This is a genomic window from Neobacillus novalis NBRC 102450 (genome assembly GCF_001591805.1).
Classification (GTDB): domain Bacteria; phylum Bacillota; class Bacilli; order Bacillales; family Cytobacillaceae; genus Neobacillus; species Neobacillus novalis.
In genome coordinates, this window is the sequence record NZ_BCVP01000012.1 from 171,155 (window position 1) to 228,253 (window position 57,099).

Sequence of the window (57,099 nt, forward strand, 5' to 3'; positions counted from 1 at the left end):
TATTCATTCTGCCTTTACCGGATCTTTGCTCTTCCGCAATAATTACTGTTCCTTCCGGTACATCCTCGGATGCGAACTTATGGGCAATTTTTTGTGTCGATTCCACACTTTCTTGATAGTGGATGTTCCTGCCGATGAATTCAGTTGTCAAGCCAAGTCTTATTTCATCGGCGGTTATCTTTTCCGGTGTTTTTAGAATCCGATAGCCTCTATTTCGAACAGCTTCTAATTCAAAGCCTTCTTTCCTTAATTCCTCAATGTGCTTCCACACAGCTGTCCTTGAGCAGCCAATTACCTCAGCAAGATGCTGCCCGGATAAATAGACGTCGCCGGCTTTAGTAAAGGCATCGAGTAACTCTTTTCTTAATTCGGACTGCACGTCAATAGCCACTCCTTAATCTTTTGTTTATTATTTTCCAATTCCCCTGCCACGATTGCCGCTTCTATCCTCAATAGCGTCACTTTCAGCCAGGGGCCGCCGCTTTTATCGAGCCATTTCATCACATCGTTTCCTGTGACATTTATGTCAGCGACATGCTTGATTGGCAGATTCTCGTACAGGTCTAACCAATGATCCATTGAATCCGTTTCACGTATCCCGTTAATAACCACGTATAGCTTTTCAACGGATAGGATGTTGTCATGGCCCGCCCTATACAAATCATAAACGGACCATTCATGCTGTAGTCTTTTTTCTAGGAAGAGCAGCATTTTCTGTATCTCTCTTATGTCTTTAATTGGCATGCGCCACTCTCTTAAAAATGTCCCCGCCGACTTTTCCTTTATTTCTAAACAAAAAAGCAATATTGACCACATTTCATTTTTATTTAGACTTTCACATTGAAAGTTTAACAATTGTTTTAATTGCCGTTTCTTAGTCGCCAAACCCGGCAAATAAAGAAATAGATTCGTATCAAGCAAAACCTTGATGGCTTCCTTCTGATTCTTGCCATTTAAAAGTTTTTCAAACTCTGCTTTTTTTCTTTCCACAGCAATATTCTTAAGTAAATCAATCTGTTTGATTAATGCCTTTATCGTATCCTTTTCAATAGTAAAAGCGAGCTGGCTTAAAAAACGAACCGCACGCAACATTCTTAACGCATCTTCACCGAACCGTTCTTCTGCCTTACCAACTGTTTGAATTATTTTATCTCTGATCGCAGTCTGTCCATCAAAGGGGTCAATTAGTTTTCCATTTCGGTCCATCGCAATCGCATTCATTGTAAAATCCCTGCGCTTTAAGTCCTCTTGAAGATTACGGATAAACGCTACCTCTTTTGGGCGGCGATAGTCCTGATATTCCGCTTCCGTTCTAAAGGTGGTAACTTCATACGAGCCGCCGTTAAATAACACAAGCACCGTTCCATGCTCAATTCCAATATCGACCGTTTTCGGAAAGATTGCTTTCACTTCATCAGGTGTTGCTGATGCAGCAATATCTACATCGCTAATCCTTCTCTTTAAAAGGTAATCCCTAACGGAACCGCCAACGAAATAGGCTTCATAGCCGGCATCCTCTAATTTCCTTAACACAGGATTGGCTGATAAAAAAGGTTCTATCATCATACGTCACCTTAATTCATTAATTTAAAATATAATTGTTCATATTGTTCTACAATTTTAGCGGCATTGAAGGTTGTTTTAACCGTTTCCACTGATAGTTTGGAAAACTGCCGATGAAGATGTTGATCATTTAACAGCGTAATTGCTTTATTTGAAATCTCTTCTATGTCTCCTACTTCACAAATAAATCCTGTTTCTCCGTGCAAAATGACTTCTGGGATTCCACCAACATTTGTCCCAATACACGGCACGCCACAGGCCATTGCCTCTAAAGCCACCAGCCCAAAGCTTTCCTTTTCAGAAAGTAACAGCATCAAATCACTGATGGAATATAATTCCTCAAGATTCTCTTGTTTTCCAAGGAAAAGGACCTGGTCCTCTAACCCAAGCTGCCTTACCAGTTTACAAACTAAAGTCATTTCAGGTCCGTCGCCAACTAACAACAATTTTGCCGGCATTGTGGCGGAAATCTTCGCGAAGGTTTTCACTACATCCTGTACACGTTTGACAGCCCGAAAATTTGAGACATGGATGATCACTTTCTCTTCTTCTTTAATCGCGTATTCTCCCTTTAGTGTACTAGCATCCCTTTTATGGTAGATTCGCTCATCAATAAAATTATAGACAGTTTCAATTTGCTGATCCGGATTAATCAGCTCATAGGTTTGCTCAACCAATGCCTTGGAAACAGCGGTCACAACATCGGATTTTTCGATACCGAATTTAATCGCATCTGTTAATGATGGATCATACCCTAATACTGTTATGTCTGTACCATGTAGTGTCGTGACAATTTTTATATCTCTGTGACTCATTTGCTTCGCTAATATCGCACATACTGCGTGGGGAATGGCGTAATGAACATGGAGCAAATCTAATTTCTCCCGATTTGCTACCTCAGCCATTTTACTCGCTAGGGCAATATCATAGGGTGCATATTGAAAAACAGAATATTGATTGACTTCGACCTGATGATAATAAATGTTATGGTACATTTTATTAAGCCTGAAAGGAATACTTGAAGAGATAAAGTGAATCTCATGGCCCTTTTCTGCCAGCATTTTCCCAAGCTCAGCGGCTACTACCCCTGATCCACCCACGGTTGGATAGCAAGTAATTCCAATTTTTAGTTTCCTCATATTTCAATCTCCCATCAAATCTCGGTTTACAAGGATTGGCACCTTTGTTTTAAAGCCTTCTGCATAGGTAACGCCAACCAATTTACCAAACATTCTTTCCCTTGCTTCAACTGTTTCAATATAGCCATTAACGAGCGGCGTATTGAAGCTTTGGTCTGTTTGTTCAAATTGGCTTTTATATGCCCTTAATGCTTCCAGCTTTTTGTCGATAAACATTGTGACATCCGTGGTAAAATCCGGTTTATGGAAACCATTTATCATATAAAAATACAGTTTTTCTACACGGTGGGGTTCGGTTCCTTCTTCTGTGTGATAGTTCTTAATCCCAGCTGAAAAAACCGCCTCCTCAACAAGACGGGCACAATTCCCATGGTCAGGGTGGCGGTCCTCAAAATAGGGAGCAAAGACAACTTGTGGTTTGTATGTTCGAATGATACCGGCAATCTTCTTTATGTATTCATCATTTAAGAATAAACCCCTATCTGGAAATGCCAGCGAAGTCCGTAAGCAAACACCTAAAATTTCAGCTGCAAGGCTCGCTTCCACTTTTCTTAACGTGACATTCCCATTGGAGGAAAGCTCAGCATCTGTTAAATCACAAATACCGATACGTTTCCCTTCAGAAGCCAGTTTTGCTATCGTACCTGCCATGCCAATTTCCACATCATCAGCATGGGCACCGAAAGCAAGAATATGTAACGATTTATCTTCCATTTTCCTCACCATTTTCTTTAACGATATTTCTCCAATCGATTAAGCCCAGCTCTAAACCTCTAATTAATAATTCAGCCGTACCCATATTGGTCGCAAGTGGAATAGAATATACATCACAAAGTCTGACTAGTGCGGTCACATCCGGTTCATGAGGCTGAGCTGTCAATGGATCGCGGAAGAAGAAAATCGCATCCATTTGATTTTGGGCAATCCTTGCACCAATCTGCTGATCACCGCCAAGCGGTCCGGATTGATAGCGGGTTATCGACAGCCCCGTCGCTTCATTAATTCTTAAGCCGGTTGTGCCCGTTGCAAACAAGGTATGTTTCTTAAATATTTCCTGATAGGCTGTTACAAATTGGACGAGGTCATTTTTCTTTTCATCATGGGCGATTAAGGCTATATTCATTATTTTGACTCCTAGTCTAAAATATTTTCAAGTCCATAAACAAAATTATTTTGCTTCATTACTGTTTCGACAGCTACTTTCACGCCCGACATGAAGGAGGCACGATTGTAGGAATCATGACGAATGGTTAATGTCTGACCATCAGAGCCAAATAAAACCTGCTGATGGGCGATGAGACCCGGCAAGCGGACTGAATGAATATGCATCCCATCATAATCCGCCCCTCTTGCGCCTGTTAACGTTTCTTTTTCATTGGGGTGACCTTGTTTTTTGGTTTCTCTGACGGCTGAAATCATCTCTGCTGTTTTTACTGCGGTCCCGGATGGGGCATCTAGTTTTTGGTCATGGTGCATTTCGATAATTTCAACATCATGAAAATATTTTGCAGCCAGCTGCGAAAATTTCATCATCAGCACGGCCCCGATTGCAAAGTTTGGCGCAATGATACAGCCTAATTCTTTTTCGCGGCAGATAGCTTCCAATTCCGCTAAATTCTCTTTTGTAAAGCCAGTTGTGCCAACAACTGGACGAACATTATGTTCCAGTGCTGTTTTGGCATGGTACATGCCTACTTCGGGTGTGGTTAAATCTATTAATACGTCTGCTTCTACCTCTTGCACGCATTTTTCAATATCAGTATAGATTGGGACATTTGAAATAGATTGAAACCCTGCTACATCACTTAACATCATGCCATCATACTTGTGATCAAGGACAGCCGCCAGTTCAAAATGATTTGTAGTAGTCACCAGCTTTACAGCTTCAGTCCCCATCCGGCCACGCGGACCGGCAATGATAATCTTTATTTTATTCATTGTCTTCACTCCTGCTTTCCTGCTCAATTCTTGTCCAACGGTCTGAATCTCTTGTTTTAAATTTATCCATGACATAATTATGGGCATCTTCCAAGTCAATCTTTAAGGCATTAGCCATGCAAATGAGAACAAACAGAAGGTCGCCAACTTCTTCTTCAATGGCTTTTTCGGTTTCACTGGTTTTCTTCGGTTTTTCACCGTAATAATGGTTTACTTCTCTCGCTAACTCTCCTAATTCTTCGGTTAATCTTGCGAGCATTGCTAGCGGACTAAAATAGCCTTCTTTAAATTGGCCTATGTAGGTATCGACTTCTGCCTGAAGATCATTCATCGTCTTATGTACTGCCATTTTCAAAAACACCTCATTTCTTCTATTAGCAACTATCACATTCATTATGTTATTTATTCATGTTTATGTTAGCTAAAATGGGGTTGATTTACAAATGTTTTTGTTTTTATCGGCTCTTTTTCTCTTCTCATTGCTCTAACGCTATTAATTCGCTATAATAAAAACCGCCACAAAAGAGAAATATATGGTAGAGGAGGACTGTTTATGGTATTTGGCCTTAAAATTAAGAATATTCTATTTATCCTGCTTGGTGCGGCCATCATGTCGTTCGGTCTAGTCAATTTTAATATGCAGAATAAGCTGGCTGAAGGCGGGTTCACAGGAATTACCTTGATTTTTTATTTCAAGCTCCATTGGGATCCTTCTTATACAAACTTGCTTCTTAATATTCCTTTATTTTTTATCGGCTGGAAGTTATTAGGACGGAACTCCTTCTTATATACCATATTAGGAACAGTTGGGGTTTCTATTTTTTTATGGATATTTCAGCGCTATTCAATCGATATGCCGCTGCAAAGCGATTTAACCTTAGCTGCTTTATTTGCTGGTGTCTTCACGGGGATTGGCTTAGGGATCATCTTTCGTTTCGGTGGGACAACAGGCGGGGTAGATATTATTGCAAGGCTCGTCCAAAAGTATGCAGGTTGGAATATGGGCAAAACGATGTTCATCTTTGATGCCTGTGTTATTGCCCTTTCGCTGCTTACATACTTGAATTATAAACAAGCTATGTATACACTTGTCGCTGTTTTCGTCGGTGCAAGGGTGATTGATTTCATGCAGGAAGGTGCATACTCTGCCCGGGGCGCGATGATTATTTCTGAGAAAAATGAACAAATTGCCGCAAAAATTATGGATGAAATGGAACGCGGGGTTACCGCATTAAGAGGATATGGGTCCTATACAAAAAGTGACCGTGAAGTTTTGTATTGCGTTGTCGCTAAAAACGAAATTATGCGTTTGAAAAATTTAATTACCTCCGTAGATCCGCATGCATTTATATCGATTTCTGTTGTCCATGATGTCCACGGAGAAGGCTTTACACTTGACGAAAACAAAATGCCAATTGGAAATTAAAAAAGCGCAAGCGTCCTGGTCAGCGGCGCTTGCGCTTTTCATATCAATCCTTGTGATCTCTTGAGCGGTCTTTTTTCCATCCTTTGTCTCCTTGGTACTTGCGCCAGCCGACATAGGATAATGTCATGATAATAATGCTTCCTGTTGAGATAATAACCCACCACAGTGAAGGATCTGCATCATCTTCTGCCATATTGGCAAAAAGATTTTTTAAGTCGGTATCGAGGGCTTCCAGCTGCTGCTGGCTTTTTGCATTATTGACAACCTGCGAACGATATTCGTTAACAAAATCAATCCGTGCATCGAGCCTTTGAATCGTTTCTGCAGGTACATCTATTTTCATACTCGGATAAATGACATTGTATAAGGATAAAAAGCTATTGAAATTTGAATGAAATTGGGCGGTATCACCATTAATCGCTGCTTCCTTCGCCTGATGAAAGGTGGTCATCACTTGCTCTTCCATTTCTGTCCATAAGGGTTGATGACTTGTCGCGATAGCATCGATTACAAGCCGGAATTTAGTTAATTTATTTATTCTTTCCTCGTATTTCATGTTGGGACTAACCGCTGCTTCCATCGCTTCATCATGCGAGGTGTGAACAATTCTTACTTCATCAACAGATAAGGGCTTTGCAATACCAGAAAAACTCGTGAACTGGTCAGAAAAATAATCAAGCATTTTTTTAGCATCTTCATATCTATGAAACTTCACCATTTGGAGAGCTTCATCAGAAATATCATCGAGCCGCTCCATCGGCGATTGCTGTTCGGCTGATGCAGTTATGGGAGTGACCATAATAATAATTGCAAATAAAATTAACCAATTGATTTTCAACAATCCTTGTCCCCCCTTTCATTACTAATAAAATGTATGTAGGGGTGGACAAGGTTAGACCACTAATTAGAGAAACAGACTTATTTTATTTCAAGTTTAAATCGATTGGGACGGATCGAGAAATAGTAAGCAAGTCCAATTGAAAGAATAGACAGCCAAAACGTGAAATAGCCTATTTGTGGTATATAATCATCAAGCATATGGTAACTTGGCAGCATGAAAAAGACGTAATCAATCACATCATTATGCAGCGTCCAGATTGCCGTTACGATTAAATGCCACCATTTAAATCGGTAAAACGGTGCATACAATAACCCTTGGACAGCCATTGCAAAATGGGAGAAAATCAACATACAGCCAATCCAGTCAAGCTCCCCATTAACAAAATAAACAAGGATATTCATGACAACTGCCCATATTCCATATTTAAAAAGTGTTACTATCGCAAGTGCTTCGATTAAGGGCCAGTTTTTCCCCAGTAGAAAGGCAATCAGGACGAAAACGAAAAATAAACTTGCTGTCGGACTGTCGGGAACAAATGGGAGAAAAATGGCTGGTGTTTCTTTAAGCTGCCACCCATACCAATAATATCCGTAGGCAGTACCGGCAATATTGACAATGAGTAAAAGGCCGAGAATAGACCTATTTGCCAAGAGAGGATAAATAAAGCGCACAAATACTCCCCATTTCAATAAAAAAGCTGACGATTCCCGTCAGCTTTTTATCATTTAATTATTTTTTACCTATTTCTGCGATAAATTCAGATAGCTTTTTAAGCTGTTCGTCATTACCTTTAAAAATCCCTGCAGGCATTGTACCACCTGGGCCTTTTTTACCTTCTACAGCAATTTTTGCTACTTCTTCAGCTGATAAGCCAGTACCAATTAATGTTGGTGCTCCGGCGCCGCCTTGAAAATTATCACCGTGACAGGTAATACAAGCATTTTCATTTGCGATTTTGTAGCCATCACTGGTTTTATCAAAATCAACCTTTGCAACAATTTTACCTTGACGCTCAGCCTGTGCCCAATCATGTGTTGAAACAGATTGCCATGTTAGAAAAACAATGGAAGCTATTGCCAGTAACATAAATCCGGTTGCAAACGGACGCTTCATTGGACGGCGTTCCGGTCCACGATCAAGGAATGGAGCTAATAATAAGCCCCCAAATGCAAGACCAGGCATAACCATTGCACCGATTACAGTATATGGACCAGATGCAAATGAATATTTCAGTAATTGATACAAGAACAAGAAATACCAGTCTGGTAATGGAATATAACCTGTATCAGTAGGATCCGCTATCCTTTCAAGCGGGGCCGGGTGAGCAATTGTTAAACATAAATAGCCAACCAGAAATACTGCTCCTATCATCCATTCTTTCAAAAGGAAATTAGGCCAGAAAGCTTCTGTTTTGCCAGGGTATTCTGAATAATCTTTAGGAAGCATCGTCTTCCGTGATTCAGGTGCTACCACACGTGAGTCACCTACGAACTTCATACCTTTACCGCGATGCATCGAGCAATCCCCTCCTTTTTCCGTCGAGATTTGAAACTTTCATTGAAAACCGATTTTAAAGCGGTCCGGAAATGCCCTGTTTTCGAATCATAATGAAGTGAGCTCCCATAAGTCCGAGCAATGCTCCAGGCAGGAAGAACACATGGATTGCAAAGAAACGGGTTAATGTTTGGGCACCAACAATATGTTCATGACCTGCTAATAATACTTTAACATAGGAACCAATGAACGGTGTGGCCTCAGCAATTTGCAGACCAACTTTTGTAGCGAACAACGCTTTCATATCCCAAGGTAATAAGTAACCTGTAAAACCTAAACCAAGCATGACGAAGAAAATAAGTACTCCGACAACCCAGTTCAACTCACGAGGCTTTTTATAAGCACCCTGGAAGAAGACGCGTAATGTATGTAAAAACATCATAACAAGCACTAAACTTGCACCCCAGTGATGCATACCACGTACAATTTGTCCAAAAGCAACTTCATTTTGCAGATAATATACAGATTCCCATGCGTTTTTAATATCCGGCACATAGTACATCGTTAAAAACATACCGGAAAGAATTTGAATGACCGTTACGAAGAATGTCAGACCGCCAAAGCAGTATACAAACGCCGAAAAGTGATGCGCTGGATTAACATGCTCAGGTACTTCATGGTCTGCGATATCGCGCCACAAAGGCGTAATATCTAAACGTTCATCGACCCAATCGTAAATTTTGTTTAACAATGATTACGCCTCCTTCCGTGGTTTAGCTTTTCCTAAGTAAAGGTAACCATCTTTTTCTTTGTATGGATATACATCTAGCGGTGCTAACGGTGGTGTATTTGGAACATTTGTACCGTCTTTTGTATAGCGGCCATAGTGACATGGACAAAAGAATTGATCTGGATGTTCTTTATCCGTATTCCAGTTAACCGTACAGCCTAAGTGTTTACATACAGGTGATAGTGCAATAATTTTTCCATTATCATCCTTATAGACCCAAGCAGTTTCCGTAACTTCAGACTCATACCAGGCATCCTTTTGCTTAAATTTAAAGTCTACACGAACAGGCTCTTTAGTTATTTCCGACACCTTTTTCGGAGTAGGAATAAAATCTCCACCGGCTTCCGCCTTTAAAACAGGATCCACTGCAAATCGGACCATAGGCATTAACATCCCCGCAGCCATAAAGCCGCCCACACCTGTTAAAGTATAACTTAAAAATTGTCTTCTTGAAACGCGTTCTTTACTCATGCTTATCCCCCCCTCTATTCACGAAGTTAAGTCCAGCGGACAATTATTAAACACATATAAAACTAGGACATAACAATGATATATCAATCTACAGGCAAGGTCAATATCATACTATTTTAAAAACATATAATCTGAATAGTTTTACCCTTTTTCCTGCCATTTTTGCGTAAAGAGAATTAAAAGCTGTTTTACTTGGCTATTAATTATTTCCACCTTTTGGGATTCAGTCATCTGCTCCAGCAGAAGCGATGGAAGCCAAATTAATGCCCCGCCTAATTTCTCCTCATGTGCTTTCCATTCTATATCGGATGTTAGGTAAAATATGTGTTTAAAATCACCTTTTACGATATTTTTCTCCCAGTTCTGTAAATCATTCAAGACTTTTTCGCTATTTTCATTTTTTAAATATGTAAATGGAGGAAATAATAATAATCTCCCGGTAAACTGCCTTTCTAACTGGCTTGTTAACAGCGTAATAAATTCCGCAGCCGCGGCTGACTGCTTCATTTCACCCCCAAACGAAATTGAATAGATGGGAATAACAGCCGTATCTACATACTCCTTGGCATTTAAATAAGTGTCAATATCTTGTGGTATCCATTTCATTTTTCGCACCTGCCTTTTTGCTTCACTATTCCTATAATACCATTATCTCCTATAACTTTAAAAAGAAAATGTAAAGTTTTAAAAAAACAAAAGGAAGGATGCTTATCGCAAACTTCCTTTTTGTTCTGCCATTGCTAGTTTATTTAATTTTTCAGTCAGCATTCGAAATGCCTTACGATCTTGGTTATCAAGTGCTTCATCAATTAATTGCAGCAGCTGTTCACGTTGAAAGCGTTCAATACTATGCTGTAACAATTGTTCTGCAATGATTCCATCCTTTTCATTCACTTGCAGATGTTTTGGGACAAAGGGGTTTTCCTCAAGCACCGCTGCATATTGATGTGCCTGATTTGAAGCATGGAAGTTTAATTGAATAAAAATATCCTCGTCGCGGTTAAGCCGAATATCATGGAAAGATTTTTCAGCATCCGTTGTCATCACATTTTCTTTATAAAAACGGAATGGCACTTTATCCACACAATGTGTCGACATAATCAAACCACGCGGACAGTACTGTGCTTGCTCAACAAAATGAACCTTTTCCATTAGGAGATCGTGACTCATTAAATAGTTGAGAATCCAAACACATTCTCTTCTTTTTAATTGATAATGATTTAAAAACCAGCGAATAAAGTCCTTCTTCTCGTTGACAGAAACAGGGGTTGCCATGAAAGTTTCCCTCCTCTGCATAATCAGCTTTTTTAGTCCTTTACATCGATAAGACGTTCAAGCATTTCCATATACTCAGCATTTGTTGGATCCTCAATTAGCAGCTGTTTAAAAATTTCGGCGGCTCGGTCAGTTTTTCCTTCCTCAATTAGAAAATATCCGTAATCAAGCAAGAATGCTTCATTATTCTTAAAAAAAGTATATGCACTTTCATATTTGTCTAATGCGTATGAGTATTCCTCTAATTTTTGAAAGCTAAGCGCAGAATCCCATAAAAGCTGGGGCTCCTCATCTTCAATAATGTCAAGCTGAGAAATTAACTCGAGGACATCCTCATATCTTTCCTTTTGAAAAAAGAGTTTATTTAACATAAGCGCTGCTTCAGTGAATCCCGGATCTAAGGCCAGTGACTCCCGGAAGTATTGCTCGGCATCCGCCTCTTTTCCGAGTTTTAGCGCTGTTTTCCCACCATAGAAAAATAATTCTTTATTAAATTCATCCTGTTTTAAACCTTCTTGAATCGCGTTTAAACTATTTTCCAGCTCTTCTTCTCGTTCGTATCCGATAGCAAGATGTAAATAGAGGGAATGATATTCTGGATCAAGTGCTTTTAATTCATTGAATTTTTCAATGGCAGTTCGATTATAGCCTGCCTGCAGCGCTGTAAATGCGTAGCCGAATAATGTGTTAATCTCTAATTTTCCATCCAGCGCCTTATCATAATAAGCCAGCGCTTCCTCAAAAGCCCCAGATCCGCTTAAAAGGTCTGCCATCCGCCCATGTATATTAATGCCGGCCATTTCGTTTTCTTCTGTTAAAACCGTTTCATAGGCGTTCCTCGCCTTGGCAATTTCACCAAGTTCTCCGTAAAGCTCCCCTAAAGCAAAATCTATTATGATTTCATTTGGCAGTATTTTTTTTGCCTTCAGTAATTTTCTTTCACACACTTCATAAAGTCCTTGGAGTTGATAAAGGTCTGCTAACAGTAATAATGACTGTGCAAAATTAGCATCTTGTTCTGAAATTCTTTCCAGGACAAGAATCGCCTCTTCCTCTTCTCCGGCTTCCACTAATATTTCACCCAGCAGGACCAGAAGTTCGCCTTCTTCAGGGTAAATTTCCAGGAGGCTTTCAATTAGTATCTTTGCTTCATCTAAAAATCCATACTGGTACAATTCTTCTCCCAGGAGAAATTTTTCCTCGGGCAGACCGCTTTTTAATATAAGATTATATTCATCTAAGGCTTCTTTATGTTGGCCCTGCTCTAACATATTAATAATTTTATTTACTCTCTCCATTGGCTTTAACCTCTTTTCCCCCTTTATTTACAAAGAAAAATAAGATGGGGTTCGCACCTTTAGATGTTCTCCATATCCTGGTTTAAATAAAACCTTTGCCCCTGTCCGGACAATTTTTCCTTTGTGAACTGTAACTACAAGTCTATCACCATGATAATGAAATAATTTGACTTCATCAACATTATTGATTTCTCTTCCTTTTAAATATAAGTTATAGCTCAATTCAGTTCCGTGCATCAGGCTCGCTCGTTGCGGAAATAAACCTACTTTATTTAATACAGTGGCAGGCAATGGCTGGTTTTCTTCTATTTCCTCATAAATTGCCGGAATTTTTTCTTTTACCATTATACCTTTCCATTTCGACAAAACGGCCCTCGCTTCCTTCTTCTGCGAAGAAGAAATTTTTGGAATCAAGGGGCTGTTGAACGGGAATATCGCTTCCCTTATCCATCCCCATGGCACATTTTCCAATTGACCTGGATCTTCTAGTTCGATAAAAATGGCTGGGATTTTTTCTTTCTTACAAATTCTCATTAGACTAGGCGTAATTAGGCGTACTGGGATTCTTATCCCGATGATAAAGTCAACAGGACATCCCACCAGCGCTGTTTTCATTTCCTTGAATTTTTCTGTTAATTCATTTTCGTAGGAAACATCAACATATGTAAACAAGGTTGTACATCCTTTCAGCAAAAATTGGTCAATTAAATAATTTTTCAATTCCGGAAAGGATTCTTTATACGGAATTTTGGAATTAAAAAGGACAAAAGACGGGGTCATAATATAGGGTTCAACATTCATTTTCATCACTCGATAATGATTAAAAGAAGTTTGAATCTTGATTATTCGATTTTCTGAAATTAACAGTGAAGAAGTCGTTAATTGCTTGTCCTTAAGAATGTTGGCATTTTCAATGATATACATCGTCTTACCCCCCTATACTTCTTAAAGACAAGCTATGCACTAATTTCATAAACTATGACTTTGTGGTGTAGTAAAAAAGTAAAAGCTGCACATATAGCAGCTTTTACTTAGCAAGGTAATTAATGTGTTTAAAAAAATTCGGGTAGGAAACGGAGATGGCTTCAGGATTCTCCAGGATAACCTCTTCATCACATAGAAGGGCAGCGATGGCAAGCATCATCCCTATCCGATGATCACCATGACTTGAAACAGTTCCGCCTTTGAGTTGCGATTGTCCCTGGATAATCATCCCGTCATCCGTTGCCTCAATCGAAGCCCCTAATTTACTCAATTCTTTGACAACGGTATCGATTCGATTGGTTTCCTTTACCTTTAATTCTTCCGCATTTTTAATGATTGTCTTTCCTTCAGCTTGCGTTGCCAGTAAGGCAATGATCGGGATCTCATCTATGAGTTTTGGAATTAAATCTCCTTCAACAACAGTTCCCTTTAGTGCGGAGGTTTTAATAATGAGGTCTCCAAATGGTTCAAATGAGCTGTCATCCTTTTGAACTATTTGTAAATCAGCACCCATTTTCTTCATGACCTCAATAATTCCTGTTCGGGTAGGATTTAAGCCCACATTTTTCAAAACAATTTCACTGTTAGGAACAATGGCTCCGGCGACAAGAAAAAAGGCAGCTGATGAAATATCACCAGGTACATGGATCGTGGCAGCATTTAACTTTTGTCCGCCTTTAACAGTAATCAATTGGTTATCCCTAGTGATTTCACCGCCGAATTTACGAATCATTCTTTCGGTATGATCCCGGGTTTCTGCTGGCTCGTGGATGGTACTTACCCCATCAGCTTGCAGTCCCGCTAGGAGTATCGCTGACTTCACCTGGGCACTAGCTACAGGCAGTTGATAGTTAATCGGTGTTAATCGCTTGCCACGGAGAGAGATGGGCGTATAGGCACCATTTTTTCTTCCATCCATTTTAGCACCCATATTGGTTAAAGGGACCGTGACCCTGGTCATTGGCCTTTTTCCGATTGAGTCATCGCCAACTACTGTGGAAAAAAATGGTCTTCCCGCAAGTATCCCCATTAATAAACGAATGGTTGTTCCGGAATTGCCAACGTCCAAAACTTCATCAGGTTCTATTAATCCCTCAAATCCATTACCATATATGCGAAGCTCATTATCGTCTTCCTCGATGGTAACCCCAAGCTTACGAAAACATGATATCGTACTATAACAATCATCACCGGGAAGGAAATTAGTTACCCTCGTTTCACCATAGGCAATCGAACCAAACATGACGGATCTGTGCGAGATCGATTTATCTCCCGGAATGGTTAGCTCACCAAATAACCGATTTATGTTTGTCTTAAGTTTTAATGACGTCATAAAAAATCACCTTTTTTAAAATCATTTTATGAACCAATAGATGTGGCATAGCTGGAATAAGTATCAATACAGCGTTCTGCCCGCTGCCGATCCTCTTCCGTTTGAAAACTAATAACCAAAACTCCATTTATATCTTCTCTAGTTTCTAAGATGCGAATATTGGTGATGCTGATTTTTTCTTTTGCTAAATATCCTGTTATTTCAGAAATCACGCCCGGATAATCGGGAATATCAACAAACAAATCATAAAAGGCAGGGATAGCTCCCTTTTCTTTCATGGGCAGACCGTCACGAAAATGTTTTGCCTGGTTAAAATAATCAAAGATTGCCGCACTATTTTCATTTTCCAGCAGGATTTTAACACCCTTCATTTCTTCCTGCCATTGATTTAGCAGCTCGATTAATATCTCACGGTTGTGCAGCAAAATATCCTTCCACATTTCCGGACTACTTGAGGCAATTCGAGTAATATCCCTAAATCCCCCGGCAGCCAGGCGTGGGATGAGACTTTCCGCTTCGGAAAGTTTTTCTGTCTGCCGAACGATGGAGGCAGCAATGATATGCGGGAAATGACTGACAATCCCAGTAAGATAATCATGATTTTCAGGCGTAATCGTCAAAAACTTTGCATTTGTCCCCAGTAACCAGCCTCTTAATCTCTCTACTTTCGTTGTTTCAATATGTTCTTCTGGAGTTAATAAATAAAAGGCATTTTCAAATAATATTTCTTTTGCAGCTGAAACCCCACTTTTATGTGAACCAGCCATTGGGTGACCGCCGATAAAAGTGATTCCCCGTTCCTTCAAGCTGGAGGTACTTTCGACTATTTTCCGTTTAGTACTGCCTGTATCGGTAATAATTACGTCTGGATGTAGGGGCATTTTAGCCAGCATCTGAAGAATTTCTTTCGTTTCGTTTACAGGTGCGGCAATAATGATTAAATTGGCATCGATTGCACCATCCTCAATGGTTTCCGCTATCTCATCGATGACACCAAGCATTTTTGCCAGTCTAGACTGTTCTTTATTAATATCAAATCCAACAATCGTAGCTTCGTTATGTTCCTTCTTGATACATAATGCTAAGGAACCGCCGATTAATCCTAAGCCAATTACAATAACACGGCCTTTCAAGTTATTTCCCCCTAAGTAACAATAATCTGATGCTCTTGTTAGTTTTCTTTTAGAAACTCGCTTAATGCTTTAAGCACACCTTCATTTTGTTCATAGGATCCCACGGTAATTCTCACAGCGGTTGGGAAACCAAGCGCTTTACCGGAGCGGACAATATAGCCTTTCTCCTGTAAAAATTGAAAAACCTCATCCCCATCAACTTTCATATCAATTAAAATAAAATTAGTTTGTGATGGATAATAGTCCAATTGGTTTTGTTCACAAAAATCGTAAATTTGTGATAGACCCTGTCTGTTTTTCTCCTTACATACTTCGACAAATTTCTGATCCTTGATTGCTGCACTTGCTCCCAGCTGCGCTAATGAATTAACATTAAAAGGTTCTCTTGCAGGCTCTAGTGCTTTTATGATAGCTCTATTTGCGACCCCATATCCGACTCTTAAGGCAGCCATTCCATATATTTTCGAAAAGGTTCTAAGAACAATTAAATTTTCATACTTCCGTGTTAACTCGATGGAATCATAATAATCTTCAGCTACTACATATTCATAGTAAGCTTCATCGAGAACGACAAGGATATGCCGAGGAACCATATCTAAAAACGGAATTAAATTATTTTCCGGAATATATGTACCAGTTGGGTTATTAGGGCTGCAGATCCAAATAACATTTGTCTGTTCATCTATAGCCGCTAGCATTGCCTCCAAATCATGTTCACCATTTATAAGAGGCAATTCCTTAACGACTGCGCCTTCGATGACGGCGTTGTGTTTGTATTGCGAAAATGTTGGAGTGGCCATAATCGTACTTGCATTAGGATGCAGCAGCGATCTTGAAATAATTTGGATAATGTTATCTGAGCCATTCCCTAAAATAAGTTCTTCCTCATCAACATTCAAAAATTCAGAAAGCTTCTCTCTTAAGTGAGTGGCATAGCCGTCAGGATAAATAGCCAAACCTGAAAGGTTTGTTTGCAGGACCTCAAGTACCCCGGGTGAACAGCCAAACGGGTTTTCATTGGAGGCAAGCTTGACAATTTTCTCCAGATTAAATTGCTTTTTAACAGCATCAATTGACTTTCCCGGCTGATACGGTGTAAGTGTCAATAATTGCTCTTTCCATCTCATTTTCTCCACCCCTTCAATATTTCTTAACCAAAATTAAAAAGAGATCCCTTTTACTATGGCAAACTATTACCTAAGTCTGGTCTTAGTACCTTAGCTCCTTTTAAATAAACATGAATAATTTCTTCTTGAGAGAGATCGGTATTCACATGTATCATAATTCTGACACACATGTTCAACGAAAGAGGAACCTGCATTTCCCGCATGCACATGACTGGTACATAAGTCCAGCCCTGAAATGACCGCAATGCTTTGGCCGGGAAGGCGGCATTAATATCTTCAGTAGTTGAGATAAATACGGATGCAACCGAATCAGGTTTTATCTGATTGACTTCAATTAATTTTGCCAGAAGCTCTTTAGTAGCAAGAATAATCGCTTCCTCTGTATCGCTGTTAACCGTCGTTGCTCCCCTCACCCCTCTGATCATAAGAAAAATCCCCCTTATTAAAAACGTTTAAGTTCTTCTAATAAAATTGTTTCCGATATTTTCTGAAGCTTCGGTTGTCCCAATTGCTCTAGTAGCACAAATCGAATCGAATCACCAACCGACTTTTTATCTTGTTTCATTTTGGCTACTAATTTTTCAAAGGATAAATGATTGGGAACTTTCGTTTTATACCCGAGCTGTTCTACCCATTCAATAAATTCTTCTAAATCGAAGGTTAGACCCAGTAGCTTTTTACTTAATTTCAAAGCAAAAATCATCCCAATCATTACTGCTTCCCCGTGAGTAAAATTCCCATAACCCATTTCCGATTCAATCGCGTGCCCCAGTGTGTGACCCAAGTTTAAGTAAGCCCGAATTCCCATCTCTCTTTCATCCTGACTAACAAACTCATTTTTAATCTTAATCCCTTTGATTAACGAATAAGATAGTTGATCCAGGGTGATTAAATTAAGGTCATCAACATTATTTCGCAGCCATTCATAGAATCTCGCATCAGAAATCAGTGCATGTTTAATTACTTCCGCAAATCCCGAACGGATTTCATGTTCAGGCAATGTAGTTAACAGCTCTAAATCGTAGAATACGGCCTCAGGCTGATAAAATGCCCCAATCATATTTTTCCCATGCGGGTGATTGATAGCAACCTTCCCGCCAACAGCACTGTCATGAGCTAAAATTGTAGTTGGGATCTGAATAAAGGGGATTCCTCTCATAAAGGAGGAGGCAACGAAGCCTGACAAATCCCCTACCGCTCCACCGCCAAATGAAAGAATCACCGATTTACGGTCAAGATGATTTTCAAGGGCGGTTGATAGGGCATCATAATAAACTTCAAAGGTTTTCGTCTTTTCACCGCTTGGTCCCTTGTAAATAATCGGCTCCCACGGTTTTAGCACAAGCAGCAATTTTTCAAGATGAAGCTTAGCTACCGTTTCATCTGTAATAATTAATATTCTGGTAAGATCCGGAAAATGATTAGCTAAAAAGGTGTCAAGCTGGTTCCTTACACCTTTTCCAACAAAGACATTGTACTTTTTTGACTCTGTTTGGATGTGAATCGTATCCATTAAAATTCCCTCGCATATTCCCGAGTTCTCTTGATTTCTTCTGCAAAGGTTTCAAAGCGGTCACTGTAAAATTGTTCGACGAGAGCGTTCGCAAGCTCCCATGCGACAACACTTTCAGCAACAACGGCAGCTGCAGGAACGGCGCAGCTGTCAGAACGCTCAATACTGGCAGAAAACGGCTCTTTTGTTTCTATATCCACACTCATCAATGGTTTATATAACGTCGGAATCGGTTTCATCACGCCTCGGACAACAATCGGCATGCCTGTCGTCATTCCGCCTTCAAATCCTCCAAGCCGATTTGTTTTGCGATAGTACCCTTTTCCTTGTTCCCAGGCGATCTCATCATGAACTTCGCTTCCAGGCTTCCTGGCTGCCTCAAAGCCAATCCCAATTTCTACTCCTTTAAACGCATTTATACTCATAATAGCAGCTGCTAATTTTCCATCCAATTTACGATCATAATGAACATAACTTCCAACACCTGCCGGCATTCCAGTGGCAACCACTTCCACGACACCGCCAATTGAATCACCGTTTTTCTTCGCTTCATCAATCGCTGTCATCATTTCTTGCTCTACATTTGGGTCTGAGGTCCGTACCGGTGATTTTTCCGTCCGTTCTTTTAAAGCTTGCAATGGTAACGTGCTGTCAACGTTTGCTTTAACTCCGCCGATTTCAACGACGTGGGCGACAATATCGACCCCCACTAACGATAAAAGTTTCTTAGCTGCGGCACCTGCAGCCACCCTAACGGTTGTTTCACGTGCAGACGACCGCTCAAGCACATTTCGCATATCCCGATGTCCGTATTTAATCGCTCCGTTTAAATCAGCGTGGCCTGGCCTGGCCCGGGTTACCTTACGTTTTATTTCATCCTCTTGTCCTGCTTCAACGGCTTCAATGCCCATTATATTTGTCCAATGCTTCCAATCGTTGTTTTTGACCACTAAGGCAATCGGAGATCCAAGTGTGTAGCCATGACGAACACCTGAGACAATTTCCGCAGTATCTTTCTCAATCTGCATTCGTCTCCCGCGTCCATAGCCTTTTTGCCGTCTGGCTAGCTCCTCGTTTATATCCGCAGCATCAAGCGGCATACCCGCAGGCAAGCCCTCTAAAATTGTTGTAAGCTGCGGACCATGGGATTCACCTGCCGTTAAGTATCTCATTCCCATCCTCTTTCCCCCTTCAACTCATTAAAGAATTATGTATCAATATATCATATCATTCACAATAAACCTAGTATAACTATTCAGAAATTTTTGTAATCGGTATCAAAAAAGACACTTGTATAATCACTATACAAGTGCCTTTTCTTTGCAAATTAATAAATCCATTCGTTAACTAGTTTGGAATACTCAACAACCCCAGTATCTTTAAAGAACAAGCCAATTTCACGCTCTGCACTTACAGGTGAATCAGAACCGTGAATGACATTCTTACCTACTGTAAGTCCAAAATCACCGCGAATGGTACCAGTTGCTGCATCCTTCGGATTAGTAGCACCCATCATTTGGCGAGCCGTTGCAATCACATTTTCTCCTTGCCATACCATTGCAAATACAGGACCAGAAGTAATGAAATCAACTAATTCACCGAAAAACGGCCGTTCCTTATGTTCACCATAATGCTCTTCGGCAAGCTCCTTAGGAATACTCATTAATTTAGCTCCGACAAGCTGAAAACCCTTTCTTTCGAAACGAGCAACAACTTCACCAATTAAATTACGTTGAACTCCGTCAGGCTTTACCATTAAAAATGTTTTTTCCATGAATTCCACTCCTACATCTTTATGTATATTGATTGTTAGCTAAGAACAATCCATGGAAAATGGTATCATTTTTTCGAATATTTCGCAAGGTGGTTAATATTTTCTTCTCCCGATGAATCTGGCGATGTCTTTGAGAGTCTTTTTCGCTTTATTGGCCGGTAATTCCTCTAATATAGCTAAGGCTTTACTTAGATAGTGATCACTAAGTTTAACCGATTTTTCAATTGCACCCGACTGCTTAATGAGGGTAATAATCCTTTGAATATCCGCAGATTCCATTTTTTCATGAACCTTTTCAATTTCAATACGGTTTGCTGCATTTTCTAAGGCGAATAGGGCTGGTGCCGTAATATTCCCTTGAAGAAGGTCACTGCCTGCAGGCTTTCCGAGTTCTTCTTCGGTTGCCACAAAGTCTAAAATATCATCCGTTATTTGGAAGGACATCCCCACGTAATACCCAAATCGGTAAAGCTTCTTATGGATGGCCTCGTCTACATCAGCAGCAATTGCCCCTATCTGGCAGCTTGCAGCAATCAGTAAGGCCGTTTTTCTTTTTATTCTTCGCAAATAATCGCGGAGATTTTGATTAAACCGGTACTTGTCCCTAATTTGCTGAATTTCACCAACCGTTACTTCAACAATTGTATCTGCTAAAATTTTATGAGCCTCAGCTCGTTCTAGGTTGGTCATCAATTCAAGGGCAAGAGCAAAAACAAAGTCACCCGTATACATGGCAATTTTGTTATCCCATTTAGCTTTGACCGTCGGCTGTCCTCTGCGCAGGTCAGCATCATCGATGACATCATCATGAACAAGGGAAGCCATATGGATTAGCTCAAGAGCAACTGCTACATTTTTCATCACATTAATATCATAATGACCAAATTTACCAGCGAGCAAAACAAAAACTGGACGAATTCTTTTTCCTCCGGCTTGTAAGGTATGCATAGAAGCTTGTTTCAAAAGAAGAGAATCCGCCTGGATTGTCTCTTCTAGTTTTTTCTCGATTATATTAATATCCGAATTCAAAAATGAATACATCATTTTTAATTTCATTTGTATTCACCCAGCTTTTCATCCTGTCTACATTCCATCAACTATTTCTTATAGCCTATATGAACAGCGGCTGCACCGCCACTATATGATTTGTATTTTACATTATCAAAGCCTGCCTGTTCAAACATGCGCACAAGCTCTCTCATTCCTGGAAAATCACGAGCAGATTCCTGAAGCCAAGAATATTCCTTATAGCTCTTCGCAAATAATTTACCAAACATCGGCATAATAAAACGGAAATAAAAATAAAAGAGCTGTCTATAACCAATTAATGTAGGCTGTGAAGTCTCAAGACAAACACCAATACCGCCAGGTTTTACAACGCGACGCATTTCTTTTAATACCTGTAGGTAATCCGGTACATTTCTCAATCCAAAACCAATTGTGACATAATCAAAACTGTTATCTTCAAAAGGCAGCTCCATAGCATTGCCATGAACCAATGTAACCTGGTTTAGCCCTATCTCTTTAACCTTTTCAATCCCTACATTGAGCATATTCTGGCTAAAATCCAGCCCCGTTACTTTCCCTGAAGGGCCTACTGCATCTGCTAACGCAATCGTCCAATCAGCCGTCCCACAGCAAACATCGAGTGCTTTTGAACCAGGCTGTACATTCATTCTTTTCATGGTGTCTTTACGCCACTTGATATGCTGTTGAAAACTAATGACAGAGTTCATTTTATCATAGCTATCGGATATTTTTTCAAAAACATCATGAACTCGTTCTTCTTTCGACTGCTGCATCTCTGATTACCCTTCTTCCACAAAAGTTTTTGCAATTGGCTGATGCTGACTTATAAGAAAAGAAATTCTCTTCTCTAAATAATCATTTAAATATGGAAGCTGTTGAATTCCTTTTTCAATGACTTGTTTGGATTGGTCTAGATAGCTGTCACAAATCATTAACAATTGATCACGAAGCTCAATGGAAATATCCGCTAATTTCAATTCATTCTTTGGATAAACATCCCTCTTTAACACCTCGAAAATGAATGAGTTCCCCGTATGAATAAATTGCTCTCTTTCTGTAAGCAAACGTTTAAAAAATAGGAGATTGCTAAGAATTCCATTCCATAAATCCACTTTAAAATATTCAGCAAGCCTTTCAAATAATGAACTTTCTATCTGCATGATACTTGTCATCAGTTTTTCAATTCCGCCCGTTTGCTTTTGATAGACAAGGATTTTATGTTCATTAACTTCCTTAATCCCTTTTGCCAGGTTCTTAATCACCTTGATATCCTTGGATTCTGCTAGCAGTTTATAATACAAGCCGCTAAAATAGTCTCCTGCAAGAACCGTTAACTGCCGTTCTTTTTCAACTTCAGACGTATTCGTAATATGTTCATGAGTATCAAGGGCAATTTGAACCAGCATTGTTGAAAGGCAATAGTTTTGCATTTGGTTAAAAGACAATTCGAGGCGGTCCATAATTGAGATAAGGATGAGAAGCTTATCTTCGTCAATAATTGGAGTTTCAATATATTCGAGTAGGTAAGAGTCAAATACTTTCTTTTCGACCTGCTCTCTAATACTAATGAATTTTTGTCGAATGTCCGGCAATCTAATCACCCTTGCTTCCCCAAAGTATTATGTCTATATGTATTCTTATTTCCCAAGTTAATAAGGAAAATTCTTGCCATTCAATAAGGGCCTTTTCTCCCAAATCCTATAAGCAATGCAGTCACCATTATATCACAAAAGATATTTAATGGGCAGGAATTCACAAAATAATTACATTTCCGCCTATAGGAAATAAATACCTTATTATTTCTTCATTTCACTTTCTACTTCACCAAATTGAGTAAGTATTTTCGCATTTCCCCTAATTTTAATTGCCGAAGTATGCTCTGTAAATTGAGCAATAAGCACTTCTCCCTTATCAAGTTTTTCTGAGTGATGAAATTTTGTATCGGTTCCTCTTGTTAAGCCAATAACACTGACTCCATCATCATTTGCCTTTATGACCACAAAATCACTATTTTGCTGGTTGCGCTTTTCCATTCAATCCACTCCAAATTTATTTGAAATAATCAAAACTAATATTTTATTAACGTAAGCACTTCTGACCGGGCAATAGCATCGTCTGCAAGCACTCCGCGGACAGCAGTGGTAACGGTTTTGGAGCCTGGCTTTTTAACGCCGCGCATCGTCATGCACATATGCTCTGCTTCAACCACCACCATGACCCCATGGGGATTTAACTTCTCCATCATGCTGTCTGCAATCGTTGAGGTAATTCTTTCTTGCAGCTGCGGTCTCTTGGCAACGGCTTCTACGGCTCTTGCAAGTTTACTTAAGCCAGTAACTCGCCCATTTTGCGGAATATAGGCTACATGCGCTTTCCCAAAGAAAGGAACGAGATGATGTTCACACATTGAATAAAACGGAATATCTTTAACCAAGACTAACTCTTCGTGGTCTTCACTAAAAATCGTCTCAAAATGCTGCTTTGGATCCTCGGTTAATCCGCTAAAAACTTCTTCATACATTTTTGCCACTCGTTTTGGTGTATCAAGTAAACCTTCACGGTTTGGGTCTTCACCAATTGCTTCTAATATTAGACGTACCGCCTCTTCAATTTGGGCACGATTCACTTCTGACATACTAAATTCCTCCTAGCATATATCTGTCACGTAAAGATGACAAATACATATTAGCACAATCGTTTCCGTGCAGGCAAAAAACAATACCTAGTTGCCTCTTTCCAATAGAAAAAAGGCCATGAACACCGCCATGGCCTTTTTGCTTTAGCAAACCGCTTAAAGCAATAAATTTATGTAATTATTTTACTGCATCTTTAAGCGCCTTACCTGGTTTGAAAGCTGGAACTTTGCTTGCAGCGATCTCGATTTCCTCGCCTGTTTGAGGGTTGCGGCCTTTACGGGCAGCACGCTCACGTACTTCAAAGTTTCCAAAACCGATTAATTGTACTTTATCACCATTTTTTAAAGCATCTAAAATCGCATCAAAAACAGCATCAACTGCTTTAGTAGCGTCCTTTTTTGAAAGTTCGCTGTTTTCCGCAACTGCATTAATAAGTTCTGTCTTGTTCATGCCATTCACCTCCTCCCAAAGAAAATATCAAGATTCGTAAATAAGAATACTTATCTACATTTCTAAACAATTTTTCTAATTTCTATACGTCATAGCACGGTTTAATTACCAAAGTAATCCAAATTAACTGCTTTTGTCAATTAAATATATTTTTTTTATAAAAAACCTTATGAAATAAAGGTTTCCAACACTATAACGTAATTCTGTTAAAAGATTATCACAATAAATTCAGCATATCAAGAAGATTTCATGAAATAATGGTAATCTTTTCTTTTGTTTAGCGAAATTCTACTCTTTTAGGCTAATTCTTTCCAAAATTGGAGGAAAACAAAAAAAAAGAGACTCCGATAAGGAGTCCAAAATCTAAAGGATAATGGCAATTAAGCCGCCTGATCCTTCGTTTATTATTCTTTCTAACGTTTCTTTTAATTTATATCTGGCATTCTCTGGCATCAAGGAAAGTTTTGCTTGGATCCCTTCTCGGACAATGGAACTCAAACTGCGGCCGAAGATATCCGAGTTCCAAATCGATAATGGGTCGTCCTCGAAATCCTGCATTAGATAGCGGACTAGCTCCTCGCTTTGTTTCTCTGTCCCGATAATTGGCGCAAATTCCGATTCCACATCCACTTTAATCATATGAATTGATGGGGCTACCGCTCGTAATCTAACACCAAAACGTGGCCCTTGACGAATAATTTCTGGTTCTTCAAGGCTCATATCTGAAAGGGTTGGTGAGGCAATCCCGTAGCCCGTCTGTTTAACCATTTTCAGGGCGTCGGCAATATGGTCATATTCTGCTTTCGCATGAGCAAAATCCTGCATTAATTCAAGTAAATGGTCTTTTCCTCTTATTTCGATACCAACGATTTCTTTCAAAATATCATCATATAATTCATCCGGGGCAAATAAATCAATTTCCGCAACACCGGAACCCATTTCAATCCCGGCCAGTCCAGCACGCTCAATGAATTCAAAGTCACTAAATTGTTGAACGACGCGATCAACATCTCTTAATCTCTTGATATCTTTAACCGTTTCCTTAACGGCATCCTGATAGCTTTCACGGAGCCAATGGTTTTCTCTTAGTACCATCACCCAGCTTGGAAGGTTTACATTGACTTCGAGAACTGGAAACTCGTAAAGTGCTTCACGCAGGACATTAAGAACATCACTGTCGCGCATACTCTCTACACTCATCGCGATGACAGGGATATCATATTTAGCTGCTAAACTCGATCTTAGAGTTTCCGTGCTCGGATGATAAGGCTGAGCACTATTAACGACCATGATAAAAGGTTTACCCACTTCCTTTAGCTCGTCAATGACCCTTTCCTCTGCCTCAATATAGTTACTTCTTGGTATTTCGCCGATTGTTCCATCGGTGGTCACAACTACCCCGATTGTCGAATGTTCCTGGATTACTTTTCGTGTGCCGATTTCGGCTGCTTCGTGAAATGGAATTGGCTCCTCATACCAGGGTGTATTAATCATTCTTGGGCCATTTTCATCCTCGTATCCTTTAGCACCCGGAACAGTATACCCCACACAGTCAACCAGCCTGATATTAACATTTAACCCTTCGTCGACATGAACGGTTGCTGCCTGATTAGGCACAAATTTCGGCTCCGTTGTCATAATCGTTTTCCCGGCCGCACTTTGCGGCAGCTCATCCTGCGCCCTCGATCTTTCTGCTTCACTGTTTATATTCGGTAACACAACAAGCTCCATGAATTTTTTAATAAATGTCGATTTCCCCGTACGTACAGCTCCTACTACTCCTAAATAAATATCGCCGCCTGTTCTTTCGGCAATATCTTTAAAAATATCAACCTTTTCCAAGTGATTCCCTCCCGATCATAGACTAAAGTGGGATAATATCATCCATTTAGATATTTTTGGACAGTTTATATTTATGACGTTGTCCTATCTTTTTATGACACTTTTTTTAAAAATTTTTACCCCCTTATTAAAATAAAAAAAACCCTCTCCTACAATATATTTCATAGGAAAAGGGTTATGACAAAATTATTCTTCTAGGAATACAGGCTCATTCGTTTTCGCATCTAGCGTATAAGGCAGTGAATATGCCGGAACAAACATGGAGTCATTCACCAAAATAGGGCGAATATCCTCTCCTGGTTTAAACTGTTTGGCTGAATTCTTAAGTTCCTGATAAAGGTCAGGGCGATAATCAACAAATACCTCCGCATTTCCTGTAATAACTAGGGAGAGGTTTTGATTCGTATATGGGCTGACAACGTACGGCGGGCTTTTATAGCCTAATTGTTTAAAATCAAGCGAATAAACATTTTTGGCTATTTGTTTTTTATAGGGCGGATATCCTTTTGATTTTATCCTTAAGTTTAGATCACGAATTGTTTCTGTCATCCTTAAATCGAACAACTTAACAGTTGGATTTGTTTCTACATCAACAAGTACGTATTGAAAGATGCCACCGCTTTCAAACGCATTTCCTGGAGGCTCAGCCATATACTTCGGGGTAATTCTTTTAAATTCAATCGGATATTTTTGATAAATTGGCGTGTCCGCTTCCTTTGTTTTGATTGGCAGAATACCGCCATTGTCCTTCTGAAAGTCATCCACTGCCGTTTGTACTGCTTGGATTTGATCTTTATATGGAATTTGGTTCTGTGATAATTCCTCCTTTGGGTACATACATCCCGACAAAAAAATTGCTGTTAACATAATCAGACAGCCTAGCGTCTTTCTCTTCATAAAATCACCTTTAAATTTATGTAATTTAATATAATAAAACAATGAGCAACGTAATTCCGGCAACAAGCATAAATAAATAGGCAACAATGGCTGTGATAATACGGAGTACCCCTTTTAGCTTATAGCGGCTTAAATAAATGGTCATAATTGCAAGAAACATAAACCCCATACCTGCAATCGAAATCCACATTTTCAACATACCAGGTGACATCAAAACAATTCCCCCTTATTCCAAAAATTAATTATAACATAGGTAATAAAAAAAAACTGAAGTAAAGAGGGGCGAATTCTTTACTTCAGCGATGAGGACTAAATAACCCGTTCTCCAGCGTCATACTACCAGGATGCTTCGAAAGCATTGTATGCAATCTAGATAAAATGCGTATCATTTGAACGCCTAATTTCTTAATATTTTATTCTTCCATATTTCTTTCCTCGAGAACATTCACTAAATCTTCCATTTCATGAGTTTTACCACGGGCCATTAACACATCTACCGCATCTTTTGCGTTTTTTCCATTAAATAAGACATCATAAAGAGCAAAGGTAATCGGCATCTTAACATTATACTTTGCAGCGAGCTGATAGGCGGCTTTTGTTGTCCTTACACCTTCAACCACCATACCCATATTATCAAGAACCTCGTCCAGCGTTTTACCTTTGCCAAGCATATTTCCTGCTCTCCAGTTCCGCGAATGGACACTTGTACAAGTAACAATTAAGTCGCCAATTCCTGTTAATCCGGAAAATGTTAACGGATTTGCCCCCATTTTTGTTCCAAGACGAGCTATTTCAGCAAGTCCGCGGGTCATGAGCGCAGCCTTAGCATTATCACCATAGCCAAGCCCGTCGGTTATCCCTGCAGCGAGAGCAATAATATTTTTTAATGCACCGCCAATTTCAACTCCGATGACATCAGAATTGGTATAGACACGAAAATTATGGTTGATAAATAAATCTTGGACTTTTTCAGCCGCTTCCATATTTTCCGAGGTAACCGTTACCGTCGTAGGATGCCTTAAGCTAACTTCTTCCGCATGGCTTGGACCTGAAAGGACGACGATGTCTTTTAACAGCTCTTTTGGCATTTCTTCTTTGATCATTTCTGTAATCCGTAAAAGTGTATCTGGTTCAATCCCCTTGCTCACATGTGCAATTATGACAGGCCCAGCTTGTACAGCACGCATTTTTCCAAGAACTTCTCGTATCGCCTTAGTAGGAACGGCAAGAATAGCTGTTTCCACACCCATTAAGGCATCACTTAACGAAGCGTAACCAACGATTAATTCCGGCAGGACAATTCCAGGTAAGTATTTTTTATTTGAATGAAATTCATTGATTTCCTTCACCTGGTCTTCATTATGACTCCAAAGACGGACCTCATGGGAATTATCGGCTAACACCATCGCCAGAGCTGTACCCCAGCTTCCCGCGCCTATAACGGCTATTGCTGTTTTTTTATCCTGCATTACATTACACCCGCCTTATCTTTATTTTCTTTCTCTCGCGTAAATTTTGATAGGGGTTCCCTCGAAACCAAACGCGTCTCTAATTCTATTCTCGAGAAAACGCTCATAAGAGAAATGCAGTAATTCAGGTTCATTGACAAAGACAACAAAGACAGGGGGTTTGACTGCTACCTGTGTTGCATAATAAATTTTTAGGCGTTTCCCTTTGTCACTTGGTGTCGGATTCATCGCTATGGCATCCATTATCACATCATTTAACACACTTGTTTCAACCCTCATCGAATGATTTTCACTTGCCGAATTGATCATTGGAAGCAGGGTATGAATTCGTTTTTTTGTTTTTGCTGATAAAAACACGATGGGAGCATAACTCAAGAATAAGAAATGTTCTCTAATCTTTTGCTCTAACTCTTTCATCGTCTTTTCGTCTTTTTCAATCGCATCCCATTTATTGACCACGATTACAATTGCTCTGCCCGCTTCATGGGCATACCCGGCAATCTTCTTGTCCTGTTCAATGATACCTTCCTCCGCATTGATGACAACTAGAACAACGTCTGAACGCTCAATCGCCCGTAATGCGCGGAGGACACTGTATTTTTCCGTACTCTCATACACTTTTCCTTTTTTCCTAATTCCAGCTGTATCGATAATGACATATTCATCTCCATTATATGTATACGGAGAATCGACTGCATCACGAGTGGTGCCGGCAATATCGCTGACGATGACACGATCTTCACCTAAAATGGCGTTAACAAGGGAAGACTTCCCGACATTTGGCCTTCCAATCAAGGAAAACTTTATTACATCATCACCATATTCGATTGGCTTGTTTTTTGGAAAGTGTTTGGCGGCCTCGTCCAATAAATCTCCTAGACCAAGTCCGTGTGAACCAGAAACAGGGATTGGCTCACCAAAGCCTAATGAATAAAAGTCGTAAATTTGTTCACGCATTTCCGGGTTATCAATTTTATTAACCCCTAATACAATCGGTTTCTTAGACTTATATAAAATTTTCGCTACCTCTTCATCAGCAGCCGTTACCCCTTCTCGTCCATTTGTTAAGAAGATAATCACGTCTGCTTCATCAATTGCCACTTCTGCCTGCTGACGAATTTGCTCTAAAAACGGCTCATCACCAATATCGATTCCGCCGGTATCAATTACATTAAAGTCGTGCGTCAACCATTCTCCAGAACTATAAATCCGATCTCTTGTTACTCCTGGAATATCCTCAACAATGGAAATTCGTTCGCCAACAATTCGATTAAAAATCGTTGATTTCCCAACGTTTGGCCGTCCTACAATGGCAATAACAGGTTTAACCATTCCACTCGCCATCCCTTCTCTTATATATTACACAAACATATTGTTATGTTAGCATTATTCCATTAAAGTTCTTATTAAGTAAAGAAACCCTTCTTTCATTTAGAAGGGCCTAACTATATTATTTTATCAATGTTATTCCTAACTAGCAATGGAAACCATAACATGAACAAATTTTAAGATGATTTTTGTTTTGCTTTTTCGAAAAAATGAAAATGGTTTTGGAAAATGGAACCCGCATTTTCCAAAAAGCTCCATCCTGCAAGCAAGGCCGCAATTAATGAACAAATATCTAAATAAGCAAGAGCCCCGACAGAATAGGTAAATTGAAGCTTATTTAAGATATAGGCATATAAAAACTCCCCTTGCATGGTGCCGCTCACGATAATCAACAAGCGGCCTTTTAACGTTTTTTGCAAGAGAATGGCAAGATAGCCAAAGCATATCCCCATCATCCATTCCTTCTTAAAGATCACCCAAATTGGATCAAAAATTTCGAACAAATGGAATGTAACATAGGCAATTGACACAATTAATGAACAGATAAAAAAATAAAAGATAGCACCTAGTTTTTCCTGACTGTAAAATACATAAGAAACAACTAATAAGAATATTCCACTCGCATGCAATTCAAAACTGCCAATGCTGAAATGATAATTCGATAATATGATTACGGTTAGAACCATAATCGACATTTTTAAACGATATGTGTTTTGCTTATGTAGGATAAACGTCATATAGACCCAGAAAGCCCAGCATATCCAATAAAACATGATCCCTTCCATTCCATACACCTCCTATTATTCACATTATTGGTATTCTTTATATATTTCCATACTCCCTGAATAATATTTCCACTGTGAATCATCTTATAAAGAGGAGGTGTGGATAATGGGAAGAGACCGCCAAGAGAAAAAATTAAAAGCAAGCAGGAGAGTAGAATCCGACCGGGATCAAGCATTACACTATCCCGGTGCAACCAAGCTCTCAAGTCCTGAGGAAGCTCGTGGATTAAATGACGGGAAAAGATAAATAACACCAAAAAAGCTCTCGCGGATGCGAGAGCTTTTATTTAATTGAACGCTGGCTATACCGTTTCGTATCTATTCCTCTTTGGTGCAGCCAATGGTATGTATCACCGGATATTACTAACGGAGCATTTTGTAAATCTGATATCGTTTTCGCCCCTAAAGCAGTCATAATCATCGTTAATTCTTTATGGAGGGTTTCGATTTCTTCCTGAAGGGCGGCAATTCCCTTCTCAACAAGAATTCGCAAGAAATATCCTGCGATACCAATCGCATTTGCTCCTAATGCTAATCCCCTGGCAATGTCATATCCAGTGGTAAAACCTCCGGAACCGATAATCGTTACTTGATTAGTAATCGATGCCGCTTCAATGATTGAGACTGGAGTCGAAATGCCCCAATTATTAAAAAACGAGAAAGTCTTTTCACGGCGCTTATTTTCTATTTCTGCAAAATTTGTTCCCCCAGAGCCGCCAACATCAACCGCTGTGACACCGACTGAAGAAAGGGTTTCAGCAGTTTCCCTCGTCATTCCGAAACCGACTTCTTTGACGATGACTGGAACATCCACCACATTGACAATAGACTCGATTCTATTTAACGCACCAGAAAAATCCCGATCCCCCTCTGGCATGGTTAGTTCTTGAATGACATTCAAATGGATTTGCAGGGCGTTTGCTTCAATCATATCGATAGCCGCTTTTGCATTCTCCGTAGTTGCTTCGCTGCCAATATTAGCGATGATAATACCATTAGGATTTTCTTTTCGGACTATCCCATAGGTATACCTTTCTGCTTTATCCTTTAGAGCTGACATCTGTGAACCTACAGCCATAGCTAACCCGGTATTTTTAGCAGCAATGGCAAGCTCCTTGTTAATCTGAAAGGTTTTTTCACCGCCGCCGCCTGTCATTGCATTGATAAAAATAGGCGAACTTAAATAAAGTCCGCCAATCGAATGGTCTAATTGCACGTCGAATACATTGGTATTCGGCAGGCTCTGGTGAAGAAATTTTATATCATCGAAAACTGTTGCAGAGTTTTGCTTATTTTCAAGAGCGAAGCGGATATGGTCCCATTTTCGTTCAGATCTGGACAAGTAAAATCACCATTATTTTCTTAGATTCTTTAATTTGTCTCCAATGACTTCACCAAGCTGGAAGCCTTTTGATTCTTCAGGAAGCTCATAATCAAGATTTTCTTCAACCTCTTTTTCAAGAAGTTCTTTAATGCTTAATGATAACCGTTGAACATTCTCATTAGCATCTAAAACCTTAACTTTAACTTCTTGTCCTTCTTTAAGAACCTCATGCGGTGTTCCAATATGCTTATGAGCAATTTGAGAAATATGAACAAGACCTTCAACACCAGGGAAAACCTCAACAAAGGCACCGTAAGAGACTAATCGTTTCACAGTTCCTTCTAAAATACTTCCTTTAGGTGCTTTTTCAGCAATATTTATCCATGGTCCAGGAAGTGTTTCCTTTATCGATAAAGAAATTCTTTCATTATCACGGTCTACACTTAATACTTTTACTTGAACCTGCTGGCCTTCTTGAACAACATCTGATGGCTTATCAACGTGTTCATAGGATAATTGGGAAATATGGACCAGACCGTCGATTCCGCCAATATCAACGAAGGCTCCAAAATCAGTAATTCGTTGAACCCTGCCATCAATTATCTGGCCTGCTTGTAATGCACCAAGACGATTTTGTTTTTGTTTCCCTTTTTCTTCTTCAACAACTGCTCGATGCGAAAGGATTAAGCGGTTCTTTTCTTTATCAAGTTCAACGATTTTAAAGGTAAGATTGGAACCCTTGTAATCGCTGAAATCCTCGACAAAATAGGATTCAACAAGAGAGGCTGGGACAAATCCGCGAACGCCAAGATCAACAACAAGACCGCCTTTAACAACGTCTTTTACTTCGGTTTCAAAAACTTCGCCGCTTTGGAACTTTTGTTCTAAGCTCTCCCACGCCTTCTCGGCATCTACTTTTCTTTTTGAAAGAATCAATGCCTCTTCTTCTACTTTTAAAACTTCCAGTTCCAGTTGATCACCTTCATGAACCGCATCGGATGCCTTTTCAATATGAAGGCTTGAAAGCTCACTAATTGGGATAATTCCATCAAGTTTACTGCCTGGAACAGCCACGAGCACCTGTTTCTCTTCTACTTTAGTAACTTGTCCAGTTACTTTGTCTCCAATTTCAAAGCTTTTCACTTCTACTTGATTTAACTCTTCCGACATATGTATTCCTCCTTAATCCATTTACATCTAAATATAATCTATATATGATTTGGTGAAAGCCAAGAGCCTTCACCACATATAAAAAACATAGTTAAAAAAAGAATATTCGAAAAAAGTCCCTTTTTAATAACTTCTTACAAATAGGCTCTTTTGTCAAGCAGAACCTATTGATACTCTTTTATTAGTTTTGCAATTTCAGACATAATTAATTCTGTAACCTGTTCCGCGGATGCCTTGGTACTTCTCATTTCTTCCATTGCTATAGGTTTTCCGTATACTACCCTTAACTTATGTAAGGCTTTATACGGACCGATAACAGCACAAGGAACCACCAACGCCTCTGTTCGTAATGCGAAAAATCCTGCTCCTGAAAGTCCTTTACCTAACTCCCCGGTCTTACTTCTTGTCCCTTCCGGAAAAAGTCCGAAAACGTGGCCATCTTTTAAAACTTTCAATCCTGATCTAAGTGCCTCACGATCCCCAAATCCCCTTTTTACTGGGAAAGCATTACATTTTCTAACGATTCCGCCCAACACTGGGATCCGAAAAATCTCTTCCTTCGCCATATAGTGAACAGGCCGAGGTGCCATAATTCCCACAATTATCGGATCAAAATTATTGATATGATTGGAACAAAGAAGAACTCCACCGTCTTTTGGGAAATTTTCAACGCCAATTGCCTCAACTCTGTACCATGGTTTAAAAATCCCATAAACAACCGATTTTGCAAACCCGTAAAACGTCACCCTAATCCAATCCTTTCGTGCACAATTGCCATTATTTTTTCTACAACATCAGGAATGGTTAAAGAGGTTGTATCGATTTCAATTGCATCATCGGCCTTTTTCAAAGGAGCTATCTCTCTCTCTGAATCGATTTTATCTCTTTGTGCAATTTCTTCTTTTAATTTATTTAGGTCGGACGGGAAGCCCTTTTGTACATTTTCAGAATGACGGCGGACGGCTCTTTCCTCAACACTGGCAAGTAAAAAGATTTTTACTTCTGCACCTGGCAGGACATGCGTTCCGATATCACGTCCATCCATTACAACACCGCCTTCTGTGGCAAATGCTTGCTGCCTTCGGACCATTTCTTTACGAATCAACAGATGCTTTGCGACATACGAAACAGAATTGGTTACTTTTGAAGAACGAATCTCATTTGTTACATCCTTATTATCAAGATATACTAATTGACCATTATCAGAGGGCAGTAATTTAATTTCAGTCGATAATAATGTATCAAATAATGAAGCTTCTTCTTCCAGATTAAGCCCATTAACGATTGCTTTATATGTTAATGCCCGGTACATTGCGCCCGTATCGATATAAATGTAGGAAAGCTTTTCCGCGATAATTTTTGCTACTGTGCTCTTTCCGGCCGCAGCAGGGCCGTCAATTGCGATTGATAATTTCTTTTCCATAAATCCTCCTAAATACAATTATGATTGTCTCCTTTGTTGTCTTCTATATATTTTACCATAAGATATCAAAAAGCTTCTTTTTTTAATTCAAAAAAATAAAGCAGAATCACCTGCTTTATTTTCTCTGAAAAGTTTGGAGAATTTCTGTAAAAGTATTTTCATTGACTCCTTCATATTTAGTCAATTGTTTTATTTGCGGGAGAATATCCAGTTGATGAAAAATTAGCTGCGCTAAAAATAGAAAAATAAATTGGATGATAACAACCTTGATTAAAAGACTTTCAATCCGTTTCATAGCATTCACTCCAACATCAATATATCCATATTATTGGGGCCATTGATTTTTTTTATTCCTCACATGAAATGTAATGGCGAAGAAATAGAAAAAGGAAAAGCAGCAGCTTTTCCTTACAGAACATCTTCATATATTGCCTCGGCATTTTTCAGTTTTTCAACCTCTTCTTCAATGCCGTTAGTGGCATTTATAAAGATTCGGTAGGTGTCATTTCCAATTGTACCAAGGAATTCGTAACAGAGTACTTCCTCATTAAGATCATTAACAATATATGCTTGCCGGTCCTCCATTACTTTAAATTTCGGATTTACCTTGGTGCGAGCCTGCTCAACAGAAAGGGCGGGTTTTTCAATTTTTCTAGTTTGTAATGATTTTAAGTACTCTTCCGCAGACAGGCCGACAATATCGCCATTATCTAGTGCAACTTTCACTTTTACTGCCTCTGGATAGATTCTAATCCCGTTAATATTCGTGACAAAGTTGAAAACACCGATATTATCATATTGCATACTTTCAAATACCTCTAAATTTTTAAAACCATTTTCTTTTAGGAAAGCCGCCGCCTTGTTGTCAGCTTCATTTAGACTCAGAACTTGTTTTTTGATATCGCGGTTATTAATAAACCAAATCGGATGGCCAGCCTTTTTGGTAATATCCATGCTAGCTTCTTGAGCAGTTTGTTTATTTTTTATTGATACACTATAAAAACCGTAATCAGCACCTTTTCCATTTTCGGTCACTTTTACCTCCGCATTACCATCAAACTTCATATAATTTTTAGCAATCTTGATTGCTTCTTGGCGAGAAATAGTTTTTCCTTTAATCTTTTTAAAATTTTCATCCTTCTTTTGCATGTTAGCAAATGTTGGCCCCTGGTCGGATTCTTCATACCCGGTAACCGTTTTTTCAACCGTTTTGAAGCCGTCAATGATGGTATTGTCGGTTGACTCTTTTCCTGATGCAAGTGCAAGCTCAACATCCATCCAGCGCAGATTATTTTTCAGAACCATATGCTGCACATTTCTAAGCTCGCCTTGGATATCACCTGACTGTTTATAAAGAGTTTGTAAGGTGCTATACTCATGCTCCGATAAAGGTTCCTTTTCCAAATCCCTGACAGCCGTTCGATAACTGAAGTTTCCAATATTCGCGAGAAATTCTTCAGTCTTGTTAAATGGTAATAATGTTAATGGCAGCTGCCCAACATCACCATGTGCCTGCGAGGTTAGTCTCCACACCTCAACTAATGATGGAGATAACGAATGTCTGGAGTTCATGGCAAGCGTTGTTCCAATTTTATCGTGTAATAAATCCATTCGGTAGGAAAGATTATGAAACGCCCGTTGATAATTGTTTTCTGCATTTAATAGAACAGCGTTTTTCTCCTGATGTTCTTGGTAGCCCCAAAAGGCTGTTCCCGCGACACCCGCTGCTAGAATACCAATTAATATGCCTCTAATCAATTCTATTCACCTCTCTACTTGCAAAAAATATGCTGCCCAATTCGTTTTATTTGCGGTCTTCCCCATATCCACCCGCTAGTGGCTGTATCTGGATTAAAATAATAAAGGGCCGCGCCAGTTGGATCCCAGCCATTTATCGCATCCAAAACCGCTTTCTTTGAAGTTTCATTTGGTGTCAGGTAAATTTGCCCATCAGCTACAGCAGTGAACGCTCCCGGCTCAAAGATGACACCAGAAACTGTGTTCGGAAACGATGCACTATTCACTCGGTTCAAGATAACAGCTGCAACAGCCACTTGACCGATATATGGTTCACCTCTTGATTCCCCGTGAACAGCATTCGCCATTAGACGGATATCATTTTGTGAATAGCCATTTGGAACGTTAGCCGCAGTTGGTTTTTTCGGCGCTGCTTGCTTCTCAGGTGCTTTTGCGGCTGGTGCTTTGGCCGCAGGTGCTTTAGCTGCTGGCGCTTTGGCGGCCGGTGCTTTGTTACCGGGTGCACTTTGCTTGCTTTGGTCAACACCACCGTAATGGGTAAATTTTTTCCCGGAATTGATTTGCTTTTTTACAAACTGCTCGTTGTATTTGCTGGCTTTGGTCAATTTTGCCTTTGTTGTTGTCCCAGCCAATCCATCAATTGGCAGCCCAAATTCATATTGGAAGTTCCTTAACGCCCAATACGTACTCCAACCAAAAACTCCATCAATTTTCCCATTATAGTAGCCAATATATTGGAGTCTGGATTGCAGTTCAATGACATCGTCGCCAACAGCCCCTTTTTGGATTACCTGTTTGGAAAATGCATGAACCTGATTATTTTCCAAACAGGATAATGGCACTGTAAGAAAAAAAGTTAAGATGAAGAATTTTTTTAGGATTTTTTTCTTTAACATAGAATAATAACCCCCATTGTAAATCTTTTTAGCAGTAACCCTATTTTTTGTTAGATTGGTGTTTTTATTCCAAGAAAGTAAATAAATCAAAAAACCCTTCATCAGGATTGAAGGGTTTTTTGGACGGGATATTGTTTTTTAAAATGATTGGCGCTCAATATTTTCGCTTTTTTCACCTTTCGTAAGCCAAACCACCAAAGGAAAATCATAAATGGAAAAATAATAAATACCCAGTGTTCAAGTGACATCAAGATAAAATCATAGGATCCATGCAGAAGAAATGGCAAAAGCAGCGAGAGGATGACCCATTTAGCTTTATGCCCTTCGGTAAACTTTGCTTTTCCAATATAAAAGCCCATAATAACTCCAAACATGGCATGACTTGAAACAGGTAATAACGCACGCGACATCGCATGCTCAATCCCATTTGCCAGTAAATAAAAGATATTTTCAATCGTAGCAAAACCAAGGGAAACGGCCACTCCATAGACAATGCCATCAAATGGTTCATCGAACTCAACATGCTGGTATATAGCATAAAACAGGATGAACCATTTAAAAAATTCTTCTAGAAGACTTGAGCTAAGAAAAGCATCGATAAGATGAGATTTAACCAAATGCTCTGATTCAAGGACATGCTGGATAAACATGATTGGAAACACCAATAAAGCTCCGTATAAAAAGGTTCGAAGAACAAAGGAAACTGGCTCTGGCTCATATTCATCTTTTAAATAAAAATAACTCAGTAAGGCCAGACCGGGGGCAACTCCGGCTGATAAAATTCCCAGCATGATGAACCTCTTTTCAAATCGATTTTCTTCATCGTATCATGTATCCAAAATAAATTAAATAAAAGATTCCTTCCACATTGGTAACTCAAAAATTCTATTTAGTTAAAAATGAATATGCTTTAAGCCGCTGGCAATCGCGACAGCTAATTTGATTCGTGCCTTTTTAGAGTCATTGTCGCTGCCAAGGATTACCCCTTTGTTATAAAGATCATAGGCACTGCCATCATAATCATAGGTTGTGTACACAGAACCCTCTTCTGCACTTGTGGTGATGACCAGTTTAATCCCTGCCTCAATTGCCTTTTCGATTTCTTCCATCATCATTGGAGCCACCTGACCACGTCCCACACCTTCGAGGACAATCCCGCCTACACCTGCCTCCCGGGCAGCTTTAATAAATTTTCCATCTGCCCCAATGTAACACTTGATGATTTCGACTTGTGGAATTGGTGATTGAATGTCAAAAAATTCTCTTTTAATTGGTTTCTGAAAAATATCGACCTGATCATTGTCAATAATACCGAGATAGCCAAAGCCAAACACGTTAAATCCTTGAATATTAGAAGCATGTTCTTTTTTCACATACCTTGCCGCAAATATTCGTTCATTAAAAACGACGACGGCTCCGGCATCATGTAAATCGCTTGAACATGCCGCATAAATAGCGTGCCGTAAATTAATATAGACGTCGCTTCCCAAATCCTCTGGGGAGCGCTGTGATCCTGTAACAACCACTGGCCTGTGGTCATTGATCGTTAAATCAAGAAAATAGGCTGTTTCCTCCATAGTATCTGTTCCGTGAGTGACCACAACACCGGAAACCGAATTATCCTTAAAATAGGCCTCAATTTTATTTTTTAGGACAACCAGATCTTCAAAAGTAATATGAATACTTGCTTTTTGGAAGACAGATTCTACAATCACTTCCATGTCTTTCGGTAAATTACACATCGCCGCCAGTTCTTCACCCGTTAACGCACCGGAAGCTAATTTACCTGAATCCTTATTTGGTTTGCTCGCTATTGTACCGCCTGTTGTTAATAAAACAACCTTTTTCATTAGCTATCACCCTTTGGCTTCTTTGTCTATAATGGAGCGGGCAATTTGTCCGCCATGGAACCTGCCATTTTCTATAAAAATTTCATTTGCATTATTACCTGCTGCAAGGACACCCGCGATATAGATACCATCTATATTCGTTTCCATCGTTTCCGGATTAAAAAGCGGTCTTCCTGATTCCGAATCAATCTTCACACCCATTGTTTTTAAAAATGGATGGTCTGGATGATAGCCTATCATCGCAAACACAAAATCATTTGTTATCGCCTTATCTTCTCCATCCTTACTGTAAATGACCTGATTCTCAGTTATTTCTTTCACGTTAGCATTAAATTCCATTAAAATCGTGCCAGCACGGACTAAGGCTTCGAATTCAGGCAGAATCCAAGGTTTGATGCTGGGGGAATATTCTTTTCCGCGATACAAAACAGTAACGCGTGCCCCCGCCTTCACAAGCTCTAGAGCGGCATCAACACTTGAGTTTTTCCCGCCAATGACACAGACATCTTTATCAAAATAAGGATGCGCCTCTTTGAAATAATGAAAAACCTTTGGCAGGTCCTCACCTGGCACATTCAAATAATTCGGGTGATCATAATAACCTGTTGCGATAACCACATAACGAGCACAATAGGTATGTTTATTCGTATCGATTTGAAATAAATCATCCAGCTTAGATACTTTTGTGACTCGTTCAAAAGCGTTAATACGCAGCTGTTTTCGTTTAGCTACCTCTCGATAATAGACGAGAGCCTGGTTTCTTTTAGGCTTATAGCTATCTGTAATAAATGGTACTTCTCCAATTTCTAACTTTTCACTTGTACTAAAAAATGTTTGATGTGTCGGATAATGATAAATTGAATTTACCAGATTACCTTTTTCAATTATTAATGGCCTTTTCCCCATTTCTTGTAATGAAATTGCCGCTGCTAATCCACAGGGCCCTCCTCCAACAATGATGATATCTTCTATTTGCATAATCATTACGCTCCTTAAAAAACAATCAAAAAACTCCTATCGTCTATGATAGGAGTTTTTTTGCGATATTTCAATGTATTAACTTAAATCCAGCCTCTAAAACGGCTCGCCTCAGCCATTTTTCTTACACCGACCATATAGGCGGCTAAGCGCATATCGACACGGCGTGTTTGGGCTGTGTCATAAATATTTTTGAAAGATTTAACCAATATTTTTTCAAGCTTTTCTTCTACTTCTTCCTCAGACCAATAGTACCCTTGGTTATTTTGTACCCATTCAAAATAAGAAACAGTTACACCACCAGCTGATGCCAGTACATCAGGTACAAGTAAAATGCCGCGCTCTGTTAAAATCTCTGTTGCTTCTAATGTCGTTGGACCATTTGCGGCTTCAACTACGATTGTCGCACGAATGTTATGAGCATTTTCGGCTGTAATTTGATTTTCAATGGCAGCAGGAACAAGGATATCACAATCGAGTTCAAGCAGTTCTTTGTTTGTAATCGTGTTATTAAACAATTTAGTGACTGTTCCAAAGCTGTCACGTCTATCTAATAGATAATCAATATCTAAACCGTTTGGATCGTACAACGCACCGTAGGCATCAGAAATACCAATAACCTTTGCCCCGGCATCATGCATGAACTTGGACAAAAAGCTGCCCGCATTACCGAAACCTTGAACAACAACCCTTGCACCCTCAATTTGAATGCCCTTCTTTTTAGCTGCTTCGCGGATACAGATTGTTACCCCTTTTGCTGTTGCCGATTCGCGCCCATGCGAACCGCCAAGTACAAGCGGTTTACCAGTAATAAATCCTGGAGAATTGAATTCATCGATTCGGCTATATTCATCCATCATCCAAGCCATAATTTGTGAATTTGTAAAAACGTCTGGTGCAGGAATATCTTTCGTTGGCCCGACAATTTGGCTGATTGCCCTTACATATCCACGGCTTAATCTTTCAAGCTCCCTAAAGGACATGTCACGCGGATCACAAATGATACCGCCCTTACCACCGCCATATGGAAGATCTACAATTCCGCATTTTAAGCTCATCCAAATGGAAAGTGCCTTCACTTCTGTTTCAGTCACACCCGGATGAAAACGAATTCCACCTTTTGTCGGTCCTACTGCATCATTATGCTGTGCACGGTATCCCGTAAATATTTTTGTCGATCCGTCATCCATTTTAACTGGAATTTTTACTGTCATCATACGTAACGGCTCTTTCAAGAGCTCGTATACTTCTTCAGGATAACCTAACTTCTCAAGCGCTTTATGAATAACTGTTTGTGTTGATTTCAACACATCATTCTTTTCCACTTGATTAGTCTTTTCTGTACCATTTTCGGCTACCATTTGTAATCCTCCTAAGAAATCACTTTTACGAATGTTGTCCGCTTTCAGTCACAAGTATACACGTTTAATTGATTTATGCAAGAAGAAAAACACACATTTCACTATTTTAAAGCGCGGATATGTAAACGCTGCCATCATTATTCAAACAGGAATTTTAAAGCAGCATTGCCAGTTCGAATTCTTCTTTTCTCAATAAACAAAAAGGGGCGGCGGACCCCTTCGGAAAAATATTTATCCCGGGTAACGCTTATTTAAAATACTGTAGAATGGTTTCCACCGCTTTATTTTTTATAATTGCTTTACCGTATTCAGCTAACACGATCGGGCTTAGAATGGAGGGGTTGCCGTATTCCGATAAGATACAGGCCGCCTTATCTTTATTTACAGTTTCTGTTTTATCCATCAAAAGGTAATAGTGATTACGCATGGAAAAGAGGCTTCCGCCAAATTGATCTACCGAGGACAGTCTTTTTGAAAGACTAATAATATCCTCAAATTCTTCAAATTCATACAAGAGATCCTCACAGCCTTCAAGCCTTACCTGCATTTCAATAAAACCATCATATAACAACTCTTCATCATCTTTTACTTCATCAACTGTAATAATCAAAATCATACCTTGGGCCTGAAGGGAAAATATTTCAACTGCAACAGAACCCTGTATGTCAACATCAAATTCTTCACTCGCCTCTTCGAGCATATCATGAAAGAGCTGATTCCATTTGCTTGAATCCTTCCAAATATCATCTTTGGAAAGTCCCCTTTCAAACAAATCATCAGAAGTTAAAAAAATTTTTATTTTATTGGCCGTTAAGCGTTCTAAGCGCATGCTTTTGCCCCCTGCCGTGACATAAACTTGTTTTCAGTGTATGCCTTAGGGTTCTATTGGTGAATTGTCTACAACAATCATACCAAGTCCTTACCTTTTCTTAGCGTAATTAGATGGGTTTCTGCAGGTGCTCCTAACCTTAAAGGAAGGGACGTTGTTCCATAGCCATTACTAATTAACAGAATCGTATTCCTGAGTTTTTTTATGCTGCCTCGCTTTTGGGGACTATACCCGAAGATATGTATTTGTCCTCCATGCGTATGTCCGGATAACACGAGTCGAATTTCTTGTTCGGGATGAACTTTTCTTGTGATGCTTGGATAGTGGCTTGCTAAAATTTTGAAGCTCGCAGCTTCCGCATCTAATAGTGCCAAATCAAGCCGATCCCGGTTCTGATTCAAGTCATCCACTCCGAGTAAGGATAACTTCTCGCCCTGTTCTGATTCAAAGGTAACGGCTGTATTATCTAATACCTTTATACCAGTCTCGAGAAGGATGGCATCCAATTGATGATAATCAACTTCATAATCGTTATTTCCCCAAACAAAGTAAACGGGGCCAATTTGCTTTAATTTCAACAGGTTGGCTTTAACACGTTCAAAGGGTACACCCTTTTCCATGAGATCCCCTCCGATGACGACAAAATCAGCCTTCCCCTTAACACCATTAATAATCTTGTCTGAAATGGTCCGTCTATGAATGTCCGAAATAAAAAAGAGTGAAACACTACCAAATGTGTCTGGAAAGTCAGAAAAAAATAATTCGTGTTCTGATACATCGTTTAAAAATGCTTCTCGGAGCATATATAAGAGTAGGCTTCCGCCAATTATAAACAGGACAACAATAAGAACAACCATTTTCTCTTTTCCCCATTTCCTTACTTAAAGTTGTACGGAAATCATACCATAACAATACTTAAACTAAAAAACAAAATCCCTCCCATACAATGTATGAGAGGGATTTTAAATATTCCCCAATTCGTTTAATTAGTCCTCATCAATACTTAAGATACGGAAACCATGTTCTTCAAGCTTCTTGGAAAACTTATCAATATTATCCTTCTTTTCAATCTTCATAACGATTCTTCGTACGAGTTTATCTGTTTCATCGAAAGTAACAAGTGAAATAATGTGCTCATGAAAGTGATGGGCAATTTCCGAAAGACGGGCAATCCTGCCTTCTGTCTCAACAGATGTAAACGCAATTCTCACTCCCGGGCGATTTACCCCAAATGCACTTTCAAACGAACTTAGAACATCAGATCGTGTTACTACTCCAAGAAAATTCCGCTTGTTGTCGACCACAGCTAACAATGGGAAATCTTTCAATTCGAGAAGTGTTTTCTCAAATACTTCTCCACCCGCTAAAAACTGTTCTTGATGTGTGGCAATATCTTTAACATAAGTTGAGTTTAAATATTCGTCCTTGGTTTTGTTAGATAGAAAATAGCTTTCATAAATGGTATACCTTGTTGCAACCCCTAAATATTTATCGCCGCTTAAAACAGGAATTCCATCAATTTGATACTTTTCTAACATTTCTAAAACTTCATTTAGCGTTATACCTCCCTGTGCCGTATAACACTCATGCTTTGGTATCATCATATTTTTTACGAACAATTCCCATCACCTCAAAGTATTAATCCTTCCCTCTTAATTATACTTCGACAACCAATGGAAAAACCCTTTAATATATTAAACTTTTATGTCATGTAACAAGAAATATTTCATATTATTAATTGATGTTGAATAAAGGGAGGGCTACCATGAATACTCATCAAAAAACCTATCATCCTTACGCCAGTCCATTTGACCCTTGCAAACCATTAACTGAAAAAACTTATTCCACCCCACCTCATTTATATATGGGATTTCAACCACCGAATCTTCCACAATTTACACCTGCTGAAGCACTCCGAGCGGGCACGCTTTGGAAGGATTTCTATGACCCTTATTTTAACTCTTTTGAAAGGGCTAAGGGAGGGCCACAAACATGAAACAGGTACCCGCAGAGTACTATCAATTAATGGAACAGCTTCAAACTGTTGACTTTGTCCTAGTCGAGTTAACATTATATTTAGATACACATAATGACGACATAGAGGCAATTAACCAATTTAATCATTATGTCAAAGAAAGAAAACATTTAAAAAAAGCATTTGAAAGCCAATTTGGTCCGTTATTGCAATTTGGTAATAGCTATTCCGGTTATCCATGGAATTGGGATGACACACCTTGGCCATGGCAAGTTTAAAAGCGGAAGCGCCCGGTTAGCGGCGTATGGACTGGAGCGCTTCGACTGAGATAAAGGAAACACGAAGAGCGGAGCGATTCGATGTTGACTTATCGTAGGGAGAAGAGCGAAGTCCACTAGCCGCTGGGCGCTGGAGCTGGACAGTAATCAAAGTAAAAAAGGAGGTATGTATTAATGTGGATCTATGAAAAGAAGCTCCAATATCCGGTTCGTGTCAGCACGTGCAATCCAACACTGGCAAAATATTTAATTGAGCAATACGGCGGGGCTGATGGTGAACTTGCAGCGGCCTTACGCTATTTAAATCAAAGATATACCATTCCTGATAAAGTTATTGGCCTTCTGACAGATATCGGAACAGAGGAATTTGCCCACCTTGAAATGATTGCCACAATGGTTTATAAATTAACGAAAGATGCCACTCCAGAGCAAATGAAAGCGGCTGGACTTGGTGATCATTATGCTAACCATGATGGCGCTCTTTTTTATCAAAATGCAGCAGGCGTGCCTTGGACTGCCTCCTATATTGCTGCAAAAGGCGACCCGATTGCTGATTTATATGAAGATATAGCGGCAGAAGAGAAGGCCAGGGCCACTTATCAATGGCTCATTAATCTTAGTGACGACCCAGATATAAATGACAGCCTTCGTTTCTTGCGTGAGCGAGAAATCATTCATGCACAGCGGTTCCGTGAAGCCGTTGAAATCTTAAAAGAAGAAAGAGATAGGCAGACGATTTTTTAGAAATAAGAAGCAGTTTAAGTCTGCTTCTTATTTTTTTTCGTGATAAAGGTTGATGTCGTATTGTTTTTTCATGATTTCAAAAACAATATGGCGGTTTTTCCATTCTTCCTCCCTCTTCCATAAATCCTTACTGCGGTCGACGATTTCACAGCGCAATTCTTGGAATTCCTTTTCCTTTTTCTCCTTTTGTTGTCTCAAAAGATTCATAGCCCCAAACCCAATAATCGTCATACTTAACAACAAAACATTAATGGAATCATTTAAAGCAGCCGATAACATCGCTAAAAAAGAATAAGAATAATGCTCAGCAATAGTAAAATTGAAATAAACAAAGAAAAAGAAGGCCAATAAGAGTGTTCCATATACCGAAAAATAATGCCATTTTTTCGTGTCTTCAAACTTTTTCTTCCTTTTTCTCACATTTTCTAACATTTGCTTTGTTGCTTGATCAGTATTCTCAAGTAATTGGATTGGAGAATCCATTTTATCACCCTCCATTTCTTAAGCTCCGCCCCTTTTCCATATATTCATATGAACTTGTCCTGTACAATATGTTTCTAAAACAAAAAACCGATCTAAGATCGGCTAGTTGTTTAACGGTATTTTCAAAACTTGACCCACTTGAATTTGGTCACTGGTCAGATTGTTGGCCTTCTTAATAATCTCAATACCTTTTGCTGAATTATAATATTTCTTCGCCAGTTTATAGAGAGTTTCTTGCCGCTGGACCGTATGGTAGATCATTTTATCTTGCTTTGGTGGCGTATTCGGTTGGCTATTGGTCTTCTCTGCTTGCTGCGGACTGTTCTTTTCTGAAACCTGCTTATTCGCATTGCCTGCATTTGGTGCAGGCGGTGGAGCAGAAGAATTGGCATTATTAGTAGTAACAGGCTGGTCAGGTTCGACCTTTGGTTCTTCGCCCTTTTCTACGGGGGTACTTAAGTCCTTATTATCATCCTTTATTTCCTTCGGTTCCTCAGATTTGTTAGATTTATCGTCTAAGATTTCGTCATCTTTCTTCTGATTTTCAAAATTGATTGGTTCATTCCACAATGAGTCTCCTGAATTTTTTTCTGTTCCATTAACTTTTTTCCCGCCATCACGATATGAAATCACACTAAAAATGATGATAGGAAGGAGGATAAAGGATAGGACTAGTAAGCGAATGACAGGATATTTTAGCTTCCATTTTGTTTTCTTTTTCTTTTGACGATGAATCTGCTCTCTCGGAGGTAATTTGTCATCCTCCTCGACAATTTCATTTTTTTCATTAATTTTTTGAATCCGCTGTTTCAATCTCTCCGCTTGATCTCTATATGGTTCTTCTTTATTCACGTCGCAGCTCCCCCCTGTTCATCAGCCGTTTTTATCCGTCTTAATTTTATATATATGCCCAAAAGAAAATCGATAACAAAATGCATAACAATCGTAACCGCTAAATTATCTGTCCACTGATAAATCATCCCAATAACAAAGCTTAGTAAGATAATATTTAAAAATAAGAACCAATTAAAAAGGTAGCGATAGTGGATAATCGCAAAAATTATGCTTGCTAGGATGAGACCAACCCTTGTTTGAATAATCCCGCGGAATAGTAATTCTTCACTAAATGCGACCAGCCCGGCAATCACCATTATATGGATAAAACTTCTTTTTCTAAAAATCCTTTCATTAAGTCCCCCGTCATCATAAAAAGAAGCAGGCAGCAATTTCATTAATACGATATCAATGATAACTACAGCAACACCAGCAGGTATGCCGATAATAGCAATATTAATGTCATTCAAGTGAATCTTGCTCAAATAGGAGAAATGATCAAATAAGAGAAATCCTAAAATGAACGAAATTGCCAGTAGAATGATTTGGGTCATATATAGGTGAAAAAGTAGATCTTTATCCGTTAAACTTATGATTAATTCATTATACTTTTTTTTCATTTGCTCAGCTCACGATTAGTTAAGATTTTGGCAAGATAATCCTTCCACAACTGCTCATTTTCTTTAAGCGTTAGTGTTTGCTGTCCCGTTTGGTAATCGTTTAATTTCAGCCCGCATTGATCACAGCAGAATGGAATCTTTCCCGACAATGTTTCATCAAAATATTGCAAGATTAATTCTCTCCGGCACAAAGTGGATTCCACCCATTTTTTCATTTGAAAAATATTTTTTTTCTTAACGATTAATCTTTCTTTTATTAATTTCTTAAAATCTGCTTGTAGCTCTTCAAGCTGACTTGTATGACGATGCGGGCTGTTAACAAAGTCCTCGACCATTCTCCATTGAATGTCTGAAAAACCACCAAGTTCTTTAAACGAATTCGGCAGTTGCACTCTAACATCCATTAATCGTTGTTCATTCGATATTCTCTTGAACAGCCAATCAATTTGCTGCTCTGAAGGTAATTCTCCTTCTGCAAGATGGATTGGAAGCTGCTCATCTCCAGGTGAATGCAATAATACCGCAATACAAGGAAGTCCATCACGGCCTGCCCTGCCGATTTCCTGAAGATAAGATTCCATTTGCATCGGCATGTGATAGTGGATAATAAACCGAATATTTTCTTTATTTACCCCCATCCCAAATGCACTTGTTGCACAGATTACATCAAGCTGCCCGAAGATAAATTGTTGTTGAATCAAAATTCTTGAATTTTGATCCAATCCTCCGTGATAGGGCATTGCCCGGCAAATCCCTTTATCTACTAGTAATGATGCCATTTGTTCTGCCGCTTTTTTGCTTGTAAAATAAATGATTCCTGGTTTTTGCAGATTAGTTACCAGCTCTATGACTCTGTCTTGCTTATCATGATAATCGGGTACGTTTTCAACATACATCGCTATATTCGGGCGGTCAATCGTCGATTCTATTTTGTTTATTTCTTCTATTCGAAGAGAAGCAATAATATCCTCTCGTACCTTGCTTGTAGCTGTCGCGGTAAGTGCAAGGGTTAAGGGATTTCCTAATTTTTGACGAATGTCGCCCAGCTTTGAATAATCAGGACGAAAATCATAACCCCATTGTGAGATACAATGCGCTTCATCAACGACAAACAATGAGATGTCAAGGTCTTGCAGTCTTCTCATTATAAAGGGAATCCGGAGCATTTCGGGCGATAGGAAAATATACTTATAGCTGCTTAAGCTGCTAAGAACATGATTTCTTTCCTCTGTTGAAAGAAAAGAATTCAAAGCAATGACCCTTTTTTCGCCAAACCGTTTAAATTGCTCTACCTGATCCTGCATGAGGGAAAGAAGTGGAGAAATAATTAAGATTTTCCCTTTTAAAATAAGTCCAGGTAGTTGGTAACACAAAGATTTACCTGTTCCTGTCGGCAGCATCGCCAATGTATGATTTCCTGCCAGGATGGATGAGATTACCTCCTTCTGCCCGGTTTTAAACGAATGATAACCAAAATGCTTTTCTAAAATACTTTCTAATTCCATTACCGATCACCATACTTCGCCAGCACCAACCTTATTTGAAAATAAGTGGCTGCCGGCACTTTCTCCCTTATCAGCTTTAGCTTTTTAGTAGCTGAATGGTTGGATATTTCCAGAATTTTCGTTTGCAGCTCTGAATCCACATAAGTATCTATAGAGAAATCATCGACATTTAATGCAAATTCAACAAAATGATCTTCAATTGTACTTAATTTCAGCTGCCTGTAAGTTGCAATCATCTCAGGTGAAAATCCTTGATTTAATAGTTTTTGCGTTTTCCTTGAAGAGAGTGTTAGTTCATTTTCTTGCTTTAAATCGTGAATTAACATGGCTAAAACCGTAAGGCGAGTGGCATTATCGCTAATTTTTCGAATTAAGTAATGGAGTGTATTTAAGAATCCAATATGGTAATCGTGATATTCCAGCTGCAGTCTTTTAGCTGTCTGCGAAGCCGTTAATCCAATCTGCTGAAAACCTGTCAGCCGAAACACCAACAGCGAGGGATCAATTTCATTGGCGTCATTGAAGCATTCCACTAGCTCGGAATAAACAATTGCACCCATTTCCTTTCTTGGTACTTTAATTTCCTTTAAAACAGATTTCAGCCATTGATGAACATGCTTATTTTTTTGGATAGGTATGTATCTTGATTCTTGGAATACAAGATTCGAAGTGACCTGAATAAATAGACTCAGCCTTTCCCAAAACTGCGTTGTGAATGGATGATAGTCCCAGCCATTTAGGAATTCCGGTAATGGATGGTTTCCTAAAAAAGACTTGCCTGCGGGCGTAAGAAGGAATCGTTGTTCGCCACCATTACAGATCCACTCGCTTTCTTGCATCCATTGAATTATTTCTTCGAAGGATTCTCTTGATAGGGGTTCGTATACTCCAAAAAAGTTTTTCAACGAAAATAAATGGGCATCTTGGATGGTTTGAGATGATTTTTTTCCATTCAAAAGGTGGAAGATGGAATATATTGTCCGTTCCCCGTTTAATTGTGTTAAACAGTAAAGTATTATTGAGGCTAATTGTGCCATCCAAGCTCCTCCCCCACACTTTTTTCGAATTTTCTCGACAAAATGTCCTTTTTTTCTTATTTTATTCTACCATGAAATGAGGATTCTTGTTGCCCGAAATTGTGGAAGTTTATTAAATTCAAATAAACAAACAATAGTATTTAAAAGCATTTTTCTATTGAAAAGTTGCTCATACAGTTTTACAATAGAAATGAGTAATGCGTTTCCATTTTCAGAATGGAAAACGAGGAAGAATAATTTTGTTATATTACTGGGAGGTTTTTTTTCATGGCAAAGTATACGATTGTGGACAAGGAAACTTGCATCGCTTGTGGGGCATGTGGCGCTGCAGCACCAGATATTTATGATTATGATGATGAAGGCATTGCATTTGTAACTCTTGACGATAATGAAGGTATCGTTGAAATTCCAGATGTGTTAATCGATGATATGATGGATGCTTTTGAGGGCTGCCCAACTGATTCAATCAAAGTTGCTGATGAATCATTTGATGGCAATCCAACTAAATTCGAATAATATTTTGTCAAAAAAATATTATTAAGCTACTACCCCCCCGCCTTTTTAGGTGGGGGTTTTTTTATTAAAAAAGGCAAACAGGAGAACTCCTGAATGCCTTTCATTTACTATGCACTTTTTATCGTTGAGAATTTATTAATCCACGCCTGCATCCGGGTGAACAGTAACATAAAGACGAAAGACATGATAACTCCTTTTATGATGTTGAACGGCAGAATTCCAGGTACCACATAGTTACGCATGTCAGGAAAATTCAAGAGGGCAGTATAGGCTGGGAGTATAAAAAGATAATTTAATACACTCATCATAACCGCCATTATGGTTGTGCCAAGTATTAACGCAAGTGTCATGCCCTTCCTCGTCTTTATTTTATTGTATACATAATACGTCGGCAAGATAAACAGAATACCCGCTAGAAAATTAGCAATATGGCCTACTGGAATTCCTGTTTGACTTCCGGTCGCAATATAATTTAGAACATTTTTGAAAAACTCAACTAATATTCCTGCAATCGGCCCAAAGAGTAACGCTGCAATCAATGCGGGGATATCGCTGAAATCGATTAATAAGAAACCTTGGAATGGCGGCAATGGAAAATTTAATAGCATTAAAAGATAGGCGATACTGCTAAGCATTCCAATTGTCACCATCGTTTTTACCTTTGTGTTCTTTGTGTTCTTTGTGTTCTTTGTGTTCTTCATTTTCCTCTCTCCTTTTTTGATCCATCGCTTAAGGAAGAGAGGTTCAGCAATTCAGATGCCTTGTAAAAAAAATACCCTCAAGATTTAATCTTGAGGGAGATTTACGAAGGCATGCTTAATAAACGTTCATCAATAAATATTTTTTGAACGTCTGCAGAACCTCCATCTTCTCCCATCCAGACTATACTGTCGGCTTTGGAATCGCACCAAATCCTGCCAAAAAAGGCTCGCGGGCTTAGAGTATTAGCTACTCAATACCGCCGATCGGGAATTTCACCCTGCCCCGAAGATAGATCGATATTAAATTACAAGTTAATTATACTTTAGAAACGTCATTTTGTTAAGCGAAAGATTTCACCTATCATTTTTTTGGCTTGTTTTTCAACATTTTCGTGACAAAACCCGTGGACATATTTGTCCACGGGTCATAAGATAATCATTGAATAACCAATACTTGTTTCGGTCTAATAAGATCAGAAGTAAGGTGGTTTATTTTTTTTATTTTCGTTATGGTAATCTTTTGTTTTTTTGCAATGGAGTACAAGGTATCGCCTTGTTTGACGATGTAGGTGGCAGCTTTTGATGAAATACTTGATTGTGACTTGCCTTCGACTTCCGGATGCAAATGGGAGCTTGCCGCTAAAACATTTTCAACAATGCTTGCAATTCCACCCTGTACTGCTTCGCCGACGTCCGCTTTTCCGAGGAGACTTTCCGGATCCATTGCATATCTTTTATCATATCTCCATTCCATTTGATGGGTCTCAAAATGGAGATGGGTTCCGGTGGCTACTCCTGTTCTCCCCATTTTCCCAATGACTTCACCCTGTTTTATCGTTTGGCCAGGTAATACAGTCCGCTTATTTAAGTGGGCATAAACGGTTACCAAATTACTTGGATGTTTAATAAATACCACATTCCCATATGTATTAGAATAATAGGCTTTCACTACTTCTCCACTATCAACAGCCAGCACCGGAGTATCGATTTTCCCGGCTATATCGATTCCTTTATGTTTTCCCTGCCTCGTTCCATATGTATCCGATATTACACCGTCTGCCGGCCAAATCCAGCGATCCTTCATTTCTTTTGTCTCGTGCATACCCGCAGCCTCCGAATGTTTGCCGCCTAAGAACAATAAACTGATACAAAGCGCCATAATGATGGCAATCAAAAACCTCTTTATGTAGTCACGCATATTTCATTTTCCTCCTTATAACTTGTCCGCACTCTTCCACACCATATGTTGGTTTATCAGATTTAGAACATATGGATTAGGGAGTCAGGACTAGAGCATATTTGTTATAATTTGGACTACACTTCAATTTTATGCAAAAAAAAATCAACCTGCTCGGTTGATTTTAAAAATCTATTGGATATCACGGAGGTTTGGAGCTACTGGCACCTTGGTCTCCTTAGTTAAATCAAATGGTCCAAGATGTGTTAATTGTGAATCCTTGACAACTACTTTTTCCAAGCCGAATTGTTTAGCTGTTAACAGCAACGCCTCAAACGAAGCTAATGTAAACTGATCATCTTTCATGTCGATAATGCTCTTAAATGAAACAAATAAAGTTTTGTCGTTTACGGTTACATCGGTTAACGGCTGTAAATGCTCCAAAGAGCTTGTCAGCTTGTACGTAGGGTTATTGGTCTCCATATCCGCAAAGGCACTCTGAATATCGCTATAAGCATCTATTGAAGGTGCTAAAAATGGCAAATTGCTTCCTTCGGGAAAATGAAAGAAAAAAGCATGTTTTTTCACATCAATAATATCATGATTTTTTACTCTACCCTCATTACCGAACTCAATACCTTTTTCGTTATTTGTAAAGAAATTCAACTTTTTAATTGTGCTATTTGAGGATACATCATTATTTAAGGTTTTAATAAAACTGGTTTCCTCTGCTGATCCTTGTCCGTACTTATGATCATCCGGAACCACAACGTCCACACTATTTGTTTTTTCATCGATATTCATCGAAAGTTTAAGAGGATAGTAATCAGACAATCCCCATTCCTCTTCCTTTAAGTTCGCCATATTATCAACAAATAGTGTTAACCAAGACTTATCTTTTTCAGCAGGAACGATAATCGAAACAGGAACGAGAATCTGCGCCTGTGAGTCCGGAATCCAATAGGTTAATACCGTTCTATCCCCAACTTCATCCTCATAGACTGCTGTTTTGATGCTGGCTGCACTCATAAGCTCCATTTTTTTGTCGTTCGTTTCAGAAACCGACTTATTTGGTGTAGAAGCTTGGTCTTTCATTGCAATGGTTGAATCCTTTTCAGCTGCTTTCATTGCTTGGCTGTTCCCTGATGATTTTTCCTCTTGTGCGGTATCAAACGAGAAATTTGTCCCATCGTTCATTTTCGGAACTAAGATGAAGAAAAGCAACAATGCCGCCACAGCAGCCAAGCCTGGTAACAGCCATGTTTTCGTTTTACGTTTATTTAGTGAAAGATTTTGGTAAATGTCACGAGGATCGCGATGATCTTTAATTTTTGGCATTTGCATTAATAGTTCTTCGAGCTCTCTATCGCTCCACTCCGACTTTTTCACTAGTTACTGCCTCCTTTTCATAGGACATTTCCATCTGCTTCTTCAATACCTTTAAAGAACGATGCTGCGTAGTTTTAACTTTACTTTCCGTCCAGCCTAATGCTTTAGCTGTTTCAGCAATAGATAAATCCTGCAGATAGCGCAAAATAATGACAGCGCGTTGATCCATTGTGCAAAATTCAAGGCATTTATAAATCCATTTGATTTCTTCTTTCTGGACGGTAATCTCCTCTGGTATTGGATACTCATCCTTCACCTGATTAGTTGACCAATCAAATTTTTCGAGTAATTTTTCTTTCCAGCCCTTTTGTTTACGGAAAAAGTCGATGGCTACGTTTCTAGCAATCGAAAACAGCCATGTCTTTTCGCTGCTTTTTCCTTCAAAACGATCATAAGACTTGAATACCCGAATATAGACTTCTTGAACCAGATCCTCTGCGTGTTCTTTATTTCTGACCATATAAAATAGAAATTGAAAAACGTCATGATGATATTTTTGATAAAGTTCCTCGAAAACGGAGTCCATCATTTCCCCTCCCCGTTCATAATATTAGTCGTTTTCTATGTATAAAAGGTTACACCCTATTAATATAGACTTTTTATAGCCGAAATGGAAGGTATTAACTGAAAGTTATTGATTTAATGATGGGAGGATTATTGGAAAAAGCTCATCCTAATGGATGAGCTTTAATTGTTCCTCGTGAATCAAGAACAATCGGCAAATTACTTGTAAATCTTACTTTTTTCGAGGGAGCAGGAAGGAGAATGTCGTTCCTATCCCGACTTTACTTTGAACCGAGATATGGCCTCGATGTGCATCGATAATATTCTTTGCAATCGCAAGCCCGAGCCCGGTACCAGCTCTCCCCCTTGTCCTTGCTTTATCTGCTTTATAAAAGCGCTCAAAAACAAACGGTAAATCTTCCTCTGGGATACCGGAGCCAGAATCTTTTACTTCCATCCTTATGCCATTATCTTCTGAAGTAATCGTAACCTTAACTGACCCTTTTCTTGGGGTATGCCTAATCGCATTATCAATTAAATTTGTTAAAACCTGTTCAATCCGATCAGGGTCAAACGAAACAGAAGAAATTACCTTCTCTATTTCAGCATCCAACTGAATGTCACGGTCTTTTGCCAATCCTTGGAACTTATGAATAATCCTGCTGATAAATGGCGCAAGATCTATCTCTTCCGAGGTTAATTGTAAATGTCCAGCTTCCATCCGTGCCAGATCCAAAAGTTCATTAACCAGCCGGCCCATCCGTAATGATTCATCATAGATGACCTTTGCCATTTCCTTCTTTTCTTCCTGTGATTCAGCAATATCGTCTACAATCGCTTCACTATAGCCCTGGAGCATAGAAATCGGTGTCCTAAGTTCATGTGAAACATTGGCAATGAAATCCTGCCTCATCTTTTCTAATTGTCTTTCCTCCGTCATATCCCTTAAGACAGCTACAGCACCGCGGATAAACTGGTTACTATATAAAGGACTCACCAAAATGACCCAATGCCGGCCTTGAAGTGAAATTTCACCAATTTGCTCCTTTTCAGTATCAACAGCTTGTTGAAAAAGCTCCATTACCTGGGATGGGATAGCCTCCGAATCCTTTGTAAATCCATCTTTTTCATAATACCAATATTGGAGAAATCGGTCTGCAGGAGGATTAGTGATTAAAATTGTTCCATCCCGATTAAAGGTGATGACTCCATCTGCCATACTGCTTAAGATACTGGCAAGCTGCTCTTTTTCTTGGCTGAGGGCATTCATGTTGAACTTTAACTGCCTGCCCATCTGATTAAAGGCCGTTGCCAGCTCGCCAATTTCATCATGAGTAAGGATAGGAACCTTCGTATCGAATTTCCCTCTCGCCACTTCAAACGCAGCCTCTCTCATTTTTCTAAGCGGTGCAGTAATTCGTGTAGATAGAAAGAAGGCAAAAATAGTTGTTAGAATAATGGCAACACCCGCAACAAGCAGAATAAACTTTGTCGTTGAATGTGTGGTCTCCTGCATCACTTCTAAGGATTGATAAATAAATACAGCACCATTTTTTTCACCTGGCAGATGTAGCGGAACACCTATTATTGAATAATTGGTGCCTCTCATCCCATCATTAGCCGATAAATCAGAAACCTTTTCAACCGTTGTGTTTTTGCGAAACACCTTTGATAATTCAGGATCACTTTTAATATCTGCTAGCGATAATTTTTTCGCACTTTCTGTATTCGGAGAGTAATAGATTTCATCATCATTTTTTACTATGACGACTTTAGTTACATCATCGATAATTTCCCAAGATATTTCTAAACCAAGCGGTAATTTATCGTTTGGATGTACTTCTAGGACATGGGCAATTTTTTCAGCTGTATGGGTTAAGTCCTTCTTGGTTTGTTGGATATTATAATTTTGGAAGAACTCAAGCAGCATGACTGTTAAGATAAACAGGATGAATGAAACTAATAAAAGGATGGTAAACCAAAGTTTACCTACAACGCTTCGTAAAAAGGTCATTCATTAACTACCTCAAATTTGTAGCCGACTCCCCAAACCGTTACAATCATTCTTGCGGCTTGTTCGGAAACCTTGTTTAATTTTTCACGCAGACGTTTTACATGGGTATCAACCGTCCGTAAATCACCGAAAAATTCATAATGCCAAACTTCTTTCAGTAATTGTTCACGATCAAACACTTTATCCGGGGCCTTTGCCAAGAAATAAAGCAATTCATATTCTTTTGGCGTTAAACTAACTTCCTTGCCATCAGCAGTTACCCTATGGGCATCATTGTCAATTGTCAAATGTGGAAATACAATGACATCTTTCGTTGTTGTTTCTGTTTGCAGATAGCTTGTTTGTGATGCCCTTCTTAACAGCGCTTTAACTCGTAAGACAACCTCACGTGGGCTGAATGGTTTGACAATATAATCATCTGTGCCCACTTCAAAGCCCTGAACACGATTGATTTCCTCACCTTTTGCCGTTAACATGATTATCGGAGTTGCCTTTTTTTCTCTTAGCTCACGACAAACTTCAATTCCATCCTTACCAGGCATCATTAAGTCGAGCAAAATGACATCATAATCATTTGCTGTTGCTTTGATTAAAGCCTCGTTTCCATCTTCTGCTTCATCAATTGTATACTCTTCACGCTCTAAATACATTTTTAATAAACGGCGAATTCTTTCCTCATCATCTACTACTAAAATTTTCACGTCTCGATCCATTATTAATCCCCCCATAGAGTTTATTTTACAAAATGGTATAGTTTTTTGCTATCTTTTCGTGGTATTTACCCCTATAAAAAGTGTCAATAATTCGACAAAGTCAAATATCTACAATAAAGTATTTTCTTTTTTTGATAAAAAGCCTTCACTTATCCGAAAGTGAAGGCTATATGGTTAAAGTTAGTTCAGCCGGAAATTAAGAACCAGCATAAGAATGCAGACCGGCGATAATCAGGTTAACGGCAACAAGGTTAAACATAATAATAACAAAACCGATTACAGCAAGCCATGCCGATTTTTCTCCGTGCCAGCCTTTGGAGAGACGAAGATGCATAAAGGCAGCATAGAATAACCAAGTGATTAATGCCCAAACCTCTTTCGGGTCCCAGCCCCAGAACCTGGACCACGCCATTTGTGCCCATATCATCGCAAAAACCAGCCCTCCGAGAGTAAATACTGGGAAACCAATTAACACGGATCGATA

67 protein-coding genes and 1 riboswitch (2 of these 68 only partly in view) are annotated in these 57,099 nt (G+C 39.2%); of the genes, 6 read left to right on the plus strand and 61 right to left on the minus strand.

Going from position 1 to position 57,099, the window contains the following annotated elements:
* The 7 genes in view from BANVL01_RS11145 to BANVL01_RS11175 are tightly spaced (at most 11 nt apart) and all read right to left on the minus strand, a layout consistent with a single transcriptional unit that may run on beyond the window.
* Window positions 1-379, minus strand: partial view of a biotin--[acetyl-CoA-carboxylase] ligase gene (locus tag BANVL01_RS11145; protein ID WP_066089234.1) — the 5' portion only. Its footprint begins 599 nt before the window's first position; the window shows 379 of its 978 coding nt (coding positions 1-379); the start codon lies at window positions 377-379; its stop codon lies off the left edge, out of view.
* A complete protein-coding gene (locus BANVL01_RS11150) occupies window positions 364-1,563 on the minus strand; it encodes a CCA tRNA nucleotidyltransferase (protein ID WP_066089237.1) in 1,200 nt (399 codons plus the stop codon). The genes BANVL01_RS11145 and BANVL01_RS11150 overlap by 16 nt, the downstream gene beginning before the upstream one ends.
* 11 nt (window positions 1,564-1,574) lie before the next feature.
* Window positions 1,575-2,702, minus strand: a complete 1,128-nt coding sequence (gene bshA, locus BANVL01_RS11155) for an N-acetyl-alpha-D-glucosaminyl L-malate synthase BshA (protein WP_066089240.1) — start codon at window positions 2,700-2,702, stop codon at window positions 1,575-1,577.
* 3 nt (window positions 2,703-2,705) lie between these two features.
* Window positions 2,706-3,416: a bacillithiol biosynthesis deacetylase BshB1 gene (bshB1, locus tag BANVL01_RS11160; protein ID WP_066089243.1), complete on the minus strand. Its 711-nt coding sequence runs from the start codon at window positions 3,414-3,416 to the stop codon at window positions 2,706-2,708.
* Window positions 3,406-3,825, minus strand: coding sequence for a methylglyoxal synthase (mgsA, locus tag BANVL01_RS11165; protein WP_066089246.1), 420 nt, complete (start codon window positions 3,823-3,825; stop codon window positions 3,406-3,408). The genes bshB1 and mgsA overlap by 11 nt, the downstream gene beginning before the upstream one ends.
* 11 nt (window positions 3,826-3,836) lie before the next feature.
* Complete coding sequence (gene dapB / locus BANVL01_RS11170; protein WP_066089249.1) at window positions 3,837-4,640, minus strand: 4-hydroxy-tetrahydrodipicolinate reductase; 804 nt, start codon at window positions 4,638-4,640, stop codon at window positions 3,837-3,839.
* The gene (locus BANVL01_RS11175; RefSeq protein ID WP_082804954.1) at window positions 4,633-4,989 is read right to left on the minus strand and encodes a nucleotide pyrophosphohydrolase; all 357 of its coding nucleotides are present in this window, start codon (window positions 4,987-4,989) and stop codon (window positions 4,633-4,635) included. The genes dapB and BANVL01_RS11175 overlap by 8 nt, the downstream gene beginning before the upstream one ends.
* Window positions 4,990-5,193: 204 nt before the next feature.
* Here BANVL01_RS11175 and BANVL01_RS11180 point away from each other — a divergent pair, with 204 nt between their 5' ends.
* On the plus strand, window positions 5,194-6,066 hold the full coding sequence (locus BANVL01_RS11180) for a YitT family protein (protein ID WP_066089256.1): 873 nt from the start codon (window positions 5,194-5,196) through the stop codon (window positions 6,064-6,066).
* Window positions 6,067-6,109: 43 nt separating this feature from the next.
* On the opposite strand, the gene ypjB is transcribed toward BANVL01_RS11180, so the two are convergent.
* The 28 genes from ypjB to BANVL01_RS11320 form a co-directional block, all read right to left on the minus strand.
* Window positions 6,110-6,907 carry a sporulation protein YpjB gene (gene ypjB, locus BANVL01_RS11185; RefSeq protein WP_342342318.1) on the minus strand — a complete coding sequence of 266 codons (798 nt, stop codon included), beginning with the start codon at window positions 6,905-6,907 and terminating at the stop codon, window positions 6,110-6,112.
* 77 nt (window positions 6,908-6,984) lie between these two features.
* Window positions 6,985-7,578: a lipoprotein heptaprenylglyceryl N-acetyltransferase LhaT gene (lhaT, locus tag BANVL01_RS11190; RefSeq protein WP_066089260.1), complete on the minus strand. Its 594-nt coding sequence runs from the start codon at window positions 7,576-7,578 to the stop codon at window positions 6,985-6,987.
* A gap of 58 nt (window positions 7,579-7,636) precedes the next feature.
* Entirely contained in the window at window positions 7,637-8,422 is a 786-nt protein-coding gene (locus tag BANVL01_RS11195; protein ID WP_066089263.1) for a menaquinol-cytochrome c reductase cytochrome b/c subunit, read from the minus strand.
* Between the two features lie 55 nt (window positions 8,423-8,477).
* The gene (qcrB, locus tag BANVL01_RS11200; RefSeq protein WP_066089267.1) at window positions 8,478-9,152 is read right to left on the minus strand and encodes a menaquinol-cytochrome c reductase cytochrome b subunit; all 675 of its coding nucleotides are present in this window, start codon (window positions 9,150-9,152) and stop codon (window positions 8,478-8,480) included.
* Between the two features lie 3 nt (window positions 9,153-9,155).
* The gene (locus BANVL01_RS11205) at window positions 9,156-9,662 is read right to left on the minus strand and encodes a QcrA and Rieske domain-containing protein (protein WP_066089270.1); all 507 of its coding nucleotides are present in this window, start codon (window positions 9,660-9,662) and stop codon (window positions 9,156-9,158) included.
* Window positions 9,663-9,803: 141 nt separating this feature from the next.
* Window positions 9,804-10,268 carry a YpiF family protein gene (locus BANVL01_RS11210; protein ID WP_066089272.1) on the minus strand — a complete coding sequence of 155 codons (465 nt, stop codon included), beginning with the start codon at window positions 10,266-10,268 and terminating at the stop codon, window positions 9,804-9,806.
* 102 nt (window positions 10,269-10,370) lie between these two features.
* Window positions 10,371-10,937 (minus strand): ReoY family proteolytic degradation factor, encoded by a 567-nt coding sequence (locus tag BANVL01_RS11215; RefSeq protein ID WP_066089275.1) that lies wholly within the window; start codon window positions 10,935-10,937, stop codon window positions 10,371-10,373.
* 32 nt (window positions 10,938-10,969) lie between these two features.
* Window positions 10,970-12,235: a tetratricopeptide repeat protein gene (locus BANVL01_RS11220; protein ID WP_066089278.1), complete on the minus strand. Its 1,266-nt coding sequence runs from the start codon at window positions 12,233-12,235 to the stop codon at window positions 10,970-10,972.
* A 27-nt stretch (window positions 12,236-12,262) separates the two neighbouring features.
* A complete protein-coding gene (locus BANVL01_RS11225) occupies window positions 12,263-13,159 on the minus strand; it encodes a hypothetical protein (protein WP_066089281.1) in 897 nt (298 codons plus the stop codon).
* A 103-nt stretch (window positions 13,160-13,262) separates the two neighbouring features.
* Window positions 13,263-14,552 carry a 3-phosphoshikimate 1-carboxyvinyltransferase gene (gene aroA / locus BANVL01_RS11230; RefSeq protein WP_066089284.1) on the minus strand — a complete coding sequence of 430 codons (1,290 nt, stop codon included), beginning with the start codon at window positions 14,550-14,552 and terminating at the stop codon, window positions 13,263-13,265.
* Window positions 14,553-14,578: 26 nt separating this feature from the next.
* Window positions 14,579-15,685 (minus strand): prephenate dehydrogenase, encoded by a 1,107-nt coding sequence (locus tag BANVL01_RS11235; protein WP_066089287.1) that lies wholly within the window; start codon window positions 15,683-15,685, stop codon window positions 14,579-14,581.
* 38 nt (window positions 15,686-15,723) lie between these two features.
* A complete protein-coding gene (gene hisC, locus BANVL01_RS11240) occupies window positions 15,724-16,812 on the minus strand; it encodes a histidinol-phosphate transaminase (protein ID WP_066089290.1) in 1,089 nt (362 codons plus the stop codon).
* Between the two features lie 53 nt (window positions 16,813-16,865).
* Window positions 16,866-17,237 (minus strand): chorismate mutase, encoded by a 372-nt coding sequence (gene aroH, locus BANVL01_RS11245; protein ID WP_066089294.1) that lies wholly within the window; start codon window positions 17,235-17,237, stop codon window positions 16,866-16,868.
* 17 nt (window positions 17,238-17,254) lie between these two features.
* On the minus strand, window positions 17,255-18,325 hold the full coding sequence (aroB, locus tag BANVL01_RS11250; RefSeq protein ID WP_066089296.1) for a 3-dehydroquinate synthase: 1,071 nt from the start codon (window positions 18,323-18,325) through the stop codon (window positions 17,255-17,257).
* On the minus strand, window positions 18,325-19,497 hold the full coding sequence (aroC, locus tag BANVL01_RS11255) for a chorismate synthase (RefSeq protein ID WP_066096720.1): 1,173 nt from the start codon (window positions 19,495-19,497) through the stop codon (window positions 18,325-18,327). Before aroC ends, aroB begins: the two co-directional genes overlap by 1 nt.
* Before the next feature lie 155 nt (window positions 19,498-19,652).
* Window positions 19,653-20,099 (minus strand): nucleoside-diphosphate kinase, encoded by a 447-nt coding sequence (ndk, locus tag BANVL01_RS11260; RefSeq protein ID WP_066089299.1) that lies wholly within the window; start codon window positions 20,097-20,099, stop codon window positions 19,653-19,655.
* A 93-nt stretch (window positions 20,100-20,192) separates the two neighbouring features.
* Entirely contained in the window at window positions 20,193-21,155 is a 963-nt protein-coding gene (hepT, locus tag BANVL01_RS11265) for a heptaprenyl diphosphate synthase component II (protein ID WP_066089302.1), read from the minus strand.
* A gap of 41 nt (window positions 21,156-21,196) precedes the next feature.
* Window positions 21,197-21,901, minus strand: a complete 705-nt coding sequence (locus BANVL01_RS11270; protein WP_066089305.1) for a demethylmenaquinone methyltransferase — start codon at window positions 21,899-21,901, stop codon at window positions 21,197-21,199.
* A 6-nt stretch (window positions 21,902-21,907) separates the two neighbouring features.
* Complete coding sequence (locus BANVL01_RS11275; protein ID WP_066089308.1) at window positions 21,908-22,729, minus strand: heptaprenyl diphosphate synthase component 1; 822 nt, start codon at window positions 22,727-22,729, stop codon at window positions 21,908-21,910.
* A 195-nt stretch (window positions 22,730-22,924) separates the two neighbouring features.
* Window positions 22,925-23,161, minus strand: coding sequence for a trp RNA-binding attenuation protein MtrB (gene mtrB, locus BANVL01_RS11280; protein ID WP_066089311.1), 237 nt, complete (start codon window positions 23,159-23,161; stop codon window positions 22,925-22,927).
* 35 nt (window positions 23,162-23,196) lie between these two features.
* Complete coding sequence (folE, locus tag BANVL01_RS11285) at window positions 23,197-23,763, minus strand: GTP cyclohydrolase I FolE (protein WP_066089315.1); 567 nt, start codon at window positions 23,761-23,763, stop codon at window positions 23,197-23,199.
* Between the two features lie 178 nt (window positions 23,764-23,941).
* Window positions 23,942-24,214 carry a non-specific DNA-binding protein Hbs gene (hbs, locus tag BANVL01_RS11290; RefSeq protein ID WP_066089318.1) on the minus strand — a complete coding sequence of 91 codons (273 nt, stop codon included), beginning with the start codon at window positions 24,212-24,214 and terminating at the stop codon, window positions 23,942-23,944.
* Between the two features lie 363 nt (window positions 24,215-24,577).
* The gene (spoIVA, locus tag BANVL01_RS11295) at window positions 24,578-26,056 is read right to left on the minus strand and encodes a stage IV sporulation protein A (RefSeq protein ID WP_066089321.1); all 1,479 of its coding nucleotides are present in this window, start codon (window positions 26,054-26,056) and stop codon (window positions 24,578-24,580) included.
* Between the two features lie 186 nt (window positions 26,057-26,242).
* Entirely contained in the window at window positions 26,243-26,953 is a 711-nt protein-coding gene (locus BANVL01_RS11300; protein ID WP_066089324.1) for a YphF family lipoprotein, read from the minus strand.
* A gap of 25 nt (window positions 26,954-26,978) precedes the next feature.
* Window positions 26,979-27,164, minus strand: coding sequence for a DUF2768 domain-containing protein (locus tag BANVL01_RS11305; protein ID WP_066089325.1), 186 nt, complete (start codon window positions 27,162-27,164; stop codon window positions 26,979-26,981).
* Between the two features lie 202 nt (window positions 27,165-27,366).
* A complete protein-coding gene (locus tag BANVL01_RS11310) occupies window positions 27,367-28,422 on the minus strand; it encodes an NAD(P)H-dependent glycerol-3-phosphate dehydrogenase (protein WP_066089328.1) in 1,056 nt (351 codons plus the stop codon).
* Window positions 28,423-28,443: 21 nt separating this feature from the next.
* The gene (der, locus tag BANVL01_RS11315) at window positions 28,444-29,754 is read right to left on the minus strand and encodes a ribosome biogenesis GTPase Der (protein ID WP_066096722.1); all 1,311 of its coding nucleotides are present in this window, start codon (window positions 29,752-29,754) and stop codon (window positions 28,444-28,446) included.
* A 173-nt stretch (window positions 29,755-29,927) separates the two neighbouring features.
* Window positions 29,928-30,536 (minus strand): YphA family membrane protein, encoded by a 609-nt coding sequence (locus BANVL01_RS11320; RefSeq protein ID WP_066089330.1) that lies wholly within the window; start codon window positions 30,534-30,536, stop codon window positions 29,928-29,930.
* A gap of 106 nt (window positions 30,537-30,642) precedes the next feature.
* Here BANVL01_RS11320 and BANVL01_RS26730 point away from each other — a divergent pair, with 106 nt between their 5' ends.
* Window positions 30,643-30,783, plus strand: a complete 141-nt coding sequence (locus BANVL01_RS26730; protein ID WP_066089333.1) for a YpzI family protein — start codon at window positions 30,643-30,645, stop codon at window positions 30,781-30,783.
* Between the two features lie 36 nt (window positions 30,784-30,819).
* On the opposite strand, the gene fni is transcribed toward BANVL01_RS26730, so the two are convergent.
* The 14 genes from fni to BANVL01_RS11390 form a co-directional block, all read right to left on the minus strand.
* Entirely contained in the window at window positions 30,820-31,878 is a 1,059-nt protein-coding gene (gene fni / locus BANVL01_RS11325; RefSeq protein WP_066089336.1) for a type 2 isopentenyl-diphosphate Delta-isomerase, read from the minus strand.
* Window positions 31,879-31,890: 12 nt separating this feature from the next.
* A complete protein-coding gene (rpsA, locus tag BANVL01_RS11330; protein ID WP_066089338.1) occupies window positions 31,891-33,030 on the minus strand; it encodes a 30S ribosomal protein S1 in 1,140 nt (379 codons plus the stop codon).
* A gap of 164 nt (window positions 33,031-33,194) precedes the next feature.
* Window positions 33,195-33,776: a lysophospholipid acyltransferase family protein gene (locus BANVL01_RS11335; RefSeq protein WP_066089341.1), complete on the minus strand. Its 582-nt coding sequence runs from the start codon at window positions 33,774-33,776 to the stop codon at window positions 33,195-33,197.
* Window positions 33,773-34,453: a (d)CMP kinase gene (cmk, locus tag BANVL01_RS11340; protein ID WP_066089345.1), complete on the minus strand. Its 681-nt coding sequence runs from the start codon at window positions 34,451-34,453 to the stop codon at window positions 33,773-33,775. The genes BANVL01_RS11335 and cmk overlap by 4 nt, the downstream gene beginning before the upstream one ends.
* 115 nt (window positions 34,454-34,568) lie before the next feature.
* Complete coding sequence (locus BANVL01_RS11345) at window positions 34,569-34,748, minus strand: YpfB family protein (protein ID WP_066089348.1); 180 nt, start codon at window positions 34,746-34,748, stop codon at window positions 34,569-34,571.
* Window positions 34,749-34,861: 113 nt separating this feature from the next.
* Entirely contained in the window at window positions 34,862-36,211 is a 1,350-nt protein-coding gene (gene ypeB / locus BANVL01_RS11350; protein ID WP_066089351.1) for a germination protein YpeB, read from the minus strand.
* A gap of 14 nt (window positions 36,212-36,225) precedes the next feature.
* The gene (gene sleB / locus BANVL01_RS11355) at window positions 36,226-37,107 is read right to left on the minus strand and encodes a spore cortex-lytic enzyme (RefSeq protein ID WP_066089354.1); all 882 of its coding nucleotides are present in this window, start codon (window positions 37,105-37,107) and stop codon (window positions 36,226-36,228) included.
* A gap of 101 nt (window positions 37,108-37,208) precedes the next feature.
* A complete protein-coding gene (gene prsW / locus BANVL01_RS11360; RefSeq protein WP_066089357.1) occupies window positions 37,209-37,898 on the minus strand; it encodes a glutamic-type intramembrane protease PrsW in 690 nt (229 codons plus the stop codon).
* A 102-nt stretch (window positions 37,899-38,000) separates the two neighbouring features.
* Entirely contained in the window at window positions 38,001-38,957 is a 957-nt protein-coding gene (locus BANVL01_RS11365) for an asparaginase (protein ID WP_066089359.1), read from the minus strand.
* Window positions 38,958-38,963: 6 nt separating this feature from the next.
* Entirely contained in the window at window positions 38,964-39,935 is a 972-nt protein-coding gene (locus BANVL01_RS11370) for a YpdA family putative bacillithiol disulfide reductase (RefSeq protein WP_066089362.1), read from the minus strand.
* 83 nt (window positions 39,936-40,018) lie between these two features.
* The gene (locus BANVL01_RS11375) at window positions 40,019-41,296 is read right to left on the minus strand and encodes a Glu/Leu/Phe/Val family dehydrogenase (protein ID WP_066089365.1); all 1,278 of its coding nucleotides are present in this window, start codon (window positions 41,294-41,296) and stop codon (window positions 40,019-40,021) included.
* Window positions 41,297-41,543: 247 nt separating this feature from the next.
* Window positions 41,544-42,125: a genetic competence negative regulator gene (locus tag BANVL01_RS11380; protein WP_066089368.1), complete on the minus strand. Its 582-nt coding sequence runs from the start codon at window positions 42,123-42,125 to the stop codon at window positions 41,544-41,546.
* A gap of 77 nt (window positions 42,126-42,202) precedes the next feature.
* Window positions 42,203-42,982, minus strand: coding sequence for a metallophosphoesterase (locus BANVL01_RS11385; RefSeq protein WP_066089371.1), 780 nt, complete (start codon window positions 42,980-42,982; stop codon window positions 42,203-42,205).
* Window positions 42,983-43,111: 129 nt separating this feature from the next.
* Entirely contained in the window at window positions 43,112-43,744 is a 633-nt protein-coding gene (locus BANVL01_RS11390; protein ID WP_066089375.1) for a CBS domain-containing protein, read from the minus strand.
* 146 nt (window positions 43,745-43,890) lie between these two features.
* Here BANVL01_RS11390 and BANVL01_RS11395 point away from each other — a divergent pair, with 146 nt between their 5' ends.
* The 3 genes from BANVL01_RS11395 to BANVL01_RS11405 all read left to right on the plus strand — a co-directional run bounded on the left by BANVL01_RS11395 (window position 43,891) and on the right by BANVL01_RS11405 (window position 45,122).
* The gene (locus BANVL01_RS11395) at window positions 43,891-44,121 is read left to right on the plus strand and encodes a spore coat associated protein CotJA (protein ID WP_066089378.1); all 231 of its coding nucleotides are present in this window, start codon (window positions 43,891-43,893) and stop codon (window positions 44,119-44,121) included.
* The gene (locus tag BANVL01_RS11400) at window positions 44,118-44,378 is read left to right on the plus strand and encodes a spore coat protein CotJB (RefSeq protein ID WP_066089381.1); all 261 of its coding nucleotides are present in this window, start codon (window positions 44,118-44,120) and stop codon (window positions 44,376-44,378) included. Before BANVL01_RS11395 ends, BANVL01_RS11400 begins: the two co-directional genes overlap by 4 nt.
* Window positions 44,379-44,552: 174 nt before the next feature.
* Window positions 44,553-45,122 carry a manganese catalase family protein gene (locus BANVL01_RS11405; protein ID WP_066089385.1) on the plus strand — a complete coding sequence of 190 codons (570 nt, stop codon included), beginning with the start codon at window positions 44,553-44,555 and terminating at the stop codon, window positions 45,120-45,122.
* Window positions 45,123-45,149: 27 nt separating this feature from the next.
* Here the strand turns inward: BANVL01_RS11405 and BANVL01_RS11410 are convergent, their stop codons facing one another.
* From BANVL01_RS11410 to BANVL01_RS11430, 5 genes are all read right to left on the minus strand, one after another.
* Complete coding sequence (locus BANVL01_RS11410; RefSeq protein ID WP_066089388.1) at window positions 45,150-45,605, minus strand: DUF2663 family protein; 456 nt, start codon at window positions 45,603-45,605, stop codon at window positions 45,150-45,152.
* A gap of 102 nt (window positions 45,606-45,707) precedes the next feature.
* Window positions 45,708-46,457: a LysM peptidoglycan-binding domain-containing protein gene (locus tag BANVL01_RS28215; protein WP_066089391.1), complete on the minus strand. Its 750-nt coding sequence runs from the start codon at window positions 46,455-46,457 to the stop codon at window positions 45,708-45,710.
* Window positions 46,454-47,059 carry a CPBP family intramembrane glutamic endopeptidase gene (locus tag BANVL01_RS11420; protein ID WP_066089394.1) on the minus strand — a complete coding sequence of 202 codons (606 nt, stop codon included), beginning with the start codon at window positions 47,057-47,059 and terminating at the stop codon, window positions 46,454-46,456. The genes BANVL01_RS28215 and BANVL01_RS11420 overlap by 4 nt, the downstream gene beginning before the upstream one ends.
* Window positions 47,056-48,564, minus strand: coding sequence for a RecQ family ATP-dependent DNA helicase (locus tag BANVL01_RS11425; protein ID WP_066089397.1), 1,509 nt, complete (start codon window positions 48,562-48,564; stop codon window positions 47,056-47,058). Before BANVL01_RS11425 ends, BANVL01_RS11420 begins: the two co-directional genes overlap by 4 nt.
* Window positions 48,564-49,601 carry a YpbB family protein gene (locus tag BANVL01_RS11430; RefSeq protein WP_066089400.1) on the minus strand — a complete coding sequence of 346 codons (1,038 nt, stop codon included), beginning with the start codon at window positions 49,599-49,601 and terminating at the stop codon, window positions 48,564-48,566. Before BANVL01_RS11430 ends, BANVL01_RS11425 begins: the two co-directional genes overlap by 1 nt.
* Before the next feature lie 267 nt (window positions 49,602-49,868).
* Here BANVL01_RS11430 and BANVL01_RS11435 point away from each other — a divergent pair, with 267 nt between their 5' ends.
* Window positions 49,869-50,117, plus strand: a complete 249-nt coding sequence (locus BANVL01_RS11435; RefSeq protein WP_066060880.1) for a ferredoxin — start codon at window positions 49,869-49,871, stop codon at window positions 50,115-50,117.
* 107 nt (window positions 50,118-50,224) lie between these two features.
* Here BANVL01_RS11435 and BANVL01_RS11440 read toward each other — a convergent pair whose 3' ends face one another.
* The 7 genes from BANVL01_RS11440 to ccsB form a co-directional block, all read right to left on the minus strand.
* Window positions 50,225-50,818, minus strand: coding sequence for an ECF transporter S component (locus BANVL01_RS11440; RefSeq protein WP_066089403.1), 594 nt, complete (start codon window positions 50,816-50,818; stop codon window positions 50,225-50,227).
* Between the two features lie 160 nt (window positions 50,819-50,978).
* A riboswitch (FMN riboswitch) is annotated at window positions 50,979-51,113 on the minus strand.
* Window positions 51,114-51,254: 141 nt separating this feature from the next.
* Window positions 51,255-52,016, minus strand: coding sequence for a peptidoglycan DD-metalloendopeptidase family protein (locus tag BANVL01_RS11445; protein ID WP_066089406.1), 762 nt, complete (start codon window positions 52,014-52,016; stop codon window positions 51,255-51,257).
* A 171-nt stretch (window positions 52,017-52,187) separates the two neighbouring features.
* A complete protein-coding gene (locus tag BANVL01_RS11450; protein ID WP_066089409.1) occupies window positions 52,188-53,384 on the minus strand; it encodes an RsiX family anti-sigma factor in 1,197 nt (398 codons plus the stop codon).
* Window positions 53,359-53,910, minus strand: a complete 552-nt coding sequence (sigX, locus tag BANVL01_RS11455) for an RNA polymerase sigma factor SigX (protein WP_066089412.1) — start codon at window positions 53,908-53,910, stop codon at window positions 53,359-53,361. Before sigX ends, BANVL01_RS11450 begins: the two co-directional genes overlap by 26 nt.
* Before the next feature lie 210 nt (window positions 53,911-54,120).
* Window positions 54,121-55,902, minus strand: a complete 1,782-nt coding sequence (locus BANVL01_RS11460) for an ATP-binding protein (protein ID WP_066089415.1) — start codon at window positions 55,900-55,902, stop codon at window positions 54,121-54,123.
* Complete coding sequence (locus BANVL01_RS11465; protein WP_066089418.1) at window positions 55,899-56,615, minus strand: response regulator transcription factor; 717 nt, start codon at window positions 56,613-56,615, stop codon at window positions 55,899-55,901. Before BANVL01_RS11465 ends, BANVL01_RS11460 begins: the two co-directional genes overlap by 4 nt.
* A 196-nt stretch (window positions 56,616-56,811) precedes the next feature.
* Window positions 56,812-57,099 carry the 3' portion of a c-type cytochrome biogenesis protein CcsB gene (ccsB, locus tag BANVL01_RS11470; protein WP_066089421.1) on the minus strand. 900 nt of this gene lie beyond the right edge of the window, so 288 of the gene's 1,188 nt are visible here — the last part of the coding sequence; the start codon falls outside the window, past its right edge; the stop codon is at window positions 56,812-56,814.

Bases quoted from the DNA above. Each gene is read 5' to 3' on its own strand.
- BANVL01_RS11410 (WP_066089388.1), bottom strand. From the start codon at position 45,605: ATGGATTCTCCAATCCAATTACTTGAGAATACTGATCAAGCAACAAAG.
- BANVL01_RS11215 (WP_066089275.1), bottom strand. From the start codon at position 10,937: ATGGCAACCCCTGTTTCTGTCAACGAGAAGAAGGACTTTATTCGCTGG.
- BANVL01_RS11270 (WP_066089305.1), bottom strand. From the start codon at position 21,901: ATGCAGCAGTCGAAAGAAGAACGAGTTCATGATGTTTTTGAAAAAATA.
- BANVL01_RS11380 (WP_066089368.1), bottom strand. From the start codon at position 42,125: ATGCGCTTAGAACGCTTAACGGCCAATAAAATAAAAATTTTTTTAACT.
- BANVL01_RS11310 (WP_066089328.1), bottom strand. From the start codon at position 28,422: ATGCAGGATAAAAAAACAGCAATAGCCGTTATAGGCGCGGGAAGCTGG.
- dapB (WP_066089249.1), bottom strand. From the start codon at position 4,640: ATGAATAAAATAAAGATTATCATTGCCGGTCCGCGTGGCCGGATGGGG.
- BANVL01_RS11210 (WP_066089272.1), bottom strand. From the start codon at position 10,268: ATGAAATGGATACCACAAGATATTGACACTTATTTAAATGCCAAGGAG.
- BANVL01_RS11425 (WP_066089397.1), bottom strand. From the start codon at position 48,564: ATGGAATTAGAAAGTATTTTAGAAAAGCATTTTGGTTATCATTCGTTT.
- aroC (WP_066096720.1), bottom strand. From the start codon at position 19,497: ATGAGATACTTAACGGCAGGTGAATCCCATGGTCCGCAGCTTACAACA.
- BANVL01_RS11320 (WP_066089330.1), bottom strand. From the start codon at position 30,536: ATGGAAGGGATCATGTTTTATTGGATATGCTGGGCTTTCTGGGTCTAT.
- BANVL01_RS11460 (WP_066089415.1), bottom strand. From the start codon at position 55,902: ATGACCTTTTTACGAAGCGTTGTAGGTAAACTTTGGTTTACCATCCTT.
- BANVL01_RS11300 (WP_066089324.1), bottom strand. From the start codon at position 26,953: ATGAAGAGAAAGACGCTAGGCTGTCTGATTATGTTAACAGCAATTTTT.
- sleB (WP_066089354.1), bottom strand. From the start codon at position 37,107: ATGTTAAAGAAAAAAATCCTAAAAAAATTCTTCATCTTAACTTTTTTT.
- aroA (WP_066089284.1), bottom strand. From the start codon at position 14,552: ATGACGTCATTAAAACTTAAGACAAACATAAATCGGTTATTTGGTGAG.
- BANVL01_RS26730 (WP_066089333.1), top strand. From the start codon at position 30,643: ATGGGAAGAGACCGCCAAGAGAAAAAATTAAAAGCAAGCAGGAGAGTA.
- folE (WP_066089315.1), bottom strand. From the start codon at position 23,763: ATGTCAGAAGTGAATCGTGCCCAAATTGAAGAGGCGGTACGTCTAATA.
- der (WP_066096722.1), bottom strand. From the start codon at position 29,754: ATGGTTAAACCTGTTATTGCCATTGTAGGACGGCCAAACGTTGGGAAA.
- BANVL01_RS11225 (WP_066089281.1), bottom strand. From the start codon at position 13,159: ATGTATATCATTGAAAATGCCAACATTCTTAAGGACAAGCAATTAACG.
- mgsA (WP_066089246.1), bottom strand. From the start codon at position 3,825: ATGAATATAGCCTTAATCGCCCATGATGAAAAGAAAAATGACCTCGTC.
- hepT (WP_066089302.1), bottom strand. From the start codon at position 21,155: ATGAAATTAAAAATGATGTATTCATTTTTGAATTCGGATATTAATATA.
- BANVL01_RS11365 (WP_066089359.1), bottom strand. From the start codon at position 38,957: ATGAAAAAGGTTGTTTTATTAACAACAGGCGGTACAATAGCGAGCAAA.
- hisC (WP_066089290.1), bottom strand. From the start codon at position 16,812: ATGAGATGGAAAGAGCAATTATTGACACTTACACCGTATCAGCCGGGA.
- BANVL01_RS11395 (WP_066089378.1), top strand. From the start codon at position 43,891: ATGAATACTCATCAAAAAACCTATCATCCTTACGCCAGTCCATTTGAC.
- BANVL01_RS11375 (WP_066089365.1), bottom strand. From the start codon at position 41,296: ATGGTAGCCGAAAATGGTACAGAAAAGACTAATCAAGTGGAAAAGAAT.
- hbs (WP_066089318.1), bottom strand. From the start codon at position 24,214: ATGAACAAGACAGAACTTATTAATGCAGTTGCGGAAAACAGCGAACTT.
- BANVL01_RS11180 (WP_066089256.1), top strand. From the start codon at position 5,194: ATGGTATTTGGCCTTAAAATTAAGAATATTCTATTTATCCTGCTTGGT.
- rpsA (WP_066089338.1), bottom strand. From the start codon at position 33,030: ATGTCGGAAGAGTTAAATCAAGTAGAAGTGAAAAGCTTTGAAATTGGA.
- BANVL01_RS11175 (WP_082804954.1), bottom strand. From the start codon at position 4,989: ATGGCAGTACATAAGACGATGAATGATCTTCAGGCAGAAGTCGATACC.
- aroB (WP_066089296.1), bottom strand. From the start codon at position 18,325: ATGGATACGATTCACATCCAAACAGAGTCAAAAAAGTACAATGTCTTT.
- prsW (WP_066089357.1), bottom strand. From the start codon at position 37,898: ATGCTGGGAATTTTATCAGCCGGAGTTGCCCCCGGTCTGGCCTTACTG.
- BANVL01_RS11205 (WP_066089270.1), bottom strand. From the start codon at position 9,662: ATGAGTAAAGAACGCGTTTCAAGAAGACAATTTTTAAGTTATACTTTA.
- BANVL01_RS11405 (WP_066089385.1), top strand. From the start codon at position 44,553: ATGTGGATCTATGAAAAGAAGCTCCAATATCCGGTTCGTGTCAGCACG.
- BANVL01_RS11440 (WP_066089403.1), bottom strand. From the start codon at position 50,818: ATGAAGAACACAAAGAACACAAAGAACACAAAGAACACAAAGGTAAAA.
- BANVL01_RS11435 (WP_066060880.1), top strand. From the start codon at position 49,869: ATGGCAAAGTATACGATTGTGGACAAGGAAACTTGCATCGCTTGTGGG.
- BANVL01_RS11150 (WP_066089237.1), bottom strand. From the start codon at position 1,563: ATGATAGAACCTTTTTTATCAGCCAATCCTGTGTTAAGGAAATTAGAG.
- cmk (WP_066089345.1), bottom strand. From the start codon at position 34,453: ATGGAAAAGAAATTATCAATCGCAATTGACGGCCCTGCTGCGGCCGGA.
- bshB1 (WP_066089243.1), bottom strand. From the start codon at position 3,416: ATGGAAGATAAATCGTTACATATTCTTGCTTTCGGTGCCCATGCTGAT.
- BANVL01_RS11385 (WP_066089371.1), bottom strand. From the start codon at position 42,982: ATGGTTGTTCTTATTGTTGTCCTGTTTATAATTGGCGGAAGCCTACTC.
- aroH (WP_066089294.1), bottom strand. From the start codon at position 17,237: ATGATCAGAGGGGTGAGGGGAGCAACGACGGTTAACAGCGATACAGAG.
- BANVL01_RS11305 (WP_066089325.1), bottom strand. From the start codon at position 27,164: ATGTCACCTGGTATGTTGAAAATGTGGATTTCGATTGCAGGTATGGGG.
- BANVL01_RS11370 (WP_066089362.1), bottom strand. From the start codon at position 39,935: ATGCAAATAGAAGATATCATCATTGTTGGAGGAGGGCCCTGTGGATTA.
- BANVL01_RS11445 (WP_066089406.1), bottom strand. From the start codon at position 52,016: ATGCGTGACTACATAAAGAGGTTTTTGATTGCCATCATTATGGCGCTT.
- bshA (WP_066089240.1), bottom strand. From the start codon at position 2,702: ATGAGGAAACTAAAAATTGGAATTACTTGCTATCCAACCGTGGGTGGA.
- BANVL01_RS11220 (WP_066089278.1), bottom strand. From the start codon at position 12,235: ATGGAGAGAGTAAATAAAATTATTAATATGTTAGAGCAGGGCCAACAT.
- mtrB (WP_066089311.1), bottom strand. From the start codon at position 23,161: ATGGAAAAGCGCAACCAGCAAAATAGTGATTTTGTGGTCATAAAGGCA.
- BANVL01_RS11430 (WP_066089400.1), bottom strand. From the start codon at position 49,601: ATGGCACAATTAGCCTCAATAATACTTTACTGTTTAACACAATTAAAC.
- ndk (WP_066089299.1), bottom strand. From the start codon at position 20,099: ATGGAAAAAACATTTTTAATGGTAAAGCCTGACGGAGTTCAACGTAAT.
- BANVL01_RS11420 (WP_066089394.1), bottom strand. From the start codon at position 47,059: ATGAAAAAAAAGTATAATGAATTAATCATAAGTTTAACGGATAAAGAT.
- BANVL01_RS11465 (WP_066089418.1), bottom strand. From the start codon at position 56,615: ATGGATCGAGACGTGAAAATTTTAGTAGTAGATGATGAGGAAAGAATT.
- BANVL01_RS11195 (WP_066089263.1), bottom strand. From the start codon at position 8,422: ATGCATCGCGGTAAAGGTATGAAGTTCGTAGGTGACTCACGTGTGGTA.
- sigX (WP_066089412.1), bottom strand. From the start codon at position 53,910: ATGGACTCCGTTTTCGAGGAACTTTATCAAAAATATCATCATGACGTT.
- BANVL01_RS11400 (WP_066089381.1), top strand. From the start codon at position 44,118: ATGAAACAGGTACCCGCAGAGTACTATCAATTAATGGAACAGCTTCAA.
- BANVL01_RS11345 (WP_066089348.1), bottom strand. From the start codon at position 34,748: ATGAAACGGATTGAAAGTCTTTTAATCAAGGTTGTTATCATCCAATTT.